Source organism: Mangrovihabitans endophyticus (genome assembly GCF_014646155.1).
Classification (GTDB): domain Bacteria; phylum Actinomycetota; class Actinomycetes; order Mycobacteriales; family Micromonosporaceae; genus Actinoplanes; species Actinoplanes endophyticus.
In genome coordinates this window covers 1-50,816 of the sequence record NZ_BMMX01000040.1, presented here as the reverse complement: position 1 = coordinate 50,816, position 50,816 = coordinate 1, and the positions used below count along the sequence as shown (strand labels likewise).

Below are 50,816 nucleotides of genomic sequence, written 5' to 3'. Positions count from 1 at the left end.
TGGCGCCGGTGGCGGCCTGGGCCGGGCCGGCGGCTGCCGCGGCGGCGGCCAGCGCGGCGCTGGCCAGGACCGCGATCCGGCGGGTGGCCGCCGGGCGCCGTGACAACGATGTCAACACATCGATCAACTCCTTCGGGTGGGGGCTCCGGAGGGGGATGTGCATAGATGATGACCTATGCCCGGCCAGGCTAGCGGTTGGTAAACAATGTTTCTAGTGCTCGGCTCGCCGAACATGGCCGAACAAAGTCCGACGCGAGATCTACCTGAGCGGACAGCTCTGGACTAGATTCATCGATCACGGCGGATAGTTTCCGGGAGGTTTCGGCATGACATCTGCGCACCCCACCAGGCGTCGCCTGCTGCAGCTCGGCACCACCGCGGGCGCGGGCCTCGCGCTCAGCCCGGTGCTGCCCGGTGGCCGCCCCGCCGACGCGGCGCCCGACCCCGCCGACACGGTGCCCGACCCCGCCGACGCGGTGCCCGCCCGCGGGGGCGCCCCGATCCGGCCGCCCGCCGTCCCGCTCGCCGTGCGTTCGCCGTACCTGAACACCTGGCTCCCGGCGGACAACCTGCCCGGCACGTGGCCCACGTTCTGGACCGGGCGGGTGACCGCCATGACCGGGCTGGCCACCGTGGACGGGGTGCCCTACCTGTTCATGGGTTCGCCCTCGTCGCCCCTGGACTACCCGTTCCCGACGATGCGCCAGGTGGCGCTGACCGTCACGGCCACGAAGTCGGAGTTCGTCCTGCGCCAGGCCGGCATCGAATTGAGCGTGACGTTCCTGTCCCCGATCACGCCCGGCGACCTGCGACGGCAGTCCCAGCCGCTGAGCTACGTGGCGATCAGCGCGCGCAGCGTCGACGGCAGACCGCACGACGTGTCGGCCTACCTCGACATCTCCGGCGAGTGGGCGTCGGGCGACGCCGGCCGGTCCATCACCTGGGACCAGCAGACCTCCGACGGCGTGGTCAGCCTGTCCTGCCGGCAGTCCAGCCCGGACGTGCTCGCCGAGCGCGGCGACACCGCCGAGTGGGGCACCGTCGTGCTGTCCAGCGTCGCCCGGCCCGGCCTGACCTGGCAGATCGGCGCGGACGGCGACGTGCGCCGCCGGATCGCCACCGAGCACACCCTCGCCGGCACCGTCGACGCGGACAAGCCGCGCCCGATCAACGACCGCTATCCGGTCTTCGCGTTCAACCAGTCCCTGGGCACCGTGACCCGCCACGCCGGCGAGCCGTTCGTGGTCAGCATCGGTCACCTGCGCGAGCCCACGGTCAGTTACCTCGGCACCCGCCTGCCCCCGCTGTGGCGCACCTACTGGCCGGACGGGCCCGGCATGATCGCCGAGTTCCACCGCGATTACCCGGCCGCGGCGGCCCGCTGCGCCACACTCGACCGGACCATCGAACGGGACGCCACCCGGGCCGGTGGCCCGCGGTACGCCGCGCTGTGCGCGCTCGCCTTCCGCCAGGCGTACGCGGCCACCGACCTGGTCAGCCGCGACGGCACACCGTGGGCGTTCCTCAAGGAGATCTCCAGCAACGGCAACATGCAGACCGTCGACGTCACCTACCCGTCGATGCCCGTCTGGCTGTACGCCGACCCGGCGTACCTGAAACTGATCCTGGCGCCGGTGCTGGACTACGCGGAAAACCGCGGCTTCCCGAAGACGTTCGCGCCGCACGACCTGGGCGCGCACTACCCGAACGCGGACGGGCACCTGTCCGGCGAGGGCGAGGAGGACATGCCGGTCGAGGAATCGGCCAACATGCTCATCATGGCTGCCGCCTACCTCGCCCGGGTGCCGGCCGCCGAGCGCCGGGCGTACGCGACCGCGCATGACCGGATCTTCCGGCAGTGGGCCGACTACCTGGTCGACAACGCGCTGGATCCCGAGTTCCAGAACCAGACCGACGACTTCACCGGGTTCATCGCGCACAGCGTGAACCTCGCGCTCAAGGGCATCGTCGGCATCGGCGCGATGAGCCTGATCGCCGCCGCGGCCGGCGACGCGGCCGACTCCCGGCGTTACCGCGACACCGCACGCGAATACATCGCGCGGTGGCAACGCATGGCCCTCGACCCGTCCGGGGAACACCTCAAGCTCGCGTACGACCGGGACGGCACGTGGAGCCTGAAGTACAACGGGTACGCCGACGCGGTCCTCGGCCTGCGGCTGGTGCCCGCCTCGGTGGCCCGGCTGGAGGCGGACTGGTATCTGCGGCACGTCGCCACCGACGGCATTCCCCTGGACATCCGGCACACGTACACGAAGGCAGACTGGGAGATGTGGACGGCGGCGTGGCTGAAGGACCACACCGCCGTACGGGATCTGCTGATCGACGGCCTCTACCGCTTCGCGGACACCTCGGGCCAGCGGGTGCCGATGACCGACTGGTACGACGTGGTGGCGAACCGCCAGCAGGGCTTCCAGGCCCGTCCCGTGGTGGGCGGCTTCTTCGCCCTGCTCACGCTCTGACCCCTCAGGCGCGCCGGGCCAGGCGTTTCGTCACGCGCCGGCCCATCTGCTGGAACGGCACTTCGACGAACCGGTACGACACGTACGACGCCGCCAGCAGCACCGCCAGATATGCCAGCGCCAGGCCGATCCGCACCGGGGCCGCCGAGTCCTGGTGCGGCACCAGCCAGCCCTTGGTCAGATAGATCAGCACGAAGTGCAGCAGGTACACCGAGTAGCTGACCGCGCCCAGCCACGCCAGCCAGCCCGGTATCGAGCGGTGCCGCACCAGCATGCCCGCCCCGAAGCAGGCCAGCGCCAGCAGCAGCCCGCCCAGCCAGGACCGTTCCACCGGGAACTGGTCCGCGCCCACCATGTGCCACATGTGCCCGTGCAGGTAGACCGCGGTCACCGCGGACGCCACCACCACGGCCACCGCGGCCACCGCCCGGTACGGCGATATCTGCCCGGCGTGGTACCGGTACAGGGCCGTACCGGTGAACATGACCGCCAGGATGATGAAGCCCTCCCAGGCGCCGGACCGCTGGTTCAGGCCGAGGAACATCGCCACCAGCCCGGTGATCAGCACCGCGCCAGCGAGCACCACCGCCCGCCACCGGGTGCTGACCGCGACCACGCCGAGGAACATCACCAGCGCCGTCAGCACCGTCAGGTTGCGCAGCGCCACCCCGTCGGTGGCCAGCATCCGGGCCGGCAGCAGCCCGCCCAGGGCGGCGGCTGCGGCGGCGAGCAGCATCGCGATCTCCGCGCTGAAGCGGTGCACCCCGATCACGAAGACCACCGTCACCAGCAGGTAGAACAGCATCTCGTAGGTGAGCGTCCAGAACTGGTGTTGCAGGTTCTCGGCGCCCAGCACCTCGTGCAGCATGGTCAGGTGGGCCAGGGTCGAGGTGGTCGGCTGGTCGGTGAAGGTGTCCGGCACCCAGCCCGGTCCGTGCACGCCGATCAGCACGGCGATCGCGATGGTCAGCAGGAACGCCGGGTACAGCCGGAACACCCGACCGATCCAGAAGTCCCGTACGCTCCCCCGCCGCTCGATCGACGCCGGCACAATGTATCCACTGACCAGGAAGAACAGCGTCACACCGAAGGTGCCCGCATGGGCCCAGCGGGTGGTGGCGAGCTTCAGGTCCGGCATCAGGTAGCTGCCGAAGTGCTCGTAGACCACGGCGAGCACCGCGATGCCCCGCAGCGCGTCGAGCCATTGCAGACGCCGGGCCGGCCGAGCCGCGGGGGTGTCGGCGACACGCTCCCCTGCCGGTGCCGCGCCGCCTTCCGCCGGTGCCGCGCCGCCCCCCGCCGGTGCCGCATCGCCCCCGGTCGGTGCCGCATCGCCCCCGGTCGGTGCCGCATCGCCTCGAACGTCGGTCGTCATCCGGCGGACATTACTGATCCGCGAAGCCGAAGTGAACTCACTGTGGCGAACGGCGCTGCTCCCCGCCACCGAGGGCCAGCCCCGGCGCCACCGAGGGCCAGGCCCGGCGTCTCCGAGGGGCTGGCCCGGTGCCTCCGAGGGGCTGGCCCCGGCGCCCGGCGCCGATCCGGCTCGCCTCCGTCGAACGGGTGACCCCTGGCGCACATCATCGCTGGTCAACGCCTCCGCTTGGCGGTCAGCGGGCGACATCGTCGCCTATCGTGGGGCGCAGCGCCCGGCGGCGGCACTCCGGTGCAGCACCGGGGCCGGCGGCACTCCGGTGCAGCCGCAGGGGCCGGGGGCACTCCGGTGCGCCACCGACGGCATGAACCGCGACGAGGGGGCCAAGCGTGCGCGGACCAGACCACGAGCACGACCACCGGCACGATCACCGCGACCGGCACGACCTTGACCATGGGCACGACCACGACCACGACCACGACCATGGGCACGACCATGGAGACGAGCACGACCATGGGCACGGACACGACCATGGGCACGGGCACGCGCCGGCGGGTTCGCGACGGCCTTCCGCCGTACGGCACAGGCTTGCGCACCTGCTCACGCCGCACTCGCACGACAGCACCGACAAGGTCGACTCGGCGCTGGAATCCTCCGCGCTCGGCATGCGCGCACTGTGGATCTCGCTCGCCGTGCTCGCGTTCACCGGCGCCCTGCAGGCCGTCATCGCCGTCTGGTCCGGCTCGGTCGCGCTGCTCGGCGACACCCTGCACAACTTCGCCGACGCGCTCACCGCCGTGCCGCTGGGCATCGCGTTCATCATCGGCAGGCGGGTCGCCAACCGCCGCTACACGTACGGGTACGGCCGCGCCGAAGACCTCGCCGGCATCGTCATCGTGCTGGTCATCGCCGCGTCCGCGATCGTCGCCGGATACGAGGCGGTACGCCGCCTGCTGCACCCGGCCCCGGTCGAGCACCTGGCCTGGGTCGCCGCCGCGGCCGTCGTCGGGTTCGCCGGCAACGAGCTGGTCGCCCGGTACCGCATCCTGGTCGGGCGGCGCATCGGCTCGGCCGCCCTGGTCGCCGACGGCCTGCACGCGCGTACGGACGGACTCACCTCCCTGGCCGTGCTGCTCGGAGCCGGCGGCACCGCACTGGGCTGGGGCTGGGCCGACCCCGCCGTGGGCTTGGCCATCGCACTGGCCATCACCGTCGTACTGAAGGACGCCGCACGGGAGATCTACCGACGGTTGATGGACGCCGTCGACCCGCACCTGGTGGACCGCGCGGAGGAGACGCTGCGCGGCATTCCGGGCGTCCGCGACGTGGCCGCGGTGCGGATGCGCTGGATCGGCCACCGGCTGCACGCCGAGGCGGACCTGGTGGTGGACGACGACTTGACCGTGGTGCAGGCGCACGAGGTGGCGGCGGACGCGGAACACCAGCTCACCCACGCGGTGCCGAGGCTGGCGACGGCAACCCTGCACACCGATCCGGCATCCCATGCGGGCGGCGAGCACCACCGCGACCTGTCCCACCACCGGCGGGAGTTGCTCCGCCGCGGCTGACCGGTGCCATATCGCCGGTTTCGTAATGGCAACCCGCTATCTGGCAGAATGCCATCACGCATAGTCATGTCTATTATTTTTCACTCATCTGCATCGTGTTAGTAAAAGCCATTCCGATCAAGCACAATCGCCTTATAGGTCCGAGCATTTCCCTCTCCGCTACTTGTCGCCGCCCACTCGCCGCCACGGGTTCGGTGCCGCATGGCAACGGAGGACGCGAGAACGCCACCGAGAAGGGCTCAGACGATGAATGGTGATGCCGGCGGCAGGCCACCGCCCTCAGCGACGAGATGGCTCTGGGCTGCCTGCGCCGTTCCGTTGCTGACCGGCACGGTCGTTCTCATCGGCATCGGCCTGGTGTCGATGCTGGGCCAGCGTGGTGACAGCCTGCCGTGGGCTCAGTGGAGTGACATCGGCGAGGCTTTCGGCGCCGTCAATGCCGTAGCGTCGGCCTTCGCCGTGTTGGCGCTCGTCATCACATGGGCGCTGCAGGCCCGCGAGCTTCGCAGCCAGCGCACCGAAATCATCGCGCTTCGAACGGTGGTCCAGCGCGCGGAGGCGGCGTTGCAGCGCAGCGCGGACGTGGACGTGCGTCACCTGCACGTCGACCTGACTCGCATGGCGATTGAGAACCCAGACCTGGCCGAGGTGTGGCCCCGCCACGCCGAGGCGGCACCGGCGGTGCGTGCGCAGTATCTTTACGCCAACCTGCTCCTGCAACACGCTTGGCTGCAGCACACGACGGGGTTGGCCACCCGCGAGGAAATGATCAGCAACCTGCGATTTCTCTTTGCCAGCCCGACGGTGCGTGCATTCTGGCGGGAGACCGCAAACAGTCGGCAGAGCATCTACGTCAATGACAGCAGAGAGTTGGGATTGGCGGCGACTGCCGACCAGATCTGGCGCGAGTACGAGTCGGTGCTGGCCTGCTCGCGACCCGCCGACCGGTCCAGCACCGGGCGGGAGTGGGCGAAGCAGGATGTCCAGGACCCCACCGCAGCCCACTCCCCCTCCGATCCCGACCTACGCTAGTTCCTTGGCGGCGGCCAGGAACGTGTCCCGCGGGATGACGACGATGCGCTCGTACGACGCCACACCGGCATCCGCAGGCAACCCGTCGCGCAGTTCCTCGGTGCGATCCGTGCCGATGATCGCGAAATTCCCGTCCTGCAGTTCGAAGACGTCGGGGCACGTACAGTTCGTGGCGCTGCCCCGCTCGGCGGGAGTGGTCCCCCACCGGCGGAAAATCGGCGACGGGGCAAGCGCGCCGAAAGACGGCGAAGGACTCTCGGAAGTTGATCTTAAAGACACGGGACCCCTAACATATTGACATGGCTTTCAGCGGGCATGATCCTGCCAGGAAGTGATGCCGGGCAGAACGGTAAAGATTCAGCCAGCCCACGGCGTGAGAAGGGGCACCCGAGTCGGGTGGAAGATGGACGATGAACCTACTCCACTGAGGGTGGGAACTCCGGTCCACCGTTCAAAGCCCTTCGGCCTAAGCACTGGCCCTCCCTTGAGATCGGCCGCTGTCTGCGGACGCTCCATCCTGGTCTGTGCGCTCAGCATGCAGTCGCGCGCTATACCAAATTGCCAGAAATGTCTCACCGAACGCGTGAAGCGCCGGATGTACCCCCAAGGGAATGACTGCGCCCGTTTAGTCAGGTCGGCGTGGCCAAGGCTTCGGTTGGGGGAAGCCGGCTCGCACGGACCGCCGGGTAGAGGCCCGCCAGGCCGCCCACCTGCCCGCGGATCTGCCGCCGCTTCGCGGCCAGCCCGAGGATCAGGCCGCCCAGGGTGCTCGTGGTCGCCCGCTGCGCCGCCAGCGCGTCCGACGGCCGGGACACCCGCACCTCCCTCGGTTCCTCCGGGTTGGCGGTACGCGCCAGCACGTCCCGCACCGCCTCCACCCGGCCCGACGCGACCCGGGTGGAGATGGTGCTCGGCCGACCAGCGCGGCCCCCTCCGTTGGGCAACGCTGGTCCGGCGTTCCCGGTCAGCCTTACCCGGTCAGCCTTGCCCGGTCAGTGACGGGTCGTACGAGGTGGGCGGCCGTCCGTTCAGGACGGGTTCGCAGATCTGGCCGGCCTTCGCATCCGCGTGCGGGTCGTCGGAGGCGGTGTCCGGCCGCCCGCCCGGGGCGGACGCGTCCACCGGGTAGCCGTCCGGGCCCGGATCGCGGAAGCCCGGTACGCCGTTCGCGCGCATGCACGCCGCGTACGCGCGGGCGTTCTTGATCTGTTCCGCGGTCAGCGGCGGTCTGGTCGGCAACAGTTCCGGCGGCTTGGCCGGTTGCTTGTCGCGGCACGCCTGCGAGGCGTCCAGGAACGTCTGGTCACTCTTGCGAGCGCGCATGTCACCCATGTCGACGTCGCCCTTCGGGCCGGGGGCGGGCAGGTTCACCCCATGCGAGCGCATGCACCCGACCCAGCCGCGCATGTCGTCCACGTACGCCGCGACGGCGTTCCCGGCCGATGCGGTGGTCGCGCCGGGGGCCGGTGCCGCGGCGGCCGCGGTCGCCACGAGCGGATCGGTCTGATCGTCTCCGCAGGCGCTCAGCGGCACGGCGGCGGCCAGCACCACCGCACCGGCCAGCAGATGTCCACGTCGGACAGCAAACATGTCTCTCCTATCCCATTGTCGATGTCGTTAGAGGGCGGCCCAGGTCAGGCCGTCGGCGGAGCCGTACCACCGCCCGGCCTCGTCGTCGACGGTGTAGAACCAGCCGTCGGCGGTGCGGCGCACCGGCGCCACCCGGTCGGGCAGTCCGGTGATCCGCGCGTCGCGAAAGGTGCCGCCGGACCGGCTCACGAACGTCCAGCCGTCCGGCCCGTTCACCGCGAGCACCTGCCGCCCGTCGCCGAGCACGAAGGACCAGGCCGGTTCGCGACCGACCGACCCGACGAGGGCCCAGCTCCGCGCGCCGCTTCCGGTGCCGCTTCCCGTGTCGCTTCCGGTGCTGCGATAGACCCGGTCGCCGACCGTCGCGTACGCGACGCCGTCCGCACCGGCCACCACCTGCGGCGCGCGGCAGCCGGTGTGGCAGCCGGTCTTCGGGAACGCGTACGTGTCCCAGCTCGCCCCGGCGTCCGTGCTGCGCGCCACCGCGGGCGCGCCGGAGTCCGCGGTCACACCGGTGAGCCACAGCATGTCCGGGTGTCCGGGCGCGGTGGTGACGGCGGCCAGTCCGGCACCGGACGCGGCGACGGTGAGCGACGGCTCGTCGGCCAGCGGCGCGGCGGTGCCCGCCGCCGGGTCCACCACACGCGGCACGCATCCCCCGTCGGCCGGTGCCCCGTCCGCCGGTGCGCTGTCGGCCGGTGCGCAGACCAGCGCCCGCCCGGCGCCGACGTGCCCGGCCGGCGCCGTGACATCGCGCACCGGCGTCCAGTCCCGGCCGCCGTCCCGGCTGGTCAGCAGGGTCTGCCCGGCCGTGTCGTCGCGCACCCCGATCAGCGTCTCCGGGCCGACGGCGGTGATCGCGGCCAGCGAGGCCGGGCCGCCGCGCGGGGTCCATTCGTGTCCGCCGTCCACCGAGCCGTACAGCCACACCCGTGTCTTGCACGACACGTCGGCGCAGGTGGACCGGCCCATGTAGAGATGGTCGGGGTCCGCCGCGACGGAGAACCGGACCGCGCCGGTCGCGACCGCCGCCGCGGTGGACGCCGCACCGGCCGGCGTCGCGGGCGGTTGCCGCGGGTCCGGCGCCTGCGGGCGCATCAGCAGGGTCGCCCCGGCCAGCGCCAGCACGCCGAGCGCCGCGCCGCCACCGACCCGCACGGTCTGCCACCGGCGGTGGCGCCGACGCCCGGCGGCGAAGATGTCCGCGGAGGTCAGCCGGGACGGTGGCGCCGGCTGCGCCGCGACGTCGTCGAAAAGCTGCTTCAGATCGCCCATGAGTACACCCCTCCGGCCGGTACGTCCGGGTCCGACAGATCCACGGTGCCGAGCACCGCGCGCAGCGACGCCAGCCCCTTCGCGGTCTGGCTCTTCACCGTGCCCTCGGAACAGCGCAGCGCGGCGGCCGTCTGCGCCACGTCGAGCCCCTGGTAATAGCGGCACACCAGGGTCACCCGTTGGCGCGGCGGCAGCCGCCGGAGGGCACGTTCGAAGACCAGCCGGCGGGTGACGGCCTCGCTGGCGTCGTCCGCCCCGGTCTCCGGCAGCTCGGCCCAGGATTGCTCGCGGCGGCGCCACACCCGGCGGGTCTCCGCCAGGTACGCCCGGATCAGGCACGTACGCACGTACGCGTCCAGCGCGGCGTGGTCCTCGACCCGGTGCCACCCGGCGGCCAGCCGGATGAACGCGGTCTGGGTGAGATCCTCGGCCCAATGCCAGTCACCACAGATCACGTACGCCACGCGGCGGACCCGGCCGTGCGCCGCCGCGAAGTACGCGGCGAACTGCCGTCCCTCGGCGTCGTTCATCGGCATCTGCGCTCCTTCCCGTGTTAGGTGCGCATCGCCTCGCGAACGGGTTGCCCCACCGCGGAAGTTTCCCCGGATACCATCCGCTGGTGGTGTTCAGCCGGGAACTGCGACCGATGGTGCTCGCGGGTGACATCACGGTCACCTTCCGGCTGTGGAGCCGGTGCCAGGTCAAGACGGGCGGTCGCTACCGCGTGGGGCCGGGCGAGATCGAGGTGGACGCCATCGAGCTGATGCCGTTCGCCTCGATCGACGACGCGGACCTGCGCCGCTGCGGCGAGGCCGACCGGGAGGCGCTACGCCGCCGCGCCGCGCACGCGGGCCCGGTCCACGACGACACGCTGCTCTACCGCATCGAGTTCCACGTCGTCGAGTAGGCCGCCCGCCGCAGGTCCCGCCCTGCCCGCGGCGGGCGGCCACCGCTCACGGCCGCTGCGCGCGGATGATCGCGGCGTGCATGCTTTCCGCGTACGCGCCGGTGAACTCCACGCTGACGCCGGTGAATCCCGCCGCGCTCAGGCCGTCGACGTACTCGGCGCGGGACAGCGCGCCCGCGACGCACGAGGACCAGTCGCCCACCACGCCGCGCTGTTCCGGGGTGAGATGGTCCTCGGCCACCACGTCGGAGATGCCGATGCGCCCGCCGGGGCGCAGCACCCGGTGCATCTCGGCGAAGACCGCCGGCTTGTCCGCCGACAGGTTGATCACGCAGTTGGAGATCACCACGTCGACGGACGCGTCCGGCAGCGGAATGTCCTCGATGTGACCCTTGCGGAACTCCACGTTGTCCGCGCCGGCGTCGGCCGCGTTCCGCCGGGCCATGTCCAGCATCTCGTCGGTCATGTCCAGCCCGTACGCGCGTCCGGCCGGGCCCACCCGGCGGGCCGACAGCAGCACGTCGATGCCGCCGCCCGAGCCCAGGTCCAGGACCGTCTCTCCGGGGTTCAGGTCGGCGACCCGCAACGGGTTGCCGCAGCCCAGGCTCGCCCGCAGCGCCGCCTCGGGAAGCTCACCGCGCTCGGCGTCGGCGTACAGCTCGCTGCCGCCGCACTGCTCACCTTCGGCGGCACGGGTGGCCGCGTCGGCGTACCGGGCGCGGACCTGCTCGCGGATGTCGGCGGCGGACGCGTCACCGCGCACGGTGTCGCCGGTGCTGCCGCAGCAGGACTGGGTACCCAGGGTGGTCAGGGGCTCGGACATGGCGCACGCTCCTCGCAGTTTCGACATCCATCAAATCGGCCACCAGTGTGCACCCTGATTTGAGCATCGTCAAACTAGATGCGCATCGAATCAGCCGCGCCGTCGTCGAAGTAGTCGCCCGTCGCGAAGTCCGCCAGCAGCCCCGGGTGCGTCGGCTCCCATCCCAGCAGCTTGCGCGTCCGCGCGGTGGACACCGGGTTGTCCAGGCCGATCAGCGCCGCCAGGAAGCCGAAGTGGTCCACCACGTCGTCCGGCGCCACGCTCCGGGTCGGGATGCCCAGGTGGTCGCCGATGCTCCGAGCGATGTCGCGCACCGGGATGCCCGGCTCACCGGCCGCGTGCAGCCTGCTGCCCGCCGGGGCCCTCTCCACCGCCAGGCGAAAGACGCGCGCCACGTCCCGGGTGTGCCCGGCGGGCCAGCGGTTGCCGCCGTCACCCGGATATCCCGAGAAGCCCTTCGCCTTCGCGAGCGCGATCAACGTACGGGCGAATCCGTGCCGGTCCAATCCACTGTGGGTGATCGGCGGCACCCGGACCACGCTCGCCCGGACGCCGGCCCGCGCGAATCCGATGGCGGCTCACCCGTACCCGCCGGCGCCCCGCTCGCACTGGCCAGCGCCCCGCCCGAACCGGCCAGCGCCCCGCCCGAACCGGCCAGCGCCCCGCCCGAACCGGCCAGCGCCCCGCCCGTACCGGCCAGCGCCTCGCCGAGGGTGCGGACCGCGGCGAGGTCGGCGGCTACCGCGGCGGCCAGCTCGCCCGAGCGCATCAGGTCGTGCCGGAACGCCAGGTGCACGACGCCGTCCACGTCGCTCGCCGCCGCCGCCAGGCCGTCCAGATCGGCCAGGTCGCCGCGGCGTACCCGAGCGCCGTACCCGTCGATCATCGCCGCTGCCGCATCCGACCGGGCCAGGCCGACCACCTCGTGCCCGGCCCGGAGCAGGTCCGGGACGACCGCCGATCCGAGGTGCCCGGAGGCACCGGTGACAAGGACTCGCATGAAATCTCCATCCACAAGACTCGGGACTTGGTCCCATCACCCTACGCCGCGATGGGACTTAGTGCCATCGCGTAGACTCCTGCCGTGGCGCGATGGCAACCGAACGCGGGCGAACGACTCGAACGGGCAGCGTTGGAGCTGTTCGGCGAGCGCGGATACGACGCCACCGCGGTCACCGAGATCGCGGCGCGGGCGGGCCTCACCAAGAGCACGTTCTTCCGGCACTACGCGGACAAGCGCGAGGTCCTCTTCGGCGGCGACGACCGGCTCGCCGAGCAGTTCGGGGCGGCCATCCGGCAGGCCCCGCCGGACGCCTCCCCGCTCGCCTGCCTGGGCGCCGCGTTGCGCGCATGCGAGGCGACGTTCCCGATGGACCGGCACGACCTGGCACCCCTGCGGTACGCGGTGATCGCCGCCCACCCCGAACTGCACGAGCGCCAGCTACTCAAACGCGCACGGCTGGCCGCGATCGTGACCGAGGCGCTGCGCGAACGCGGCGTGGACGACACCACGGCACGCCTGGCGGCGCAGATGGGCATCCTGGCGTTCAGCACCGCAGCGAGCCGATGGTCCACCGTGGACAATCGACGCCCGTTCGCCGACATCGCCGCGGAAGTACTGGACGAGTTACGCACTCGCGCGACCGAGCTGGGCGCCGGCACGGCCGGGTAGCCACGCCGCGATTCGGTATCCCGTACGGCGATTTCGGTATCCCGAACAATGCGACTTCTGCATCGAGCAATTCCGCACCCTGCGCACCGCACTCGCCAGCGCCCGCCGCACTCCGAATACCGGCAATAAGGCGAGCTCAGCGCGCTTTCGACGTGATCGGAAACCACTCTTCCCGTACGCCGGTCGGTGCCCCGCATTGATTGGCACACACCCGCCGGTTGACCCCCGAAGTCGGCGCAACTTACCTTCACGGCAGCCGATCCAAGGAAATGTGTCGATCATTCCGCGACACACCGGACGGTTCCTTTTCCATGGGTACCCGACTTCGGGGGTTACTGTGAATTCACACCCGACCGCACATGCCCGAATCTCCCGCGACAAAGGCGGGGAATCCACGACCGGAGCACGGAAACGGATCATCGCCGGCGCCCTTGCCGGCACCGTCGCCGCGGCCCTCGCCACCGCCCTGTCGGCCTCCCCCGCCGCCGCGGTCTCCCCCGCCGCCGCAGTCTCCCCCGCCGCCGCGCTCTCTCCTACCGCCGCAGTCTCCCCTGCCGCCGGGATCGCCGGCGGGACCGACGACGGCCGGCCCGCCGCCACCGGCCACCGATGGGCCGACGTGACAAGCGAGCCGGCGTCCGCCCGACGGCGCGCGCCCGGCGGCCCGTCCACCGGCCTCGCCGCAACCGGAGCCGCATGTTCCGCCACCGTGAACGGAAAGCGGACGTGCCTCGAAATCACCCCCGCAACGTCGACCACTCGCCCGCCCGCATCCGCCCGAACCGGCCCCGCAGCCCAAACCGGCCCCGCAGCCCAAACCGGCTCCGCTTCCGCCCGCGCCGGCTCCGCTTCCGCCCGCATCGGGGAGATTCCCGCTCCTCCGTGGTGGTGCGTCGAGACCGATTTCAGCGTCATCCTGGCCGGTAGCCGGACCGAGGCATGTCAACGTTTCGTCGCCGTCTACACGACGTGGCGGACGATTGACGGCGTCATCACCGAGACCGGCCAGATGAAGCTGCTCATGACCAGCCACACGCCCGTGCACGCCTTGGACAATGAGTGGACGCACTATCTGCACGCCGGCGCCATCATGAGTTACGGCGATGCGATCGGCGCCAACCTGAACGCCGTCGGCGAGCCCTCCGGAGAATGCTCGGTGCGCCAGAACGTCTTCGACGGTGGCAGCATGCCCCTGGGCGCGCTACGCCAGGGAGAGCTCGGTCTCACCGGGACCGCCACCGCCGTGGGCGCGATCGGCTACTGCCGGTCCGGGTGGACCATCACCGTCACCGCACCCGGCTACAACCCCGCCTCGATGACCATCCGGTCCACCGGGATCCGATGCGACAACGCGACCGGCGGCAACCCGCGAAGCGCCGGCTGCGTGATCCCCTGGTACGCCGCCGCAGTCACGTACAGCCACGTGCAGCAGCGCACCGTCGCCGCACACGTGGAGCAGGCTCAGGGGTCCGGCCTGCCGGGTGCGACGTTCGACCGGCCGCTCACCCGGGCGAGCGACACGATACGCCAGCGGAATCGTGAACTCGCCTGCCACGACGCCGTGAGCCTCGAGGGGGAAAGCTGCGACGAGTATCCCCTGGCGAGCAGCCAGCAGGGGCTGACCGCCGGAGGCACGCGGCGTTCCTTCGCCGGCTGCCTGTTCCCGTTCATCCCGTCCGCGACGGGACCCACCGGGGTCAGCGTGTGCATGGTCGACGAAAACGACAACTGGTCGCAGGGCGGGAAGATGTCCGTGTTCTACCACAACAACCGCGTCCTCGAAGGCGACCCGTTCCGGGTGCTCGTGGTGCCCTGAGCCACGCGCCCCATGCCCGGGTGCGGCGCCACGGCTCGCCTGCGGCGCCGTGACCCGGGCGCGGCGCCGTTCACCGGCGGCCACCGACGTCGCGGTGCCAATACTCGGCGTCGCTGCTTCCCGTACGCACAATCGCGTCCTCGCCGACCGGAGCCGGCCACATCTCCACCAGATACTCGTCGACGATCCCGTCCGCGAATTCGCCCGCATGTCCCGCATCCCGTCCGTGCGCGCTCACACGTACGCGATAGGAGCCGCCCGGGAGACCGTCCAACTGACCCGAGGTCTCCCCCGCCCACGACGTCCATCCCACACGCGCACCGGCCGGAATCACCACCGAGACTTCCACAATGTCCTCGTAGCGCGGTGCCGGCAGCGGCGGCGCCGCGTCGGTCCGGCGGATCGTCAGCCGCGACCCGCCGGACCGGCGGGCGAAATGCAGATAAAGACCACCGGGGGCGGCGGCGCCGACCAGACCGTTCACCTGGTTCGCGAAGAACCGGTCGAAGTCACCGTCGAACCCGGCGCCCTCGCCCCAGACCAGATCGAACTGCCCATAGTCCGTACGCACCACGCCGTCGAACAACAGCCGCGTCATCCGCATCACGGTAGCGGGCCGCGCACACCGCCCCCCGCACCGCCCCGCACCGCCGCACCCCGCCCCACCGCGCCCGCCGCACACCGCAGCGCCCCGCCGCGCACCGCCCCGTCGCGCACCGCCCCGCACAGCAGTACGCCGACCGGGTGGGTGCCCGGCCGGCGTATCAGCGTTCGCGACTCAGCCGCCTATGCATCTGATTCGCCCGTGGCGCGACTCAGCCGCCCGTGGCGCGACTCAGCCGCCGATGGTGCACAGCGAGTCGATCTTGGCCGCGTCGTTCGCCACCTTCTCCTCGATGCCCTCGGGGATCTCGCCCGTCTCGGTCGCGGTCTTCAACTGGCTGTAGTCGTCGGCCAGCGCCCGCATCGCCGCGCTCACCTCGTCGCTGTTCGCCTTGTCCGCCGCCGCGTTCAGGCCGTCGATGGTCGTCTGCAGCTCCGCCGGGTCGTCGGTGCTGTTCAGGATCGCCGCCTTGCCGTCGGTGCAGCCCTGGTCCGCCACCGTCGACTTGGCCAGGACCACGCCCAGCGCGATCGCACCACCCATGATCAGCACGGAGACGATCAGGCCGGCGATCGCCAAGCCACGGCCCCCGGCGCGACCCTTGCCGGTCTTGAAGAAGGCGATCAGGCTCATGATGAAACCGATCGGCGCGGCCATGAACGCCAGGATCAGCCCGGCAATCGCCAGTCCGCTCGTGCCCCGCGACTGGGCCTGCGGCTGCGCCGGGGATTGGGCCTGCGGCTGCGCCGGGGACTGGGCCTGCGCCGGGGACTGGGCCTGCGCCGGGTCGTTTCCGTGCTGCTCGGCGGGCGAGGAGCTCTGCTGGTCGAGCGACATTATCTGTGTCCAATCAAGATTTCTGACGTTGGATCACGGACGGTAAACTAGGAGCCGGTCTCTTCGCTGCCCCGTTTCATGATCGTTATCTACGCCGGTCGCCCGCACCGGCTCCGTCGCCACCTGGGATACACCGGATATTCGCCGTCCCTTCAAGCACATCCTCGTACACCGCGATCTTGTGCCGTACGAGTTGCAACGCCTGATCCAACAGTCGCTGTCGATGTTCGATGCGCCTCGCGTGTTCCGCCAACAGCGCGATCCGCTCACTCTCCGTGCCGTCGCCTCGCCGCACCAGTTCCCGGTAGCGGCACAACTCCTTCACCGACAACCCGGAACCCCGCAGCACCACACAGTGATCCAGCCAGTCGATGTCCTCGGCCGAGTACGTCCGGTTGCCCCCGGGAAGCCGCTCCGCCGGCCCGATGATGCCTTCCCGTTCGTAGAACCGGATCGCGTGCACACTCACCCCCGTACGCGCCGCGACCTCCCCAATCCCGTACCGCACGCCCATTTCCCTGCCCCCGTTCTCCTCGCGCCCGTCCCCGTCGCGCCCCGTTCTGCCCGCGCCCGTCCCCGTCGCGCCAGTCCCCGTCGCGCCCGCTCGCGCTCGCCCCACCGCGCTGTGCCTGTCTACCGCGCCGTGCCTGCCTACCGCGCCGTGCTTTCGCCATTGACCTAGACCGGACTCTAGGTCCTACCGTCGACGCGCCGCTGGGCACGAAGTCCGGCGCGAAAGGGAGGGCGCCCGCATGCGTTACCGATACCTTGGCGGCACGGGCCACATCGGTGGCACCGGCATGCAGGTCAGCACGTACTGTCTCGGCACCATGATGTTCGGCTCCGTCGGCAATCCCGACCACGCCGAGTGCCGCCGCATGATCGACCGGGCCATGGACGCCGGCGTCAACTTCATCGACACCGCCGACATGTACAGCGCCGGCGAGTCCGAAGAGATCCTCGGCCGTGCGCTGCAAGGCCGCCGCGACGACATCGTGCTCGCCACCAAGGGCCACTTCCCGGTGAGCGCAGCGTCCCCCGCGGGGCCCGGCAACAGCGGGCCCGGCCACCGCAGCCCCGGCAACAGCGGGCCCGGCGTCGGCAGCCCCGGCAACCGCGGCCCCGGCCACCGCATCAACCTCAGCGGCAACTCGCGTCGCTGGATCACGCGCGCTGTCGACGACAGCCTGCGCCGGTTGCGTACCGACTGGATCGACCTCTACCAGATCCACCGCCCCGACCCGCACACCGACATCGAGGAGACCCTGTCCACCCTCACCGACCTCGTCGCCCAGGGAAAGATCCGCGCGATCGGCACGTCCAGCTTTCCCGCGCACGAGATCGTCGACGCCCAGCACGTCGCCCAGCAACGGTCGCTGCGCCGGTTCCGGTCCGAGCAGCCGCCGTATTCGCTGCTCGCGCGCGGCGTCGAGGCCGCGGTCCTGCCAACCTGTGCGCGGTACGGCATGGGCGTACTCACCTGGAGCCCGCTCGCGTGGGGGTTCCTCAGCGGACGGTACCGCCGCGGCGCCGCCGTCGACTTCACCACCGGTCGCGCCAAACTCGCGCCGGAGCGCTTCGACCCGCGCCTGCCGCGCAACGCCGCGAAGTATGACGCCGTCGAAGGCTTCGCCACGCTCGCCGAGGAGATCGGTTGCACGCTGCCGGAACTCGCCCTCGCCTTCCCGATCGCTCATCCGGCCGTCACCTCCGTCATCGTCGGACCGCGCACCCTGGAACAACTCGACAGCGCCCTGGCCGGCGCCGACCTCACATTGGACGACGCCATTCTCGACCGCATCGACGACATCGTCGCACCAGGCACCGACACGTTCCGCGCGGACAGCGCGTACACCCCGGCGGCCCTCACCGAGACAGCGCTGCGACGCCGCCCCACGCACGAGCGCGCGGCCGCGCAAGCAGCCGAGACCGTGTAAGCAGCCGACACCGCGCAAGCAGCCGAGACCGCGCAAACAGCCGAGACCGCGCAAACAGCCGAGACCGCGCAAGCAGCCGAGGCCGCGCAAGCAGCGCGCATCCTGCTCGACCGGCCAGCGCGCTAGCAGGTCTGGGTGGCCCCGGCGGTTGTAAGTGGCTACTCCCTGTTCACCAAGGCCGCCGTCGAGCTGGCCGTCCGCGACCCGGAGATCGCTGCGGCGGCCCTGCACGCGTACCGGCGACCCGAAGACAGTGCGCCCCCTGCGTCTGCCGGGCGCAGGCGTCCGGCGAGGTCGACGACAGCCTCGACGCCGGCGCGCTCGCCACCTACGACGTCGCCGTCACTCGCGGCATGGAGGTTCCTCGGCGGCGACGGCGTCGGCCGCACCGCGTTCAACCTGCTCATCCGGGGCGAGTAAGCCCCTGCCGGCACCGTCGCCGACGGCTCCCACATGGCGTTGTGTAGCGATGGTGTAGGCATCCGTGTTGCTGTCGACATCGATAGATACCCGGCAGATCGGAGAACGTGATGACGAAGCTCGGCAAGATCATCGGCACGGGCCTTGCCGCGGCCGTGGCAATCACCGCGGGGCCGTTTGCCACCGCGGCGTCGGCGGCGCAGATGGACGACTGTGTGCTCAACGTACAGAGCGGCAAGACGACCTGCTACACGTCACTTGCGAGTGCACTGGCCGCCACGCGCGGCAGCGCACAGCAGGTCATCGGCGGCATCCTGTTCGAAGACCGCTACCGGGCCGGGAGGTCCCTGGCCATCGAGATCGGAAACCCCTGCGTGACGAGCCAAACCATCGATTACCAGGTGAACATTCCGTTGTGGTTCAACGACCTGACCAGCTCCTACGAGGGGTACTCCAACTGCCTGGTCCAGGTGCACGAGAACACGAACTACGGCGGCCGCTACGACGGGCCCAGAGGCTACCAGCCGAACCTGTCGGGCATCCTGAACGATGCGGCCAGCTCCGTCCGGCTCTGGTGAGCCGCTGCGGCGACGGACCACGGTGTCGCGAGCAAGACCCTCGGCACCGCACCGCCCACACCACCCGTCGGCCTCTACGACCCGGCAGACGAGGACCGCCCGGTCGGGTTCGAGTCGCTGTCCGATGACGGCCAGGCGAGGCCATCAAGCCGAGCGAGGGCGGTCAGGTCGGGCCGGCCGAAGCCGGCCGGCGGGGTAGCGTCGGACACGTCGAGGTCTTCCAGATGGTGAGCATGAGAAACGTCCATCTTCGGGAGGCCTCAACTCCCACCCCAGGACCGACGCCCAGCCCGGAAATCGCGTGGCCACCCTTCAACGGCCACAGAAGAGTGGCCACCCTTCAACCGCCGCAGAAGAGGTGCGATGCGGTGCACGACCAGGACCGAGGCGCGCCCTTCGATTCGATCGGTTACGGTGCTCGGATTCGGGAGGACGAGACCGCAGGAGAGACATGAAGCTTCTTCTCACCTCCGCTGGCATCAAGAACCCGAGCATCGCCAACGCGCTCGTCGAGATGCTGGGCAAACCTATCGCCGAGGCCAGCGCCCTGGTGATCCCAACGGCGGCTTACCCCGCTGGGGGTCCCGCTGCCGCGTGGCGCATAGTCTCCGGCCGCGCCATGTCCCCGCTGTGCGAGATCGGTTGGAAGTCTCTCGGCCTGCTCGAGCTCACAGCACTGCCCAGCATCGACGCGGCGCAGTGGATGCCCGTCGTCCGGGAAACCGATGCTCTTTTGGTGGGCGGTGGCGATCCGCTGTACTTGGCGCACTGGCTGCAGCGGTCCGGCTTGGCTGACGTCCTGCCTTCGCTGCGGGAGACGGTGTGGGTCGCAGTGAGCGCCGGGAGCCTCGTGGCGGGGCCTCATCTGGGCCAGGACCTGAGTGACTGGCAGTCGCCGACGGGCAGCGTCGAGGCATTGAGGCTGGTCGACTTCGGTATCTTTCCGCACCTCGACAACCCGAACATGCCGGAGTTCGGCCTAGCCGACGCGGAGCGCTGGGCCGCCGCACTCGACGTGCCGGGCTACGCCATCGACGACCAGACCGCCATCACCGTCATCGACGGCGAGGTCGCAGTCGTCTCCGAGGGCAACTGGAAGCTGTTCGACTGACCAGTCCTGCTGACCTACACCCTCAACTGGGAAGAGCCTCGTCGCAGTACTAAGTACGCAGTGGCGCGCTACGTCCGCAGTGGATAGTGGTTGCGTCTCGGCTGGTGCTGGTCGTCCAGGTGCGGCGGTGGCGTGAACTCCGGGCGTGCGTCCGGGCCGAGCCGCACCTGCCATCCTTCGCGATGCACCAGTCGATGGTGGTAGCCGCACAGCAACGCCATGTTGGTCAGGTTCGTCGGCCCGCCGTCCGCCCAATGCACCAGGTGATGCCCCTCGCACCATCGCGGTGGCCGGTCACATCCGGGGAACGTGCAGCCGCGATCGCGCACCACCAACGCCCGTCGCAACGCCCCCGTCGCCAACCGGCGTGCCCGGCCCGCCTCCAACACCTGTGCCTCGCCGCCCAGCACCACGGGCAGCAGGCGCGCATCGCATGCCAACCGGCGCACGGTCTCCGGATGCACCCGCTCACCGGAGTCGAGAGTGCCGATGCCCAGCTTCTGGTTCAGCACGTCGAACGGAACCGTGACGGCCATCTGCGGCCGGTCACCCCCGTTGGCCGGAAGCTCGGCGGTACGCAGCGCCAGCTCGCACACCTCGATCAGGGCGTCCGCGCGGCGCTGGCCGGGGGTACGCCGATCGGCAGGGTGCGCGCCGGCGCGGCTCGTCGCCACAGAACCCGGCCCGCCGCGCGTAGCGTCGGCACGGCTCGTCGCGTCCAGATCCGGCGCAGCGCGCGACACGGCGGAATCGCCAACGGCACGCGGAACACCAACAGCACGCGGAGCACCAACAGCACGCGGAACACCGGGGGCGGCGGCGGTGGTGGGCGCGTGTGGCGTGTCGGGACCTCGCGCGGTGCGCGGCGCGCACAACGGGTCCAGCGCAGCCGACAACGTCGCCGCCGCGGGCGTGCTCAACAATCCGTGCAACCGCACCCGCCCGTCCCCCAACGGGCTCAGCGTCACATAACGGTCCCGCTCGGCGCGCCGATCCGCGCGCCGCAATGCGTCCAGCTCCACCTGCTCGGCCAGTTCCGGCGCCACGTGCTCAAGCACCCGGGCCGCCGCCCGGCGCAACTGTGCCGGGTCCAGGTCGGGCGCCCACCCGATCAGCACCGCCTCCGCCTCGTCCACCAGCGCAGCCGGGACGTCGGCGTGACGCCGCAAGTCCTCCACACACCGGCCGACCACGGCGACCTGCTCGTCGTTCATCCGCGCCGACATGAGCGCCTCATCAAGAGCCGGCCGGGTGTCCAGCATGCGCGCCTCATCCACGAGCCGCCGCGCGGCGCCCGCGCCGACCCGCAGGTGCCAGCGCAGCCAGTTCGCCGTCGACGTGGCCGCCTGCGTGGAAGCCACGTTGCGCGACTCCATCTGCTGCACCAGATGCAACTCCGCGGCGCACAACACCTGCCGCGCCGCATGCACGGCACGCAACGCCTCGATCACCTCACCGTCCGACAACGCCCACACCGACGCGCCCGCACACGCCGCCGCGGCGGCCCCGATGTCTGCCCACTCCTCACGCACGAGCCAAGATTAGAACACGCGTACGACAGAATCCGCCCCGCGACGACGCCGGTCACTGTCCGGCACGCGACAACTCGCGACAGCCGACATGCGGCGACAGACAACATCCAACGCACAGCCCCGGCACGCGAGCGAGCGCGAACAGCCAGCACACGACCGTCCAGCACACGAACAACCGACACACGAACGGCCCGCACGCGAACGGCACACGAACCCGGCACGCACAACCAACGCACCACCGCGATCAAGACGCACTCCAGCACGCGACCGGCCCGCACGCGAACAGCCAGCACGCGACCGGCCCGCACGCGAACAGCCAGCACGCGAACAGCCAGCACGCGACCGGCCCGCACGCGAACAGCCAGCACGCGACCGGCCCGCACGCGACCGGCCGGCATGCCAGAACCACCACGCCACGGCCGCCGCACGTCAAACCAGCACGCGCAGGCTCAGCCGAACGCCGTCGGCGATTCACCGGCCTGCGAGCCCGTTACCCGTACGCGTAAGGTGAGGAAGTGGCGCGTGTGCTGATCACCGGCATGTCCGGCGTCGGCAAATCCACTCTGCTCCGGGAGCTCTCGCGGCGTGGGTGGCCGGTCGTCGACACCGACGATGACGGTTGGACCTTGCCGGACGGTACGTGGGACGAGCCCCGCATGACCGCCCTGCTCGCCGGGCACGATGTCCTCGTGGTGTCCGGGACGGTGGACAATCAGGGTCGCTTCTACACGCGTTTCGACCAGGTGATTCTGCTCAGTGCGCCGCTCCGCGTGATGCGCGAGCGGATCGCGCGGCGGACCACCAACCCGTACGGCAAGACGGCCGCGCAGATGGCCGAGATCGAACGCTACGTGCGCGAGGTGGAACCGTTGCTGCGCCGCGGTGCTTCCGTCGAGCTGGACGGCCGGACCCCCGTCACCGAGCTGGCCGATGCCGTCGAGCAGCTCGCGGAGCGACCCGGACAACCCGCCGAGCAAACCGGGCACCCGGCGCGGAGAGCCGAGCGAACCGGGCACCCGGCGCGGAGAGCCGAGCAAACCGGGCACCCGGCGCGGAGAGCCGAGCAAACCGGGCACCCGGCGGGGAGAGAGGTGGCCGGGCGGGAGCATCTCCCGCCCGGCGATGGGAGAGGAAAGCACAGCGAATAGCCGGCAAAGCCCGGCGCCACACCCGACAGGCCCGGCGCCACACTCGACAGGCCCGGCGGGTGCCGCGAGCGCCCGGCGGCATGCGCCGGGCGCTCGGCTGATCGGGATGGGTCAGGCTTCGACTTCGTGACGGGTGGTCACCGTCGTGATCGGAATGGTGCGCGGCTTCGCCACGTCCGCCATCGGGATGGTCAGGGTCAGCACCCCGTCCTGCCAGGTGGCGTGGATGTTTTCCAGATCCAGGCCGTCGCCCAGGGTCAGCCGCCGTTCGAACGTGCCCGTCGCCCGCTCCCGCCGGATCCACTGCACGTCGTCATCCGTACGCGGAGAGCGCTCCGCCCGGATGGTCAGCACGCGGTTCTCCACGCCCACGGTGACCGAACCGGGGTCGATCCCGGCCAGGTCACAGTGCAGCACGAAGTGGTCACCGGAACGGTAGAGGTCCAACGGCATCGCCATGGTGGCGGGGCCCCCGACGGACGAGCCGAGCATCTGCCCGGCGAGCCGGTCGAAGTCGCGGAAAGGATCGAAAGTCAGCACCACGAACACCTCCTCGAGACGGTTCGCCGGCCCTCCCGGCGAACTCCGTGGCGCTCGGCTAACAATCAGTTCGGCCGAGTGGTCGCTCGATGGTCCGAGGTGGTTCATCACCGCGGTGCCAGCAGCGACAACTAAATTATTAGCACTCCCCCAGGCCGAGTGCCAACACCATGACGAAAAATCTTGTGCGGTACGCCACGAGCCCGGCCCGAGGGTCGCCCGCGCCGCCGTGGGGCGCGCGTCAGCGGTAGAGGTACGCGGCTCCGGTGAGGATGCTGTTGGCGATGATCTCGCCACGGTTGTTGAGGTCGACGATCTGCACGTCGGCGTCGACTCCCTGGTCGTACAGGGAATTGATCTCCGTGCCGACCCACGTGACCGGCTCGGTGAAGGGCGGGTGCAGTTGGTCGTTCTGGGCCATGCCGACCGCGACCCCGTCGTCATTGACGCCCATCGCGATGCCCTCGTAGCCGCCCAGGATGGGCAGTTCGGTCAGGGTGCCGTCGTGCCAGCGGTACGGCCGGGACTCATTCCGCCCGTTACTGTCCGACTCGCCCACGACGTCGCCGTGGTTGTTGAAGCCGAACGGCGGGCTGACCGGCTCGTACGAGGATGGCGTCTTCAGGCCGCCGAAGAGGGTCACCTCGCCGCTGCGGCTCTGGATGCCGCCCGCGCTGGCGCATTGGCACGGGTCACCCGGAGGCGCGACGAAGTTGCCGATGATCTCGCCCCGGTTGTTGATGCCGATTGTGGTCTCCCAGTACTTGGACAGCGACGGCGTCACGCCGCGATCGGTCAGCGCGCCCCGGCGCCACACGAAGCGGTGCTTCCCGGCGCCGACCGGGCGTTCCAGGACGACCTCGCCGAGGTCGTTCACCCCGTACGCGACGCCCAGGCCGAGGTCGACGATCGTGCCCTGGCGCCAGAGCACGGCGTGCGTCCGGCCGGCCGCGTCCGTGCTGGAACCAGCGATCTGGTCGAGTTCGTTGATGTCCCGCGCGGCCGAGCTGTGGCCACCGGGCAGTGTGCCGAGATCGCGCATCGATCCGTCGCGCCACAGGAAGGCATGTCCGGCGCTGGTCCCGACGACCGAACCGGTCTCGTTGAGTGCCGCGGCGGTGGTCACGCCGTCGCCGAGCGCGCCGAGGTCGACCGCCAGATATTGCCTCTCCGCGGCCTGCGCCGACGTGGCCAGCGCAGGCGAGGCCAGCACCGGAGTAGCCAGCGCAGGCGAGGCCAGCGCCGGAGAGGCCAGCGCAGCGATCAGGACGAACGTCACGGCCGCGGATCCACTTGCGCGTACGAATCTCATGATTCCCCCATGTCACGTTTCATCGGGCGTGCCCGCTCAGCGTGCCCGTGAGACAGCCGCCAGTCTTCCACCCGGGCGCCAGTCATCGTGGTCGATTACCATGGTCACGATCCGCAGCCGAGCACAGTGGAGGATCGATGCCCAGCCAGCAGGACGATGCGGATCCCGTCGACACGTCCGTGGCTCATCCCGCCCGCCGCTACGACTACCTCCTCGGCGGCAAGGACAACTTCGAGGCCGACCGGGAGTCGGCGCGGCTGATCGCCGAGCGGATGCCCACGATAAGGCTCGTCGCGCAGGAGAACCGGTGGTTCCTGCACCGCGTGGTCAGGTTCCTCGCCGAACGGGGCATCCGCCAGTTCCTCGACATCGGGACCGGCATCCCCACCTCGCCGAACACGCATCAGATCGCCCAGGACGTCGACCCGACCGCGCGGATCGTCTACGTCGACAACGACCCGCTCGTGCTCGCGCACGCGCGGGCGTTGCTCACCGGCGACCCGCTCGGCGACACCGCGTACCTCCAGGCCGATCTGCGCGAACCGCGGAAGATCCTGGACGATCCGCAACTCAGGCAGGTGCTGGATTTCTCCGAGCCGGTCGGTTTGCTGCTGATCGCGGTGCTGCACTTCATCCGCGACGACGACGATCCGAAACAGATCGTGGACACGCTGGTGAGCGCGCTGCCCGAGGGCAGTTTCGTGGCCGCCACCCACGTGACCCTGGAATACATGAGCCCGGAGCAGTTCGCGGCGGTGCGTGCGCGGGCCGAACACCAGTCCGCCGTACGATCCGGCGCCGAGCTGACCGCGCTCTTCGAGCATCCGCGTCTGCAGGTGGTGGAGCCGGGCGCGCAGTCGGTGTCGCGTTGGTGGCCGGACGAGGCACCGCAGCCCCGACCGTCGATCGAGGACGTGGCCTGCAACGGGATTCTGGCCCGGGTCGGCCCGCGCTCGGCGTGAGCCTTTCCCCGTACGGGTAGGCCGTGTGTCGCGAGCCCGGCCGGCCCGCTTCCCTGTTCGCCGACGACTCGGTGCCGCACCGTTGCGGACTCGCCACCTCGATGACGATCAGCCAGAATTAGATCACCCTCTGCTAACAAGCTGGGTATCACGAATTCAACGAGGCTTGGTGCCCCGGTGAACTCACCGAGGGGGATGCGCCATGCCGTCACGCCGACCGGCGATTGCCGACCGCCAGAACTCCCCGCAGATCCTGACGCTGGTCAGAGCGATGTCGACCGCCCACGCGCGGGCGTTGCGCCTGGAACGCCTCCGGCGGTGGATCGCTTTCGTGGTGGCGCTGACGTCGCTTCTGGCCGCCACGTGGCCGGTCCTCACCGCTCCGGTCGCCGCCGCGGGCGCCGTGTGGGCGTTGCTGCAGGGTGCCGGGCTGTCCCCGTGGGTCCAGCGCAGCACCGCGCACGCCGCCGTGGTGCAGGAGCTGTTCGACGTGAGCCTGTTCGAGATCGAGTGGAACACGGTGGCGGTCGGCAATCCACCGTCGGCCGCCGAGATCAGCGCGCTCGCGCGGGCGTACCGCGGGCCGGAAGATCTGATCGTCGACTACTACGAGATCGGCGACCTGCCCGACCTGTCGCGCCCGCTGGACGTGCTGGCATGCCAGATGCAGAACCTGGGCTGGGGCAGCCGCGTCCACCGGCGTTTCGCGGACGGTGTCCTGGCCGCGGTGATCGGCTGGGCGTTGCTGGGCGTGCTGGTCGGGGTGCTGCTGTCGATGTCGTTGAGTCGGCTGCTGCTGGTCTGGTATCTCCCCGCGCTGGGGGCCTTGCAGTTGGGTCTGGAGTTGCACCGCCGGCAGCGCGACACGGCGACGGTGCGTTCCCGGGCCCTGACCCTGGTCCGCGAGCGCGTCGAGGCGAATCTGCGAGACCCGCGACGACCCGGCCAGACCGAGGCGCTGCTGATGCTGGCGCGGCGGGTGCAGGATCTTCTCTTCACCACCCGCCGGGCACAGGTGCGTGTGCCCGATTGGTTCTTCCTGCGGTTCCGCCCCACCGACCGGGTCGACTTCCGCCGCGAGATGACCGAACTGTCCAGGCTGGTCACCGGTGCCGACGGCGCGCCGGAGGCACCGCGGACGGCGACGCCGCCGCCCGGGGAACCGCCCCGGGCGTCGCCATCAGCGTGATGAGACGGTTACAGTACGGATAGGTTCCCCATGCCGCCCGGCCCCGGTCAGCCGCCACTCTCCCGCCGGGCTCCGTCAGCCGTCGAGGAGCCGCGGACTCCGCGAGCCGTCGAGGAGCCGCGGACTCCGCGAGCCGTCGAGGAGCCGCCGAGGAGTCGCAGGCTCCGCGAGGAGGTTCTGTGCACGAGGAAGACGCCGGCGCGGAGCAGTCACCGCACATGCAGCCGGCCGAGTCGATGGCCCCCGATGTTTCCGGCAAGTCGCTGCTGGACCTGCTGAACGAGCCCGAGTCGGACGTGGCGGCCGGCGTTCGGGAGCTGCTGCGGCAGCGCACACACCGAGAGGATCAGTTGTCGAGCTGGAGCAGCTTCCTGGGATGACACCACCGGCGCGACACCACCGGTTGTCCGCCGCCCAGCTCACCGCCGTCGCGTGGGGCCGACCGGACAACGAGGTCATCGCGACCCTGTACGCCGCCGAGCACAGCCGCCACCAAATGCTCGCGGCCCAGGCGTTGCGCGAGCACGCGTCCGTCGCCGCGTCCGCGCTGCGGGTGCTGCACGAGACCGGGCACCACGACCCGACGGCGGTCGCCGTCACGCTGCGGCAAGGCTGGTGGGGGACGTGGGTGACCGGCCTGCACCGCGGCACCGCCGACCGGACGCCGGCGGCGGTGATCGCCCGGCTCTCGGCCTTGGCCGCGGTCGCCGCCGCGCGCACCGGTGCGCCCGCCGATCTCACCGTGCCGATGTCCGGCGGGCGGCTGCATCTGCCCGGCTGGGGAACCCTCGCCGCGGACGCCGGCGAGCTGCGGCTCACGGTGCGCGACGGCACCGTGATCGCGCATCAGCCCGCCGGGACGTACGCGCTCCCCGTCGGGGAAACCGTCGACGGGTGGATCCCGGCTCGTCGGCTCGCCGCCGGTGGCCTGCGCCTGCTGGTCGACGACCGGGATCCGGGCCGTGACTGTTTCCGCATGCCGCTGCGCGGCCCGCTGCCGGATGGCGAGTTCGCCGCGCTGCGCCGCACCATCGGGCAGGGGTGGCGGCTGCTCGCCCGATCCGCTCCCGAACTGGCTCGGCAGGTCGCCGCCGGGTTGTGGGCCGTGGTGCCGCTGGCGCCGCCGCCGGACGGCTCGGAGACCAGCGTCACCTGCTCGGATGCCATCGGCGCGATCGGCGCCACGGGACCCGGCGACGCCGTCGACGCCGCCGTGATGCTGGTGCACGAGTGGTCGCATTCGCTGCTCAACGGCATGCTCGGCTTCGTCGAGCTGCACGATCCACGTGACGCCGGGACGTTCTGGGCGCCGTGGCGGCCGGATCCGCGGCCGCTGAGCGGACTGCTGCACGGCACGTTCGCGTTTCTCGCCGTTGCCGAAACGTGGCGGGTCCTGCGCGCCGCGGGTGTCCAACCGGAGCGGGCCGAGGCCGAGTTCGCGGTGCGCCGCCGGCAACTCGCCGAGGTGCTCGCCGTCCTGCCGGGAGTGCCGGCGTTGTCGCCGCAGGGCAGACGGTTCGTCGCGGTGCTGCAACGGCGGTGCCGGGCGTTGTTCGCCACGCCGGTGAGCCGGCACGCCGACGAGCAGGCCAGCGCCGCCGTACGCCGCCAAGCCGCCGCCCACGAGCAGGCCGCCGGGGCGCCCCGCCACGGCGATCCGCGACCGTAGCGGGGCGGACCCGGGCTCACGTGGGCGGCGGCTCCAGGTCGCAGTCGGCGCGTCGGCCGCGTACCGCGTCCAGGGTCGCCGGATGATCCACGCCGAATGTGCGGCGCAGATCCGCCAAGGTCCGTTCATAGAGGCCGTGGCCGGTGTCATCGTCGGCCGCCATCTTGTCCAGGGCCGCGTTCAGCGCGCTGGCAAGCGTTTCCGGATGGTCCGCGCCGCGCTCCTCCACGGACAGCTCGTAGGTCGCCCAGGACAGGTGCGCCGCCCGTTCCACCGCGCCCGCCAGCGCCAAGTCGGTGGCCAGGTTGGCGGCTGCCGCCAGGGCATAGGGGTGCTGTGCGCCGACGCGCTCGGTCAGCCGTTCCCGGGCGTTCTCGTTCAGCCGGCGCGCCTCCGCCCGGTCGCCGGCGGCCCGCAACGCCACCGCGAGGTTGACCTCCGACGCCAAGGTCAGCGGGTGCTCCGGCGTGAACACTTCCCGGTACGCGTCGGTGGCGTCGCGCAGCAACGTACGCGCCTCGGTCAGTTCGGCCGGCGAACCGCAGCAGCGCAACGCGTTCGCATAGCTGACCATGGCCGCCAACGTGTATTCGTGCCGTGCGCCGAAGCGGGCCTTGTGGTTGCGGTAGTTCTCCTCGGCGTTGTCCCGGCTCTCCGCATAGAAGCCGCACTTGCGCAGCGCCACGGTGAGGGTGCGGCTGGCGATCAGCAGCTCACGGTGCCGCGGGTCGAGCTTCTCGCGATATTGCGGCACCACCGATCGCGTCAGTTCCAGCGCGCGCAGATAGTTGCCGAGACCGTAGTGGTCCTGGGCGAGGTTGCCCTTGCAGAACAACGTCCGCGTGTCGCCGTCGCCGGCCTGCGCACGGCGCCGGCGCAGGATCTCCTCGTCCAATGTGTACGCTTCGGCGTAGCGGCCGAGGTGCCGCAGGCTCACCGCGAGGTTGTTCTGCGCACGCCACGTTCCGGTGTCGTCGGCGCCGAGGACCCGCAGGTGGCGGGCCACGTTCTCCTGTTCCATCCGCAGCGCCCCGCTCAGATCCCCGCTCAGCCGCAGGTTCACCCCCATGTTGTGCGCGGTGTAGAGGGTGTGTTCGTGGTCGTCACCGAAGCGGGGATCGTGCCGGAGCCGTTCGAACGTGTCGGTGTCCAGCTCCTGCGCGCGGGCGGTGCGGCCGAGGAGCCGGCAGGCGTTCGCCAGGTGACGCTGGGCCAGCAGAGTCAGCTCGTGGCCCGGCCCCGGGGTGCCCGGCACGCTGGTGTCGTTCCAGCGGGCCACGGCCGACTCGCCGAGCGCCATGCTGGCCTCGTAGTCGCCGGCGACGAAATAGTGCCGGATCAGGTCGACGACCACCATCCGGGCGTCGTCGTCCGGCGCATCGATGAGGCGGGCGGCGGCCACGTGCGGGGCGATCTCCGCGTACATCGACCAGTTGTTCGGATCGTCGGGATATCCGGGGTTGGCCGCGGCCAGCAGCCGCCGCACATTGGTCAGGCTGCGTTCCAGCCGGGCCTGGGCGAGTTCGTCACGCAGCACCAACTGGACCAGCCGATGCACCTGGATGTGCTGGCGTTCGTCGACGCGGGCCAGGCCGAGACGCCGCACCCCCCGGACCGCCCGGTTGAGTTCGATCGACTTGTCCAGCGCCGCGCTCAGCGCCGGGCTGAGGCCGCCGCGCCGACCCGCGCGCAGCAACGCGACCGAGACCGGCTCCGGCCCGAGGAAGGCGAACATCTCCAGCAGCTCCGCCGCCGCGGGAAGATTGCCGCGCAGCTCGCCGAACACCATTTTGAGGTACGCGTACAGCGGCTCGCGATAACCGATCGGCTTGCCTTCGGACAGCAGGTCGGCGATGTTGTCGTCGAACACTTCGAGGTATTCCGCGACCGGCATGCCGGTGCTGGCATGCCAGTTGGCGGCCTGTTCCAACGCGAGCGGCCAGTCGCCCAGCTTGTCCGCGAGGATGTTGGCGTCGCTGTGGCTGATGGTGTGGCCGTGCCGCTGCAACAGTTCGATGCTCTCGCGCCGCTCGAAGACATCCACCTCGATGGCGTCGCCGCGTCCGACCCACCCCGCGGTGTTGCGCGAGGTGACGATGACGTGGCCGGTGCCCTCCGACGGTGTCGACGGCATCAGGCCGGCGAGGAATTCCGGGTCCTCCACATTGTCGTAGACCATCAGCCACGGCGCGGTGCTCGTGGACAGCGCCTCGACGACCAGCGCGGTGGTCTGCGCCGCGTCCGTGCCGGGCGGGATGTTGAGCCACCGGGCGGTCTCCGGCCTGCGGGCGAGTTCGACGAAGGACGCCCGGACCATCTCCGGAGTCTCCGCGGCGATCCACCAGATGAGCCAATAACGCTCCGCGTTGCGATAGGCGAACTCGGTCGCCAGTTGGGTTTTGCCGACGCCGCCCAAACCGTGCAGAGGCACCACGGACGCGGACGATTCCTTGCGGAGCGTCTCGCCCAGCAGCGACAGCAAAAGCTCACGCCCGGTGAACACCGGGTTCCGGGGCGGAAGCCCACCGCGCACCGAATGGCGGGTGACGGGGGTCTCCGATGGCGGCGGAGAAACCGATGACGGGGCCAACACGGAAGAGCCTCCCGGCGTATTTGGTGGAATATCTCGGTTGACGATCAAATTATCCGGGTCGCCAATGGCAATGTCGCTTGTTTCGCTGCCCGCCAAAACGATGTCGGCCACGCTCGCCAGGCAAAGGTCTCGCAGGCGGTCCTCGGCGTAGAACCGACCGCCCACCTCGTTCACCCACGAGTGAATGCGCAGCCCGAGTGCGCCGGCTTGCGCGTGGGCAAGCCGATCGGCGAACACCAGCAGCGGGATCATCGCCCCGGACGGTTCGGCATCGCGTTCCACCGCCCGGATGACCGCCGCGGCGTCCTGCCAGTTGGGCTGGGTGACCGGCGTCGAGGCGTCCACCAGCTCGTCGTACGCGTGGCGCAGCACCTCGTGCGGCAGCCCGGTCAACACCTGCGCGAGCACCCGGCGGCTCGACGAGTCCAGCGCACCCGGCAGCCCGGGCGCCGCTGCGGTGGCGGGCTCCGGCCAGGACACCGGCTGCCGCAGCGTCACCGCGCCACGCGGGGAGAACCGGCCGTGCCGCCGGAGGAACTCGGCGCCGGCCCGGCCGGCCAGCCGGAAGAACCACCACCGGCCCTCGTCGCCCACGCTCGCGAAAGTGGTGAATTGCAGTGCGGTGGCGACCACCGAGAGCAGGTATTGCGAACGCCAGTCGCCGAGCTGCATCGACTTGATCGCTTCGAACCCGGCGTGGTGGATGGAGGCCAGCGTGTCCGCCAGCAACGTGCTCAGTCGCGGCTGCGCCGCCCACGGCGCCAGCACGAACTTCAGCAAGGCTTCTTGTTCCTCGGTGCGTAGCCGCGCCACGGTCGGCGCGATCACCGACAACATCAGCGTCACCGCGTCGCGGCTGACCGGCGCGTCCTGCTCGAAGGCCGACAAGTCGACCAGCCGGAAGTCGGCGATGATCGGCGTGCCGAAGGTCCGGGGAATCAGCACGTTCTCCGCGTGCAGGTCGCCGTGGGCGAGCCCGACCACCGCATCGATCGGCAGGTCCGCCGCCAGGCGGGGGTCGGTGAACATCAGCAACGGGTTGGGGATCTCGACCGCGATGTCACCCGCGCCGTCGCGCAGGTAAAGCGCCCGCGGCAGCAGACTCAGACCCTCCTGCACCGAGTCGGCCGGACCGCCCGTGCTCAGCACCCGGCCGGTCTCGCGGTGCAGATAGTCCCCGACGTTGGTCTGGATCGACTTGATGGCGGTGGGGCCCCAGCGCCGGATCAGCTCGTCGACCACACCGGCACAGGCGGTGGCTAGCTGCCCGTCGGGCACCCCGGACAACGGCACGAGGTCCAGCGTCGCGGCGGCGACCTCCTGAAACATGAGCCGCCCACCGTCACCGACCGGGAACGGCTCATACGCCTGTTCCACCAGATGCCGCTCGACGAAGTCCGCATCCGACAACGCCCTGGCTTGTCGGTGCACCCCGGTCTCCTCAATCGGGCGACCCGGCGGGCACACTTTCACGATCACCTGGCGGTCATTCTCCCCCGGAGTGCTGACGATGATCGCCGCGAGCACCGCATCGGTATATCCCCGGGCAGTCCATCGCGGATTGGTCAAACGCACCGTTCGACGCTGCTGCATCGCCCATGATCGCAGCGCGGACGCAGCCGCGTCGCCGAGCACTTCCGCGAGCGGATCGAGTAATTCCCCACCGGTGACCATGCAGTCCCTCACGCCTTGAACATCTGTCACGCGTGTCGATAAAACAACGATCATGAAGCCGAGTTCGTCGATATCCAACACACGGTAGCGATGCCCGCATAAGCGCAGCAACGCCAGGCTCTTGACGTGCTTCAAGGTCAGAAAGGCCCAAATGGTGGTGAGAAAATGGTGTGGTGGCGCACGCCGCGCCCCGGTGATTATCGGCTAGGCCCTACCGAAGGTGACGGACAGCCCGTCGGCGCGGGTGTTCGCCACTGCGGCATGAGAACCGGCCCGTCGCCCATGATTCGATATTCCGCACGCGGCCGATAGCCGTGCCGGGCGTACAGGCGGGCGTTGTCCGGGCCCGTCGCCTCCAGGTACGCCGGGGTCGCCGCCGCGTCCAGCCCGCTGTGATGGTGCGCCAGCAGCGCGCTGCCCAGGCCGCGCCGTTGCCGGTCCGGCCGGACCGCGAGGAACGCCAGGTAGTGATGCCTTTCCCGGTACGGATGGTAGGCGTGCATCGCCGCGTCGAGCGCCCGGAACCGGGCCACGTGCGGGCCGGTGATCTCGGCCAGCCTCCGGTCGTATCCGGGCAGGTCCGGTGGTGGCCGCCCGTCAATCAGGTACCAGAGCGCCGCGGCACACTCACCGCCGGCCAGATCCACGTGACCGAACCGCAGGGCATGCTCGGCGTGCAGGGCAAAATACGGCAGATAGACGCGTCGACGGGTCGCAACGTCCGCGATCAGCCACGGCGCCAGATCACCGTGCAGAAACGCGGCGGCCAGCAACCGGCTGAGAACTTCGAAGTCGGCGGGCGTAGCCGCACGTACCGCAATCATCGAGCCGGCCCTCGCACCGCCCCCGGGAGGCGGCCGGGAAGGCGGCCCGGGAGACGGCCGGGCAGACGGCCCGGCAGGCGGCCCGGCAGACGGCCCGGCAGACGGCCCGGCAGACGGCCCGGCAGACGGCCCGGCAGACGGCCCGGGAGGCGGCCCGGGAAGACGGCCGCACCGGGTGGTGGGCTCCTCGTCCATAATCGACTCCTGCCCGAGGCCGATGGTCGCGGCGTCTGCCGAAGGTCCGCAGGGCCGCGAGTCTCGCATTCGGATCGTCCACCCATCGATCTCGCGCCCCAATCGCCCACCCATCCGTCCACCCATCGGATCTCGCCCCCGGTCGCCACCCATCGGATCTCGCGCCCCGACCGCCCATCCATCGGATCTCGCCCCCGATCGCCACCCATCGGATCTCGCGCCCCGACCGCCCACCCATCGATCTCGCGCCCCGACCGTCCGCCCATCGCGCCGGAGGCGAAGTCCGGCAACGCCACCTTCACCCCGGCCCGCCACACCGCGTCGCCCAGGACGGCGCGCAGGCGCCAGGCCACAACCGGATCCGAGTTCAGCACAGTGCGGACCTCCGCTCACACCCGAGCGTCCTGACCCGCGACGCGCCGGAAGCCGACCCAGGGACTCGCCGGGAGTCGCCCCAGGGACTCGCCCGGAGTTGACCCGACGACTCGCCGGTAGTCGACCCTGGAACTTACCCACAGCCGACCCGGAGGCTCGCCCACACTCGACCCGGAAGCTCGCCCGCACCCGCCCACAGCCGACCCGGAAGCTCGCCCACAGCCGACCCGGAAGCTCGCCGACAGTCGGCCCGGCGACTCCCCGCAGCCGACCAGCGACTCGTCCGGCTCACCGGAGGCCGGCCAGGCGGCGCACCTATGGTCGCCTGGCCGGCAGCTCGCCGGGGCCCGGCCGCCCCATAACCGGCAGCTCGTCGGGGCCCGACTGACCCCGTCACCGGCGGCTCTCCGGTGCCTGGCCGGAGGCTGGCCGACCGCCTTGTAGCTCATCTTCCTGTAGCTCATTCGCTTATGACGCTTCCGCCTGGTGTCCCAACTCTCGCCTTATCCTGACCGGCGCCGCATCAATGACGCAAGCCCCGATCCGTGCCCTTTTTATTTGTTGTGCACGCCCACAAACATCTCCGAACATTGGTCAGAATTTTCGTATTGAGAAATGGCACGAAGATCAAATAGTGGTTAGGGCAGATGGTGGGGTGAAAGGATTTACGTATGCGGCAGCTACAGTTTTTCACCACGGCCCAACTGGCCACCATGCGTGATAGGACGAAGCGCCGCAACTATTCCCCCGAGGCCGAAGAATTCCGCCGCGAGCACGCACGGCACAGGGAATGGGGACTGGCGCAACGGCATGCCCGCAAGCTGCACCGGCGATACGGTCATGTGCCCGATGACGCGGAGCTGATAGCAATCTGGAACGAGCGGATGGCCACGGCCGTAACCGCCGAGCCTGCCCAACCAGCCGAGCCCACCAAACCAGCCCAGCCTGCCCAACCAGCCGAGCCCGCCGAGCCCGATGGAGGTGCACGCCAACCGGAGCCGACGCCGTCCGGACCGGCTGACCAGCCTCCGCCGAAACCGAAACCGAAACCGGACCGGGAGCGGGAGCGGGCTCCCGCCGCCGTGCCCTACGCGGTGCAGCCTGAGCCAGCCGAACTCCAGGCAGCCAGGCCCAGGCCGACCAAGCCCAGGCCGACCAAGACCAGGCCGACCGAGACCAGGCCGACCAAGACCAGGCCGACCGAGACCAGGCCGACCGAGCTCAAACTGGCCGAAAAAACAGCAGAAATGACCAAACCTGCCGAGACCAGAGCGTCCGAGCCCACGACAGCCGAACCCAACACGACTGAGCCCACGACAGCCGGCGCGAAAGCGGGCGGGCCCACGACAGCCGGGGCGAAAGCGGGCGAACCCGCGCCAGTCAAGGCGGGGCCAGCCGAGGTCAAGGCGGGGCCAGCCAAGATCAAGTCCGAGCCAGCCGAGGTTAAGGCGAGCGAGTCGGCGAAGTCGAGGCCGAAGCGATCGGAAGGGACGCGGCCGAATCACGGCTGGCCAGTACGGCGCCGGGTGAGTTGCGTCGGCAGGAAGGCAGCAGCCAGAGCCGCCCGAGGGAAAGTCGCTACAGCCGCCCCGGGCAAAATGCCTGCCGGGGCCCTCCCGGGTGAATTCGCTTGCCAGCTTCGTCCCGTGAAGTCGCGTGCCAGAGTCGCCCCGGGCAAAATCACCACCAGAGGCGTCTCGGCAAATCGCCACCAAAGCCCTCAGGCAAAATCGCCACCAGAAGCGCTCCCAGCGAATCTTTGCCGACGCCCCTGGCAGTCGCGACCAGATCGCCTGGGGCCATCGCCGCCGGCCCGGGGTCGGATTGCCGCCGGGAGCGGTGCCCGGTGCGCCTTGCACAGGGGTCCGGACGGGTCGCCTCGGCGCTGGAGGAAACGTACCGGCGGGGGCGCGAAGAGCAAGCCGCGAGGCCAATGCCAGCCGCGGGGCCCGGGGCTATCCGACGGTCCGCATTCGCCCGGCGTGGTGGTGGCCGCAGCGCCTGGACCGGGCGTGCCGATCACACGAGCCGGTAGGCGGCGGAGTCCACGGCGCGCTTGACTGCCTCGCTTGTCTGTTCCGCGTCCAGTTTCCCGGTGTCGATGGCGTGGTGCTCAAGATCTCCGAGCCGTGCGAACGCCTGGTGAAGGCCCGTGATCGCGGCGACATCCTTGAGCTCGTCGCCGACGCGTTGCTTCGCTCGGGACAGCGTGGTGTCAAGATCGGGACGGAGGACGACGTAGGACAGCGACAGTTCGGCCTGCTCCGCCATGGCGAGAAACGGCGGCAGGAACCACGGTCCGACGATCCCGTCGACCACCACGTCATAGCCACCACCGGCAAAGGTCGCGACGGTGCCGACGATCGCCGCGATGACCACTTCGTTCTGCTGCTGCGCCGCGGGCAGAAACGGGGGGACGAAACCGGTGCGGATCGCGCGGTAGAACAGGTCGGTCGTCAGATGAACCGTCGGAACGCTCGCGTTGGCGGCGAGAAGCTCGGCCACGGTCGTCTTTCCCGCGGCGGGCGGCCCCGTCAGAATGATCACTTGGCTGTTCACAAACTCGAAGCTAGTCGCGCAGACTCGGAGAGGGCAGTCTTGTCTTTTCACCCGGACGCAGCCGCCCGGACGCAGCCCCGACCCGGCCCCGGGCTCAGGTGCGGGCCAGCAAGGCTGCGCTCCGTTCCCAGAGGTCGCGCGGCGCCACCTTCGACTTCACCGTTCTCGGCTTGCCGGTTTCGTAGTAGCCGCCCGTCGTCCAACTCTCGCCCGGTTCGGATGTCGCCAGCCACACCAGCCGCCTCGCCGCCCTGTCCGGCGAGGCGAAGGCCAGGCGCGGCAGGGGTGAGCGGAACAGGGTGCCGATCGGGCTGCGGCTGTTCTGGGCGAAGTTCGAGGCGATCGCGCCCGGGTGGAACGCCACCGCCGCGATGCCCTGCGCGCGGTAGCGGCGGTCGAGTTCCTCGGTGAACAGGACCAGTGCCTGCTTGGCGTTGCCGTAGGCGCGCACCGGCGAGTAGCGGTGCTCGTTGTTCAGGTCGTCCGGGTCGAGGTGGGCGCTCAGCCGCGCGGCGTTGCTGGTGGTTTGGATCACCGTTGCCCGGCCCGCGGTCAACGCTTCCAGCAGCAGGTTGGTCAGCAGGAACGGCGCCAGATAGTTCACCTGGAAGGTCAGCTCGAAGCCGTCCACCGTCTCCGTGCGCGGACCGAACATGGCTCCCGCGTTGTTCGCCAGCACGTTGATGCGCGGATGGCGGGCACGCAGGTGCGCCGCCAGTGTGCGTACGTCGTCCAGCCGCGCGAAGTCGGCGGTCAGGTGTTCGGCGCCCAGGTCGCGTGCGACGCTGCGGGTTTTCTCCTCGGACCGGCCCACCACGACCACGCGATGCCCCTGCTGCACGAGCCGGCGCGCCGCGGCGGCACCCATGCCGTCGCTCGCGCCCGTGATCACCACCGTCTTGGCCGACTGGCTTTCCCGATTCATGCCATCACAGGTTATCGATAGCCCACCAGCCGGCGCCGGCCCGTCGGCAGGGTCGCCCTCGGCTGCCTTTTCCCGTACGCGTGGGGCGCCGGCTTTGCCACCGAGGCGAGCCCCGGCCCCCGCTGAACCCCGGCCACGCCCCACTGAACCCCGGCCACGCCCCACTGAACCCCGGCCACGCCCCACTCAACCCCGGCCACGCCCCGCTGAACCCCGGCCACGCCCCCACTCAACCCCGGCTGCGCCACCCTGCTGAGCCCCGGCCGCCCGTCACCACGGCCCGGCCCGCCGTCAGCACCGGCGGGACGCCGCCGACCCACCGCGTCGAGCCGGCGGTGCCGCCACACCCGGCAGGCCCGCCGCACCCGGGAGAGGCGCCGCGCCCCGGAGGCGGGCCCGCTCGCCGTCCTCGCCGCGCTCGCCGTCCTCGCCGCGCTCGCCGTCCTCGCCGCGCTCGTCTTCCTCGCCGCTCGCCGCCGGGCCCTCCGGCGGCAACGTCTCCACGAACGCCATCAGGATCTCCGCCAGCGCCGCCAGCCGGTCATCCGGCACGAACGGGTATCCGTGATGCGGCAACAGATCCGCCACCGCCTCGGCCAGACTGGCAGGCGATGCGGCAGCGTGGTGAACCATGGCCATGAGCTCTCCCCCGACGAGGCATAATGGAACGATGGCACTAGACCCACGCTAAGACTACGTGCCATAGCCTATGTGCCGTATGCCATTCATGCATCCCTCATGCCCCTAGCCTCATGACATGGCCGGGAAGTTGCGCCTCATGGGCGCCGGCGAAATCCAAGAGCGCCTGGGCGTGAGCCGCACCCGGGCCTACCAGCTCGTGGCCCGACGGGACTTCCCCGAACCATACGCCGAACTGCAGATGGGCAAGATCTGGCTGGCGAGCGACGTCGAGGACTGGATCAGGGTGAACCGCCCCCACCTGGCCGACGACGCCCCCTGACGAGACGCCCCCGGTTACGCCCGCGCGCGCAACCCGGACGTCGGCTTGCCCGCCTGGCGGCCCACCGTGCCGCGCGCCGGCTTGCTCTCGCTCAGCTCCACCATCTCCTTCACCACCCGGACCCGATCCCCGTACGCGGAAAGGCCCCGAGCTTCGTACGGCCGCACCGGCGGGACCGCCACGTGCGAGATCATCGGGTGCAGCGGGCGGGAGTCCTCCTCGCCGTCGCCGAACAGGTCCTCGGCCAGCTTCTCCCCGTGCCGCAGTCCGGTGTAGACGATTTTGACCGGCTGGTCCGCCTGCTCCGCCATCTGCTGCGCCACCTGGGCGATGCGCACCGGCTCGCCCATTTCCAGCACCAGGGCTTCGCCATCGCGGCCGATCGCCGCCGCCTGGATCACCAGTTGGACCGCTTCCTGCACGGTCATGAAGTAGCGGGTGACCTCCGGGTCGGTCACCGTGATCGGGCCGCCCGCGTCGATCTGCGCCGCGAAGGCTTTCAGCACCGAGCCTCGGCTGCCCAGCACGTTGCCGAACCGTACGCTCAGGAACGTGCCTTCGGTGATCATCGCGGCGTACGCGGTGAGGCGTTCGGTGATCCGCTTGGAGTATCCGAGCACGCTCGTCGGGTTCGCCGCCTTGTCGGTGGAGATGTTCACGAACCGTTCGACGCCCACGGCCGCCGCCGCTTCCAGCACGGTCTGCGTGCCCCACACGTTGCTTTTCACCGCTTCGCCGGGGTGCGTCTCCAACAGCGGCAGGTGTTTGAGCGCCGCCGCGTGGAACACCACCTGCGGGCGGCGTTCGGCGAAGATGGCCTTCACGCCTTCGGCGTCGCGCAGGTCCGCCAGGATGGTTTCGTCGGTGTCCAGCAAACCCTTGCCACGCAACGAGAGCTGCACCGCGTGCAATGCTGACTCGTCGCGGTCCAGCATCATCAGCTCCGCCGGGCCGAACCGGTCGAGCTGCCGGCACAGTTCCGAGCCGATGGAGCCGCCCGCGCCGGTGACCAGCACCCGCTTGCCCTTGAGATATCCGGCGATGGCGTCCAGGTCGGTGTCGATCTGGTGCCGGCCGAGCAGGTCGCTGACCTTCACGTCGCGCACGTCCGCCGCGCGCACCGTGCGGTCCAGCAGTTCGCCGACCGGCGGCACCACCTTGAAGGAGGCGCCCGCCTCCAGGGTGGTGCGGCGGATCTCGCGGATCACCGAGGCGTCCACATTGGCCGCCGCGAAGATGAGCGTACGGGCGCCGGTGTGGCCGATCGCCGCGGCGATGTCACCGCGGTTGCCCAGCACCGGAACCCCGTCGATGCGCAGCCGCCGCTTGGCCGGGTTGTCGTCGAGGAAGCCCACCGGGACGTACGCGCTGTCCCGGTCCCGCAGCATCGACCGCACCAGGCCCTGACCGGCCGACCCGGCGCCGAACAGCAGCACCGGGGTGGCCTGCGCGGCGTCCGGGCGCAGCCGGCGTTCGTGCTGCAACCGGCGCAGGTAGCGGGCGCCGAACATGAACACCAGCGCCACCGGGCCACCCACCAGCGCCGAGCTGAGCGGCACCGGCCGGTCCACCATCGCCAGGTCCACCGCGAACAGCACCAGCACCACCGCCAGCACCGTGGTGAACACCGCGCGCACCTCTTCGAAGGTGCCGAAGCCGTACCGGCCGCGGTAGAGGAACTGCTGGTGGCCGATCACCGTGTGCATGATGACCGCGGCCAGCACCGCCACCGCCGTCGCGGACAGCGGGGCGGCGCGCATGTCCAGGTCGAAGCGGGCCACGATGGCCGCTCCCAGACCCACCACCCAGGCGCTCGCGTCGATCAGCCACGGGCCGAGCATGTGGGGTTTCGGCGCCGCGGGCGTCGAGGCGTCGTGCTGCGCTGCGGAAGTCATGACTCCCCTTCCGGGTGATTTCTCGTCCCCCATCGGAGTTTCTGCGCAGCGAACCATCGCCAAAACGGTTATGGGCCGTTGGTTTTCCAGAGCTGCGCTGCGCACGGGCTCACAGGGACAACGCGCAACGCCGTTCGGCATACATGCCCGATTCGGGCGACAAGCCTGGCCGTACGGCGGATCCGGGACACGAATAGAGGAAGGCGACCCGATGGACCTGCGCGATTATTGGCGTGCCATCAGGAAGCGATGGTGGCTGGTGCTGGGCGCCGTCGTGGTGTCCGCCGGCGTTGCGGTGACCGTCACACTGCTCACCCCTCCGCGGTACGCCGCCTCGGTCACGTTCTTCATCAGCACCCGCGGCACCGAGGTCACCCAGGCGTTCCAGGGCGGCCAGTTCGCCCAGGACCGGGTGAAGTCCTATGTGGACGTGTTGACCAGCAACCGGCTCGCCCAGGCCATGGTGGCCGACGGCAGCGGCTCCAGCGCCGAGGAGATCCAGGAGTCCATCAGCGCCCAGGTGGTGCCGGACACGGTGCTCGTCGAGGCCACCGTCACCGACGAGAACCGCGCCCGCGCGCTCGCCCTCACGCAGAGCCTGGCCGCCGAGTTCCCGAAGCTCATCACCACCTTGGAGACCCCGCCCGGGTCCAAGGTGCCCACCGTCGGGGTGCAGATCATCGCCGAGCCGAAGCTCGCCGACGCGCCCGTCTCCCCGCAGCCGGTGCGCAACGTCGGCCTCGGCCTCGCCCTCGGGCTCATCGTCGGCGTCGGCGCCGCCGCGCTGCGCGAATCGTTGGACAGCACCATCCGCGGCCCCGAGGCGTTGAGCGCCGCCGCGTCCGCGCCGGTGCTGTCCGCCATCCCGTTCGACGCCAAGGCCGAGAAGTCACCGCTCATCACCGAGGGCAGCGCCCAGTCCAAACGCGCCGAGGCGATGCGGCAGCTTCGCACCAACCTGCAGTTCGTCAACGTGGACCGGCCGGTGCGCAGCTTCGTGGTGACCAGCGCGATGGCGCATGAGGGCAAGTCCAGCACCGTCTGCAACCTCGGCATCGCCTTCGCCGAGGCCGGCCGCCGGGTGTGCATCATCGACGCCGACCTGCGCCGCCCGAAGATCGACGAATATCTCAACCTGGAGGGCGCCGCCGGGCTCACCGACGTGCTCGCCGGCCGCGCGAACGTGCGCGACGTGGTGCAGCCGTGGGGCAAGTCCGGCCTGTGGGTGCTGCCCAGCGGCTATGTCCCGCCCAATCCCAGCGAGCTGCTCGGCTCCGGCAACATGGCCGACCTGCTCACCGCCCTCGCCGCCGCGTTCGACGTCATCATCATCGACACCCCGCCGGTGCTGCCGGTCACCGACGCCGCCGTGATGTCCACCCTCGCCGACGGGTGCCTGCTGGTCACCCGGCACGGCAAGACCACCACGTCGCAGGCCACCGCCGCCGCGCAGGCCATCACCGCGGTCGGCGCCAAGCTGCACGGCTGCATCCTCAGCATGGTTCCGGCCAAGGGCGCCGGCTCGTACACCTATTACACGTACGGCTACACCGAGAACTCCGACGCGAAGTCCGCCGAGTCCGTCGCCCCGCCGGTGCCCGCGAAGCCGTTCCCCGCCCGCGCGCCGCAGCCCTCCCCGCAGGCCGTCACCCGGCCGGTGCCGGTCACCCCGGTGCAGCCGACACCGGTGCAGCCGACACCGGTGCAGCCGACACCGGTGCAACCCGGCCCGTCCAGCCCGGCCCCGCCGGTGACACCCGGGCGGGGGCAGTCCGGCGGCGCGCGGCATCTGCGCGGCGTCGACCCGGAGCAGACCGCCGTGCTGCCCGCCCCGCACACGTACCACCCGGACCGCGCCGTCTATGAGGGCACCGCCACCGTGCGCCCCAACGGCACCGGCAACGGCCACACCAGCTATGGCGACGACGTCAGGCGCCGCCGATGACTCCCACGATCGTGGACAGCGACGCCCAGATGTCCCGCGCGCACACCCGGAAATCCTCCACCGGCCGGCCCACCGGGTCCGGCAGGTCATCGTCGGCCGCCGTGCCCGCCGGCACCCGATGCCGCACCGCCGCTGCCTCGTCCACCAGCGCTCGCATGCGGTCCGCCGGGCTTCCGTCTTGCGACACTCCCCCGGCAGCACCCGACAGCCGGGCGAACTGCCGCAGCGTGTACGCCCGACGGGTCACCACCGGCGCCAAACTCACGCACGCCGCCCGCTGCTCCCGGCCCGCCGTCAACACCAGGTCCGAGGCCGCCAGCAAGGCTTCATCCACCGTACGGCTGGCGAACCCGTCCGCGTCGATGCCGCACTCGTCCAGCACCGCCGCACTGTTCTCATGCATCGGCGACCCCGGATACGCGTGCGTGCCCGCGCTGGACACCACCACCCCGGCCGCCTCCGCGCCGACCGCATCGTCGAACGCCCGCCGCGCCAGCCGCTCGGCCAGCGGCGACCGGCACAGGTTGGCATGGCACACGAACAGCAGCCGGAACTGGTCGTCGCTGTCTCGCATCGTTCTCCACTCGTCGCGCCGCGCGGTCGGCGGCTCTGCTTCCGGGAAGGAAACGCCACGATGACCGATCGGGTCTTGTTGTCGTCGCCCGACGTCGGACACCTCGAAGAGTCCTATCTCGTCGAGGCGCTGCGCTCCGGCTGGGTCGCACCCGCCGGCCCCGCCGTCGAAGCCTTCGAACGTGAGGTAGCCGCACGCTGCGACGTCCCGCACGCGGTCGCGCTCAGCTCCGGCACCGCCGCCCTGCATCTTGCCCTGCTCGGGCTCGGCGTCGGGCCCGGCCGCACCGTCGTCGTTCCGACACTCACCTTCGCCGCCACCGCCAACGCCGTCGCCTACACCGGCGCCCAGCCCGTCTTCGTCGACGTCGACCCGCGCACCGGCAACCTCGACCCCGCGCTGCTCGACCAGGCGTGCGCCGAGCTCGGCCCGTCGCTGGCCGCCGTGCTGCCGGTCGACCTGTTCGGCGCGTGCGCCGACTACGAGCGCATCCTCCCCGTCTGCGACCGGTACGGCATTCCGCTCATCGAGGACGCCGCCGAAGCCCTCGGCTCCACCTTCCGCGGCCGGCCCGCCGGATCGTTCGGCAAGGCCGGGGTGCTTTCCTTCAACGGCAACAAGATCATGACCACGTCCGGCGGCGGCATGCTGCTCACCGCCAGCCGCACCCTCGCCGACCACTGCCGCTACCTGTCCACGCAGGCCCGCCAGCCCGTCGCGCATTATGAGCACGTCGACGTCGGATACAACTACCGGCTCAGCAACCTGCTCGCCGCCCTCGGCCGCGCCCAGTTGCACCGCCTGGACGAGATGATCGGCCGCCGCCGCGCGCTGCGGGACCGATACACCAAGGTCTTCTCCGCCGTCCCCGGCGTCACCCTGCTCGGCGCCGACGACCCGGAGGCCAACTGCTGGCTCACCAGCATCGTCGTCGACCCGCAGACCACCGGCTGGACCGCCGCCGACCTCGCGCAGCACCTGGCCGACCGGAACATCGAAACCCGGCCGGTCTTCAAACCCATGCACCTGCAGCCGGTCTTCGCCGGCGCCCGCGTCGTGCTGTCCGGTGCCGCCCGGCACCTGTTCGAGCACGGGCTCACCCTGCCCAGCGGCTCCGCCATCACCGAGCTGCAGCAGCGCCGCATCTTCGACGCGCTCACCGAATTCCTGGGGAGGTCTTCATGAAAAGCGCACGCCCGCACGACACCGTGCAGCGCACCATCGACATCATCGTGGCCGCCGTCATGCTGATCGTCACCGCACCCGTCATGCTCGCCGTGGTCATCCTGGTCGCGTGGCGTCTCGGCCGCCCGGTCTTCTTCCGCCAGCAGCGACCCGGCCTGAACGGTCGCGTCTTCACCATGGTCAAGTTCCGGACCATGCTTGACGTCGACCCCGAGCGCGGCCTCATCACCGACGCCGACCGGCTCACCCGGCTCGGCAGGATCATGCGCTCCACCAGTGTCGACGAGCTGCCCACCTTCATCAACGTCCTGAAGGGCGACATGAGCCTCGTCGGGCCGCGCCCGCTGTTGGTCCGCTACCTCGACCGCTACACCCCCACCCAGGCCCGCCGCCACCTGGTCCGGCCCGGCCTCACCGGCCTCGCTCAGGTCCGCGGACGCAACGCCCTCTCCTGGGAGGACAAGTTCGACCTGGACGTCTGGTACGTCGACCACCGCAGCCTGAGCCTCAACGCGCGCATCTTCGCCGAGACCGTGCTGACCGTCGTACGCCGAGACGGCATCGCCGCCGAGGGCAACGTCACTATGCCTGAGTTCTTGGGCACCGCCACGTCTCGGCCCACCATCAGCAATGCCTGAACCACTCGTCATCATCGGCTGCGGCGGTCACGGCCGCGAGATTTACGGCATCGTGCAGGACATCAACGCCGCCCACGGCGACCCGTGGAAGATCCTCGGGTTCGTCGACGACTCACCGAGCGAGGTGAACAAGCGGCGGCTCGCCAACCTCGGCGCGCCGCTGTTGGGCTCCGTCGCTGCGCTCTCGTCCCTGCCGAGCGGCTCGCGCTACATCATCGGCATTGGCGCTCCGCGTATCCGAGCCACGGTGGCGGAGAAGGTCGAGCCGTTCGGATTGCAGGCCGCACGCTTAGTCCACCCCAGTGCAACGATCGGGATCTCGTGTGAGGTCGACAAGGGCGTGGTGCTCTTTTCCGGCGCCAGAGTCACCACCAACGTCCGACTGGGCCGGCACGTCCACCTCAACCAGAATGCCACGGTCGGCCACGACAGCGCTCTCGCCGACTTCGTCAGCGTGAACCCGCTCGCGGCGGTGTCGGGCGACTGCCGCATCGAGGACAGCGCACTCATCGGCACGACTGCTGCCGTGTTGCAGGGGCTACGAGTCGGTGCAGGCGCGACCGTTGGGGCAGGTGCCTGCGTCGTCCGCGACGTGCCAGCCGCCGCCGTCGTCAAGGGCGTCCCGGCTCGCTGAGGTGGGCGGCCATCTTTCTGACCACCCACCTCTGGCTGGCACAGCGGCGGAACATCGTCACGCGGCACCCAACGCCGCCTGCGGCTTCGATCGTGAAAGCTCAGACGCCGACCAGCGGGCAGAGAATCGCAGCCTCCGCCTCGCCCTCCGGGTCCGGCACGAGCACCTCCAAGAAGTCGCAGATCGACTCTTGCAAGACCGGTAGAAGCTCGTCGGGGACGAACGGGAGGCCAAGGTGCGCGAACAGGTCAGCAACAGCCTCAGCAACCTCAGTCGGGTTGGCTTCGATCTCCATGTGTGTCTCCTCTCTGCTGTGAGACAGCATGGCCCGGCTTTACAAGTAATGCAAGCAAGGCATGGGTAGCCAGCATGGAGTCGACATCTGCCTGCGAGGGTTTCCGCGTGGGATACCGCGGCCCGCTGTGGCGATCGATCCGAGAGGATCTGCGACACAAGATCAGCGTCGGCACCTACCCTCCGGGAACCAAGATCCCTAGCACCCGCGAGCTGGCGGACCACTACGAGACGTCCCCGGTGACGGTGCGCCGAGCCATCGACACCATGATCGAGCTCGGCGAGCTGGTTGGCCGCCAAGGAATCGGGGTCTTCGTCCCGGGAGCGGACGAATCCTCGCCCAGATGATGCGTGATTGAACCTTCAAGCCGAGCTTGGCGTCAAGGCCAGCACGGGGGCAGCGGTCAACAGCCTTCTCCCGCTGCGGCAGTCGCCTCATGCTGCTGCGATGTCGCTTCAACAGGTCTTGCGCGATAACACCGACACCTTGACATCTGCGGTTGGCGCATGTCACCACCTGTCCGCCGGGTCAAGGCAGTGCATGGAGACAGGCCCCGCTTAGACCATGGGCGGCGCCGAGCGGCGCGCGCGAGGTCCAGATCAGCCGCCCGCCTGGATCGATGGTCAAGTGAACGCACGCAGCGCTTACGGTGCCCTCCGGGTTCATACGGCTTCCTATCATGTAAGCGGTCCATTGGAATCAGGGAACTCTTTCACCTAGGTCGGTCGCGTATCGATGTCGGCAGGACGAGGATGGCAAGCGCGATCATGGTTGCCGGTTGGGGCAGCAGCACTGCTTAGCCTTGAGCTTTCGGGTCTTGAGGGTGGCGACACCAAGGCTCGGCGACCTGACGGCTCCGCGACAATATGCGTGCTCACCCTCAGGCCCGGTATACCAAAGTAGTGCGGCCTCTGGTCGTGCACACAGTCGGTAGGGATCGCCAATAGCGAAGCCATCAGCGAGACAGGTATTGGTCTAGCGTCGCGTAGGTGAGCCATGGCCACCAAGGGTCGACTGCCGGGATCAGGGTGCCTCCACCGAACTTACTTGAGCGACATCCCTTGACCCTCGGTCCGCGTGGCCGATACGGAATATATTCATGTTTATAGGTTGCGGCTGCTGCCCACGCCTAGCGGCCACGATCCTGCAGGCCATCCTCGTCCTGCACCACGTCGAAGCCGACCGCTACGCAGGTTGAAAATGGCTCCCTGTCTAAACCTGGCGTTCGAGCCAAAGCCCTCATTTGCCGGCACTTGATTCGGAAGAACCAAGGCGGCGGAGCACCAAAAGGACTGGCGCCGAAGCCACTAGCGTTTGTATTGCACCAACCAATGAATCCGGGTAGGTACTCGTCCAACCAAGCGGCATAGCGATCACCACTGTGATCACAACTATTCTGTACGGGCCAGGTCCGCCACGAGACCGAAGCAATAGGACAAACAAAAAAGACGACGCCGCGCCAAATATCAGCAATCCGGTTGACCCATGAAAGAAGTAAACGTTTCCAAGTGCGAGAAAGTTGTACGACGAGGTCCTAGTGCCACCTAGATATTGGTTAATCAGGTTTCCCGAGGAAAGTGCCGGACGTGCTGAGTCTAAAACCCTGGGAACTAGTCCATACCTGAGAATATCATCAACACCAACAGAACCGGGCATTTCGACCGGAACAGCGAACACCGATACCTGGGATACTTGCTCGTCGAAGCGAAGTCGATCAACCGCCGAGAAGTCGTCATCAACGGACACTCCGCTATTCTCACGAACCTCGTTCCTAAGCGCATAAATGGTCGGCCAAGCCACCGCAATTGCAACGGCAGCTACCACCACGACCCTCGTCTGAAGAGCACCGAATAGTAGCCCCACAACCGCTACGAGGCCAATAAAGTTTAGGACAGGCTGCGTGATCGCAGTGATACTAGCAACAGCAATCTGCCCGCTTAGGAGAAGCGCCGTCCAGAGATAAAATTGCCTTGATGACGCACGTTTGCCCAGCCAAGCTGACACAAGTAGCGCAAAGCAAACATATTTCCAACCTGCCAACGGCGTAAGTAGAGAAACTACGGGAGAGGTCGGCAGCCTGCCCGTCACCTGGGTTGCAATCGTGCCCCCTCCGAATGTCGCACTAATGATGTCCGCTGTCACACTCACAATAGCCACAATTTTTACTACTTTCATAATTTGTGGATAGCGAGAGTTTGAAGTTGCGCAACAACGTCCATTCAACGGAGAACGAAGAATAGAAAAGAGCAGTTCCACAGAGAAGGCACCCAAGAATGCAAGTAGAGAAATCAAAAAGACTACTTCACTGCGGGGATTTCGATAATATGCAGCCATAGGCAAAATCAGGAAAGCGTATGGCGCCACGAGCACACTGGTTGTTGGGAAACGCTGTAGTATGCGAGTTGCCCACTGTTGTGGCGGCATGGAATGGTTGGAGCCGAGATCAGGGCGCGGAACGCATCTCAAGTACAAGATTGAGTCATCGTGATCCTTTGAGGACATACCTCCCCCGGAATTATTTCGGACCTGACATCAGGTCAAGAAGAGGTCTGAAGCGCCAGAAAGAAGTAGAGGCTAATGATTGTGAGCAGCCCTGCTATACCGTGGTCACGACTCGAGCCTTACGCGTGGTGACGCCCAACTCTCGCCTCCTCCGAATAGAGAAGTAGCTCTTCCACCACAATGCTGCCCCTAGCCCCGAAATAGCCATCATTCCTGCAGCAGCGCCCCTAGTACCAAAATAGAATGCTCCAGTTAAGACGATTGCAATCCTCACCGGAACCATAAAAGCCTCAATGGTTAGACAACGCCGCCCCGCTCCCTTCACTCGATGTAGCGCGAAAGCGACTATTGTGAGTGCAGAGAATATCAACTCCCCGCCGATAAACGGAATAGCCTTACTGGCTTCTAGCCAGCTATCGCCCAAGACTGCAAAACCCAAACTGCTGGGGATCAGAGCTATCGGAACTGCCAATGAGGCAACCGACGCCGGAAGAAGAATAGAATACTTTATCGCCCTCACGTTTACATTTTTCTCACTTTGGAGGCGCGAAAGTCGAGTCATTATGAGACCACGCGCAGATGATAGCAGTAGGGTGCAAGGAGCAAGCGCAGTCCCTGCAGCCCTAACTCCACCGACCACTGAGGCATTCGAGACTACCGCCATGAGAGCAATCACTAACTGCGCGGCACCGCTTCCAACGAGATACTGCGCTCCGAAGGCAACGGCAGTTCTAGCTGTTCCTCTACACAGGCTCCAGGAAGGAAACAATTTCATTCCAACATGGACGGCCTGCAGGATTCCAATAAGTGCGCCGGAAATCGCCCACACGCTAAAAATGACTAGAGGCTGCACCGAGGTGACCAAAGAGGCCAGAAATGCAATTGCTACAGTTGCGGTCCAGACTGCATCCTGCGCTACGGCGAAAACAGCTCGCCCCATGTTCGCCGTGAACACTCTGAGGTGTTCATATATTGCCAGGCCCGGCATGGCAATACCAGCAACTATAACATAGGGGAGATTGAAAGCAAATCCGAGAGCGGCTGCAATGGCACCGCATAGTAAAGATACTAGGACGACGGCACTACTACCTGCCGAGCGAGCTGTGGAAGCATCATGAGTGGCTAGAGAATCCTCCGTAAAAGAAGCCCGGCACAGACCAACAGTGATTACGTAAATCGAGAATGCGAGGGAAAATATTCCAAAACCCTCGGCCGTAGAGTTTCGCGCTATTGATACAGCCAGAAGAAGGTTTCCAACGCTAGAGACTGCGTTAGCAGAAGCGCTCAGGAAAGGTCGCCGGAAGCTCGCTAAGAGTGCCATCCCTCCCGCCATCAAGATTAGGAATACCTTTCGGTCATGCGCGCTTCTTCGGCATTGCACAGAAGTTTCTCATAAACTGAGCGATATTTGGCAAACGTCGCATCCGAGGAGAATTTCTCCTCGCAGCGCTTCCGGCCGGCACGACCCATTGCGGGACCCCGGCCATAAAACACCGACAGGATGGACATTGCCAAGCCCTCTATGACTCGGTCTTCCCCATGCCTCTGCGGTACCAGGTAGCCCGTTTCACCGTTTGCCACAGTCTCTCTGCTGCCGTCGGTCTCGGTGGCGACAACAGGAAGTCCGCAGCTCATAGCCTCTAGGACGGAAAGCCCGAGCCCTTCTTCGTAAGAAGTTTGGATGAAAACAGAGGCGTCCCAGTATAGATTCATCAACTCCGATGGAGGAACATCCGAAATGATTCGGATGCGACCGCCGAGGCCAGAGGCTCGAATTCTGTCTTCGACGGAAAGGCTTAGTTTTCCTTTGCCCGCAATCACCAAATCAGGTACCGACCTGTCGTGATCCACAATCCTTTGATACGCGGCGATTAGCCGCTCCAGGCCCTTGCGGGGATCTGCAAGTCTGCAAACTGAGAGAATGTACCCGGTCCAATCTCGATCTGAAGGCTCACTAAATCGCAAGGTATCTATTCCGGGGGGAGCGAGTACCACGTTTCGATGACGCAAATCTCGCGCGTAGTCCACCATGGCAGAGTTCTCAGCCATGAAGAAATGAGAGGCCTTCATACCCGCTCTTTCTGCGGCTGCCACGCGCGGCTCTACCAACTTCGAAATAAGTGAGCGACCTAGTGGAAGGGTCTCATTCTTCCGAGCTCTTTCCCAGCAAGCAATCGTAGCTGCTTGCAACACAATTGGCTTCTTTGAACGACGGACAACAGCAGCCCAAGCCGGCGTTCCCGCCACAACTTGAATAATGTCGTATTTGGCTAGGTGAAGCGTCAACTCACGACGGGGCCGATAGCGCATGAATTCAATCTCTGCAACATTCGAGCCGCACCTCAAATGTTCTTTGTCCACGCCATTAGAAAGTAGACTCGGCTTTATCCATGTAGTCGGCGAGCTGAGGCGTCTACTCGCAGGATCACGCCATGACGTCGCCAAGTCTATGACATCGACTGCGTAACTGCTCTGTCGCATTTTACTTTGTAGCCACCTCGCGACGGCCGGAACTCCGCCACCAATCTCAAACCCGTGAGTTACCAGTGCGACCCGCGGTACGATCATTTCAACGCCCTTCCTTTTGCCGGCCCATGCCGCGGTAGGTCCAGCCGGCCGCGGTCCACAGCGGCTCGTCCAGGCAGTTGCGGCCGTCGATCACCAG

At 69.0% G+C, this 50,816-nt stretch carries 47 protein-coding genes and 3 pseudogenes; 22 read left to right on the top strand and 28 right to left on the bottom strand.

What is annotated here, in order from left to right; genetic code table 11:
• Positions 1 to 326: 326 nt before the first annotated feature.
• Positions 327 to 2,480, top strand: coding sequence for a glutaminase family protein (locus tag IEY73_RS27440; RefSeq protein WP_189082219.1), 2,154 nt, complete (start codon positions 327 to 329; stop codon positions 2,478 to 2,480).
• 4 nt (positions 2,481 to 2,484) lie between these two features.
• Here the strand turns inward: IEY73_RS27440 and IEY73_RS27435 are convergent, their stop codons facing one another.
• The gene (locus IEY73_RS27435) at positions 2,485 to 3,855 is read right to left on the bottom strand and encodes an acyltransferase family protein (protein WP_189082218.1); all 1,371 of its coding nucleotides are present in this window, start codon (positions 3,853 to 3,855) and stop codon (positions 2,485 to 2,487) included.
• A gap of 389 nt (positions 3,856 to 4,244) precedes the next feature.
• On the opposite strand from IEY73_RS27435, the gene IEY73_RS27430 reads away from it, so the two are divergent.
• Positions 4,245 to 5,423 (top strand): cation diffusion facilitator family transporter, encoded by a 1,179-nt coding sequence (locus IEY73_RS27430; RefSeq protein WP_189082217.1) that lies wholly within the window; start codon positions 4,245 to 4,247, stop codon positions 5,421 to 5,423.
• Positions 5,424 to 5,741: 318 nt separating this feature from the next.
• Complete coding sequence (locus IEY73_RS27425) at positions 5,742 to 6,455, top strand: DUF6082 family protein (RefSeq protein WP_189082216.1); 714 nt, start codon at positions 5,742 to 5,744, stop codon at positions 6,453 to 6,455.
• Here IEY73_RS27425 and IEY73_RS27420 read toward each other — a convergent pair.
• The 5 genes and pseudogenes from IEY73_RS27420 to IEY73_RS27400 form a co-directional block, all read right to left on the bottom strand.
• Positions 6,447 to 6,734 carry a hypothetical protein gene (locus IEY73_RS27420; protein WP_229716201.1) on the bottom strand — a complete coding sequence of 96 codons (288 nt, stop codon included), beginning with the start codon at positions 6,732 to 6,734 and terminating at the stop codon, positions 6,447 to 6,449. The two genes, IEY73_RS27425 and IEY73_RS27420, sit on opposite strands and share 9 nt — an antisense overlap.
• A gap of 350 nt (positions 6,735 to 7,084) precedes the next feature.
• Positions 7,085 to 7,384 (bottom strand): annotated as a pseudogene (locus tag IEY73_RS27415) (hypothetical protein); the annotation flags it as partial.
• Between the two features lie 49 nt (positions 7,385 to 7,433).
• On the bottom strand, positions 7,434 to 8,045 hold the full coding sequence (locus IEY73_RS27410) for a hypothetical protein (protein WP_189082215.1): 612 nt from the start codon (positions 8,043 to 8,045) through the stop codon (positions 7,434 to 7,436).
• Between the two features lie 27 nt (positions 8,046 to 8,072).
• Complete coding sequence (locus IEY73_RS27405) at positions 8,073 to 9,320, bottom strand: PQQ-dependent sugar dehydrogenase family protein (RefSeq protein ID WP_189082214.1); 1,248 nt, start codon at positions 9,318 to 9,320, stop codon at positions 8,073 to 8,075.
• Positions 9,308 to 9,856, bottom strand: a complete 549-nt coding sequence (locus IEY73_RS27400) for a SigE family RNA polymerase sigma factor (protein ID WP_229716200.1) — start codon at positions 9,854 to 9,856, stop codon at positions 9,308 to 9,310. Before IEY73_RS27400 ends, IEY73_RS27405 begins: the two co-directional genes overlap by 13 nt.
• Before the next feature lie 83 nt (positions 9,857 to 9,939).
• Between IEY73_RS27400 and IEY73_RS27395 the strand changes: the two genes are divergently transcribed.
• The gene (locus tag IEY73_RS27395; RefSeq protein ID WP_189082213.1) at positions 9,940 to 10,227 is read left to right on the top strand and encodes an ASCH domain-containing protein; all 288 of its coding nucleotides are present in this window, start codon (positions 9,940 to 9,942) and stop codon (positions 10,225 to 10,227) included.
• 46 nt (positions 10,228 to 10,273) lie between these two features.
• Here IEY73_RS27395 and arsM read toward each other — a convergent pair whose 3' ends face one another.
• The 3 genes from arsM to IEY73_RS33800 all read right to left on the bottom strand — a co-directional run bounded on the left by arsM (position 10,274) and on the right by IEY73_RS33800 (position 12,050).
• Positions 10,274 to 11,050 (bottom strand): arsenite methyltransferase, encoded by a 777-nt coding sequence (gene arsM, locus IEY73_RS27390; RefSeq protein ID WP_189082212.1) that lies wholly within the window; start codon positions 11,048 to 11,050, stop codon positions 10,274 to 10,276.
• Between the two features lie 74 nt (positions 11,051 to 11,124).
• Positions 11,125 to 11,529 (bottom strand): Rossmann-fold NAD(P)-binding domain-containing protein, encoded by a 405-nt coding sequence (locus IEY73_RS33805; protein WP_229716202.1) that lies wholly within the window; start codon positions 11,527 to 11,529, stop codon positions 11,125 to 11,127.
• Complete coding sequence (locus IEY73_RS33800; RefSeq protein WP_229716199.1) at positions 11,526 to 12,050, bottom strand: NAD-dependent epimerase/dehydratase family protein; 525 nt, start codon at positions 12,048 to 12,050, stop codon at positions 11,526 to 11,528. The genes IEY73_RS33805 and IEY73_RS33800 overlap by 4 nt, the downstream gene beginning before the upstream one ends.
• Before the next feature lie 84 nt (positions 12,051 to 12,134).
• On the opposite strand from IEY73_RS33800, the gene IEY73_RS27380 reads away from it, so the two are divergent.
• Together IEY73_RS27380 and IEY73_RS27375 are read left to right on the top strand one after the other, a co-directional pair.
• Positions 12,135 to 12,722 carry a TetR/AcrR family transcriptional regulator gene (locus tag IEY73_RS27380; protein WP_189082211.1) on the top strand — a complete coding sequence of 196 codons (588 nt, stop codon included), beginning with the start codon at positions 12,135 to 12,137 and terminating at the stop codon, positions 12,720 to 12,722.
• A 1,021-nt stretch (positions 12,723 to 13,743) separates the two neighbouring features.
• Positions 13,744 to 14,538 carry a NucA/NucB deoxyribonuclease domain-containing protein gene (locus tag IEY73_RS27375; RefSeq protein ID WP_189082210.1) on the top strand — a complete coding sequence of 265 codons (795 nt, stop codon included), beginning with the start codon at positions 13,744 to 13,746 and terminating at the stop codon, positions 14,536 to 14,538.
• A 70-nt stretch (positions 14,539 to 14,608) separates the two neighbouring features.
• Here the strand turns inward: IEY73_RS27375 and IEY73_RS27370 are convergent, their stop codons facing one another.
• The 3 genes from IEY73_RS27370 to IEY73_RS27360 form a co-directional block, all read right to left on the bottom strand.
• Entirely contained in the window at positions 14,609 to 15,136 is a 528-nt protein-coding gene (locus IEY73_RS27370) for a hypothetical protein (protein ID WP_189082209.1), read from the bottom strand.
• Positions 15,137 to 15,373: 237 nt separating this feature from the next.
• Positions 15,374 to 15,979, bottom strand: a complete 606-nt coding sequence (locus IEY73_RS27365) for a DUF4190 domain-containing protein (RefSeq protein WP_189082208.1) — start codon at positions 15,977 to 15,979, stop codon at positions 15,374 to 15,376.
• An 85-nt stretch (positions 15,980 to 16,064) separates the two neighbouring features.
• Positions 16,065 to 16,487: a MerR family transcriptional regulator gene (locus IEY73_RS27360; RefSeq protein ID WP_229716198.1), complete on the bottom strand. Its 423-nt coding sequence runs from the start codon at positions 16,485 to 16,487 to the stop codon at positions 16,065 to 16,067.
• Positions 16,488 to 16,731: 244 nt separating this feature from the next.
• Here IEY73_RS27360 and IEY73_RS27355 point away from each other — a divergent pair, with 244 nt between their 5' ends.
• The 3 genes from IEY73_RS27355 to IEY73_RS27345 all read left to right on the top strand — a co-directional run bounded on the left by IEY73_RS27355 (position 16,732) and on the right by IEY73_RS27345 (position 18,914).
• The gene (locus IEY73_RS27355; RefSeq protein WP_189082206.1) at positions 16,732 to 17,916 is read left to right on the top strand and encodes an aldo/keto reductase; all 1,185 of its coding nucleotides are present in this window, start codon (positions 16,732 to 16,734) and stop codon (positions 17,914 to 17,916) included.
• Positions 17,917 to 18,051: 135 nt separating this feature from the next.
• Entirely contained in the window at positions 18,052 to 18,336 is a 285-nt protein-coding gene (locus tag IEY73_RS27350) for a hypothetical protein (RefSeq protein WP_189082205.1), read from the top strand.
• A gap of 110 nt (positions 18,337 to 18,446) precedes the next feature.
• Positions 18,447 to 18,914, top strand: coding sequence for a hypothetical protein (locus IEY73_RS27345; protein ID WP_189082225.1), 468 nt, complete (start codon positions 18,447 to 18,449; stop codon positions 18,912 to 18,914).
• On the opposite strand, the pseudogene IEY73_RS27340 reads toward IEY73_RS27345, so the two are convergent.
• A pseudogene (locus IEY73_RS27340) lies at positions 18,909 to 19,123 on the bottom strand (ISL3 family transposase); the annotation flags it as partial. The gene IEY73_RS27345 and the pseudogene IEY73_RS27340 sit on opposite strands and share 6 nt — an antisense overlap.
• Positions 19,124 to 19,365: 242 nt before the next feature.
• Between IEY73_RS27340 and IEY73_RS27335 the strand changes: the two are divergent.
• Positions 19,366 to 20,025 (top strand): Type 1 glutamine amidotransferase-like domain-containing protein, encoded by a 660-nt coding sequence (locus tag IEY73_RS27335; protein WP_189082204.1) that lies wholly within the window; start codon positions 19,366 to 19,368, stop codon positions 20,023 to 20,025.
• A gap of 68 nt (positions 20,026 to 20,093) precedes the next feature.
• Here IEY73_RS27335 and IEY73_RS27330 read toward each other — a convergent pair whose 3' ends face one another.
• The gene (locus tag IEY73_RS27330; protein WP_189082203.1) at positions 20,094 to 21,557 is read right to left on the bottom strand and encodes an HNH endonuclease signature motif containing protein; all 1,464 of its coding nucleotides are present in this window, start codon (positions 21,555 to 21,557) and stop codon (positions 20,094 to 20,096) included.
• A 515-nt stretch (positions 21,558 to 22,072) separates the two neighbouring features.
• Here IEY73_RS27330 and IEY73_RS27325 point away from each other — a divergent pair.
• Positions 22,073 to 22,705 carry an ATP-binding protein gene (locus IEY73_RS27325; protein WP_189082202.1) on the top strand — a complete coding sequence of 211 codons (633 nt, stop codon included), beginning with the start codon at positions 22,073 to 22,075 and terminating at the stop codon, positions 22,703 to 22,705.
• A gap of 111 nt (positions 22,706 to 22,816) precedes the next feature.
• On the opposite strand, the gene IEY73_RS27320 is transcribed toward IEY73_RS27325, so the two are convergent.
• A complete protein-coding gene (locus IEY73_RS27320; protein WP_189082201.1) occupies positions 22,817 to 23,248 on the bottom strand; it encodes an Hsp20/alpha crystallin family protein in 432 nt (143 codons plus the stop codon).
• A gap of 238 nt (positions 23,249 to 23,486) precedes the next feature.
• Entirely contained in the window at positions 23,487 to 24,524 is a 1,038-nt protein-coding gene (locus IEY73_RS27315) for a hypothetical protein (RefSeq protein ID WP_189082200.1), read from the bottom strand.
• 170 nt (positions 24,525 to 24,694) lie between these two features.
• On the opposite strand from IEY73_RS27315, the gene IEY73_RS27310 reads away from it, so the two are divergent.
• The 4 genes from IEY73_RS27310 to IEY73_RS27295 all read left to right on the top strand — a co-directional run bounded on the left by IEY73_RS27310 (position 24,695) and on the right by IEY73_RS27295 (position 28,377).
• Positions 24,695 to 25,519, top strand: a complete 825-nt coding sequence (locus IEY73_RS27310) for an SAM-dependent methyltransferase (RefSeq protein WP_189082199.1) — start codon at positions 24,695 to 24,697, stop codon at positions 25,517 to 25,519.
• 202 nt (positions 25,520 to 25,721) lie between these two features.
• Entirely contained in the window at positions 25,722 to 26,708 is a 987-nt protein-coding gene (locus IEY73_RS27305) for an S-4TM family putative pore-forming effector (RefSeq protein WP_189082198.1), read from the top strand.
• A gap of 179 nt (positions 26,709 to 26,887) precedes the next feature.
• The gene (locus IEY73_RS27300) at positions 26,888 to 27,088 is read left to right on the top strand and encodes a hypothetical protein (protein ID WP_189082197.1); all 201 of its coding nucleotides are present in this window, start codon (positions 26,888 to 26,890) and stop codon (positions 27,086 to 27,088) included.
• On the top strand, positions 27,085 to 28,377 hold the full coding sequence (locus IEY73_RS27295) for an aKG-HExxH-type peptide beta-hydroxylase (RefSeq protein WP_189082196.1): 1,293 nt from the start codon (positions 27,085 to 27,087) through the stop codon (positions 28,375 to 28,377). The genes IEY73_RS27300 and IEY73_RS27295 overlap by 4 nt, the downstream gene beginning before the upstream one ends.
• 16 nt (positions 28,378 to 28,393) lie before the next feature.
• On the opposite strand, the gene fxsT is transcribed toward IEY73_RS27295, so the two are convergent.
• The 6 genes from fxsT to IEY73_RS27265 form a co-directional block, all read right to left on the bottom strand.
• Positions 28,394 to 32,779 carry an FxSxx-COOH system tetratricopeptide repeat protein gene (gene fxsT / locus IEY73_RS27290; protein ID WP_189082195.1) on the bottom strand — a complete coding sequence of 1,462 codons (4,386 nt, stop codon included), beginning with the start codon at positions 32,777 to 32,779 and terminating at the stop codon, positions 28,394 to 28,396.
• A 62-nt stretch (positions 32,780 to 32,841) separates the two neighbouring features.
• Positions 32,842 to 33,468 carry a GNAT family N-acetyltransferase gene (locus IEY73_RS27285; RefSeq protein WP_189082194.1) on the bottom strand — a complete coding sequence of 209 codons (627 nt, stop codon included), beginning with the start codon at positions 33,466 to 33,468 and terminating at the stop codon, positions 32,842 to 32,844.
• Between the two features lie 1,657 nt (positions 33,469 to 35,125).
• Positions 35,126 to 35,263 (bottom strand): hypothetical protein, encoded by a 138-nt coding sequence (locus IEY73_RS27280; RefSeq protein WP_189082193.1) that lies wholly within the window; start codon positions 35,261 to 35,263, stop codon positions 35,126 to 35,128.
• Positions 35,264 to 36,057: 794 nt separating this feature from the next.
• Positions 36,058 to 36,597, bottom strand: coding sequence for an AAA family ATPase (locus IEY73_RS27275; protein ID WP_189082222.1), 540 nt, complete (start codon positions 36,595 to 36,597; stop codon positions 36,058 to 36,060).
• A gap of 94 nt (positions 36,598 to 36,691) precedes the next feature.
• On the bottom strand, positions 36,692 to 37,522 hold the full coding sequence (locus tag IEY73_RS27270; RefSeq protein WP_189082192.1) for an SDR family NAD(P)-dependent oxidoreductase: 831 nt from the start codon (positions 37,520 to 37,522) through the stop codon (positions 36,692 to 36,694).
• 291 nt (positions 37,523 to 37,813) lie between these two features.
• Positions 37,814 to 38,161, bottom strand: coding sequence for a hypothetical protein (locus tag IEY73_RS27265; RefSeq protein WP_189082191.1), 348 nt, complete (start codon positions 38,159 to 38,161; stop codon positions 37,814 to 37,816).
• A gap of 118 nt (positions 38,162 to 38,279) precedes the next feature.
• On the opposite strand from IEY73_RS27265, the gene IEY73_RS27260 reads away from it, so the two are divergent.
• Positions 38,280 to 38,483: a helix-turn-helix transcriptional regulator gene (locus tag IEY73_RS27260; protein ID WP_229716197.1), complete on the top strand. Its 204-nt coding sequence runs from the start codon at positions 38,280 to 38,282 to the stop codon at positions 38,481 to 38,483.
• Positions 38,484 to 38,497: 14 nt separating this feature from the next.
• On the opposite strand, the gene IEY73_RS27255 is transcribed toward IEY73_RS27260, so the two are convergent.
• Positions 38,498 to 40,378 carry a nucleoside-diphosphate sugar epimerase/dehydratase gene (locus IEY73_RS27255; protein ID WP_229716196.1) on the bottom strand — a complete coding sequence of 627 codons (1,881 nt, stop codon included), beginning with the start codon at positions 40,376 to 40,378 and terminating at the stop codon, positions 38,498 to 38,500.
• Positions 40,379 to 40,589: 211 nt separating this feature from the next.
• Here IEY73_RS27255 and IEY73_RS27250 point away from each other — a divergent pair, with 211 nt between their 5' ends.
• Positions 40,590 to 42,323: a tyrosine-protein kinase domain-containing protein gene (locus IEY73_RS27250; RefSeq protein WP_189082190.1), complete on the top strand. Its 1,734-nt coding sequence runs from the start codon at positions 40,590 to 40,592 to the stop codon at positions 42,321 to 42,323.
• On the opposite strand, the gene IEY73_RS27245 is transcribed toward IEY73_RS27250, so the two are convergent.
• Positions 42,307 to 42,897: an arsenate reductase/protein-tyrosine-phosphatase family protein gene (locus tag IEY73_RS27245; RefSeq protein WP_189082189.1), complete on the bottom strand. Its 591-nt coding sequence runs from the start codon at positions 42,895 to 42,897 to the stop codon at positions 42,307 to 42,309. The two genes, IEY73_RS27250 and IEY73_RS27245, sit on opposite strands and share 17 nt — an antisense overlap.
• Positions 42,898 to 42,957: 60 nt before the next feature.
• Between IEY73_RS27245 and IEY73_RS27240 the strand changes: the two genes are divergently transcribed.
• The 3 genes from IEY73_RS27240 to IEY73_RS27230 are packed head-to-tail and all read left to right on the top strand — an operon-like array spanning position 42,958 to position 45,354.
• Positions 42,958 to 44,082 carry a DegT/DnrJ/EryC1/StrS family aminotransferase gene (locus IEY73_RS27240; protein WP_189082188.1) on the top strand — a complete coding sequence of 375 codons (1,125 nt, stop codon included), beginning with the start codon at positions 42,958 to 42,960 and terminating at the stop codon, positions 44,080 to 44,082.
• The gene (locus IEY73_RS27235; protein WP_189082187.1) at positions 44,079 to 44,720 is read left to right on the top strand and encodes a sugar transferase; all 642 of its coding nucleotides are present in this window, start codon (positions 44,079 to 44,081) and stop codon (positions 44,718 to 44,720) included. Before IEY73_RS27240 ends, IEY73_RS27235 begins: the two co-directional genes overlap by 4 nt.
• The gene (locus IEY73_RS27230) at positions 44,713 to 45,354 is read left to right on the top strand and encodes a NeuD/PglB/VioB family sugar acetyltransferase (RefSeq protein ID WP_189082186.1); all 642 of its coding nucleotides are present in this window, start codon (positions 44,713 to 44,715) and stop codon (positions 45,352 to 45,354) included. The genes IEY73_RS27235 and IEY73_RS27230 overlap by 8 nt, the downstream gene beginning before the upstream one ends.
• Positions 45,355 to 45,454: 100 nt before the next feature.
• Here IEY73_RS27230 and IEY73_RS27225 read toward each other — a convergent pair whose 3' ends face one another.
• On the bottom strand, positions 45,455 to 45,649 hold the full coding sequence (locus IEY73_RS27225) for a hypothetical protein (protein WP_189082185.1): 195 nt from the start codon (positions 45,647 to 45,649) through the stop codon (positions 45,455 to 45,457).
• Positions 45,650 to 45,723: 74 nt separating this feature from the next.
• Between IEY73_RS27225 and IEY73_RS27220 the strand changes: the two genes are divergently transcribed.
• Both IEY73_RS27220 and IEY73_RS27215 read left to right on the top strand, forming a co-directional pair.
• Entirely contained in the window at positions 45,724 to 45,996 is a 273-nt protein-coding gene (locus tag IEY73_RS27220; RefSeq protein WP_189082184.1) for a GntR family transcriptional regulator, read from the top strand.
• Positions 45,997 to 46,766: 770 nt separating this feature from the next.
• Positions 46,767 to 46,847 (top strand): annotated as a pseudogene (locus IEY73_RS27215) (IS5/IS1182 family transposase); the annotation flags it as partial.
• 41 nt (positions 46,848 to 46,888) lie between these two features.
• On the opposite strand, the gene IEY73_RS27210 reads toward IEY73_RS27215, so the two are convergent.
• The 3 genes from IEY73_RS27210 to IEY73_RS27200 all read right to left on the bottom strand — a co-directional run bounded on the left by IEY73_RS27210 (position 46,889) and on the right by IEY73_RS27200 (position 50,512).
• Complete coding sequence (locus tag IEY73_RS27210; protein WP_189082183.1) at positions 46,889 to 48,013, bottom strand: hypothetical protein; 1,125 nt, start codon at positions 48,011 to 48,013, stop codon at positions 46,889 to 46,891.
• Between the two features lie 232 nt (positions 48,014 to 48,245).
• Positions 48,246 to 49,484, bottom strand: a complete 1,239-nt coding sequence (locus IEY73_RS27205; RefSeq protein ID WP_189082182.1) for an MATE family efflux transporter — start codon at positions 49,482 to 49,484, stop codon at positions 48,246 to 48,248.
• A gap of 5 nt (positions 49,485 to 49,489) precedes the next feature.
• Complete coding sequence (locus tag IEY73_RS27200; RefSeq protein ID WP_189082181.1) at positions 49,490 to 50,512, bottom strand: glycosyltransferase family 4 protein; 1,023 nt, start codon at positions 50,510 to 50,512, stop codon at positions 49,490 to 49,492.
• Positions 50,513 to 50,816 lie beyond the last annotated feature (304 nt).

Coding starts and splice junctions, on each gene's coding strand:
- IEY73_RS27405 (WP_189082214.1), bottom strand. CDS start 9,320: ATGGGCGATCTGAAGCAGCTTTTCGACGACGTCGCGGCGCAGCCGGCG.
- IEY73_RS27255 (WP_229716196.1), bottom strand. CDS start 40,378: ATGACTTCCGCAGCGCAGCACGACGCCTCGACGCCCGCGGCGCCGAAA.
- IEY73_RS27440 (WP_189082219.1), top strand. CDS start 327: ATGACATCTGCGCACCCCACCAGGCGTCGCCTGCTGCAGCTCGGCACC.
- IEY73_RS27220 (WP_189082184.1), top strand. CDS start 45,724: ATGGAGTCGACATCTGCCTGCGAGGGTTTCCGCGTGGGATACCGCGGC.
- IEY73_RS27310 (WP_189082199.1), top strand. CDS start 24,695: ATGCCCAGCCAGCAGGACGATGCGGATCCCGTCGACACGTCCGTGGCT.
- IEY73_RS27375 (WP_189082210.1), top strand. CDS start 13,744: ATGACCAGCCACACGCCCGTGCACGCCTTGGACAATGAGTGGACGCAC.
- IEY73_RS27265 (WP_189082191.1), bottom strand. CDS start 38,161: ATGGCCATGGTTCACCACGCTGCCGCATCGCCTGCCAGTCTGGCCGAG.
- IEY73_RS27285 (WP_189082194.1), bottom strand. CDS start 33,468: ATGATTGCGGTACGTGCGGCTACGCCCGCCGACTTCGAAGTTCTCAGC.
- IEY73_RS27400 (WP_229716200.1), bottom strand. CDS start 9,856: ATGCCGATGAACGACGCCGAGGGACGGCAGTTCGCCGCGTACTTCGCG.
- IEY73_RS27270 (WP_189082192.1), bottom strand. CDS start 37,522: ATGAATCGGGAAAGCCAGTCGGCCAAGACGGTGGTGATCACGGGCGCG.
- IEY73_RS27410 (WP_189082215.1), bottom strand. CDS start 8,045: ATGTTTGCTGTCCGACGTGGACATCTGCTGGCCGGTGCGGTGGTGCTG.
- IEY73_RS27295 (WP_189082196.1), top strand. CDS start 27,085: ATGACACCACCGGCGCGACACCACCGGTTGTCCGCCGCCCAGCTCACC.
- arsM (WP_189082212.1), bottom strand. CDS start 11,050: ATGTCCGAGCCCCTGACCACCCTGGGTACCCAGTCCTGCTGCGGCAGC.
- IEY73_RS27335 (WP_189082204.1), top strand. CDS start 19,366: ATGAAGCTTCTTCTCACCTCCGCTGGCATCAAGAACCCGAGCATCGCC.
- IEY73_RS27305 (WP_189082198.1), top strand. CDS start 25,722: ATGCCGTCACGCCGACCGGCGATTGCCGACCGCCAGAACTCCCCGCAG.
- IEY73_RS27230 (WP_189082186.1), top strand. CDS start 44,713: ATGCCTGAACCACTCGTCATCATCGGCTGCGGCGGTCACGGCCGCGAG.
- IEY73_RS27345 (WP_189082225.1), top strand. CDS start 18,447: ATGACGAAGCTCGGCAAGATCATCGGCACGGGCCTTGCCGCGGCCGTG.
- IEY73_RS27240 (WP_189082188.1), top strand. CDS start 42,958: ATGACCGATCGGGTCTTGTTGTCGTCGCCCGACGTCGGACACCTCGAA.
- IEY73_RS27355 (WP_189082206.1), top strand. CDS start 16,732: ATGCGTTACCGATACCTTGGCGGCACGGGCCACATCGGTGGCACCGGC.
- IEY73_RS27235 (WP_189082187.1), top strand. CDS start 44,079: ATGAAAAGCGCACGCCCGCACGACACCGTGCAGCGCACCATCGACATC.
- IEY73_RS27250 (WP_189082190.1), top strand. CDS start 40,590: ATGGACCTGCGCGATTATTGGCGTGCCATCAGGAAGCGATGGTGGCTG.
- IEY73_RS33800 (WP_229716199.1), bottom strand. CDS start 12,050: ATGCGAGTCCTTGTCACCGGTGCCTCCGGGCACCTCGGATCGGCGGTC.
- IEY73_RS27245 (WP_189082189.1), bottom strand. CDS start 42,897: ATGCGAGACAGCGACGACCAGTTCCGGCTGCTGTTCGTGTGCCATGCC.
- IEY73_RS27225 (WP_189082185.1), bottom strand. CDS start 45,649: ATGGAGATCGAAGCCAACCCGACTGAGGTTGCTGAGGCTGTTGCTGAC.
- IEY73_RS27205 (WP_189082182.1), bottom strand. CDS start 49,484: ATGGCGGGAGGGATGGCACTCTTAGCGAGCTTCCGGCGACCTTTCCTG.
- IEY73_RS27370 (WP_189082209.1), bottom strand. CDS start 15,136: ATGACGCGGCTGTTGTTCGACGGCGTGGTGCGTACGGACTATGGGCAG.
- IEY73_RS27260 (WP_229716197.1), top strand. CDS start 38,280: ATGGCCGGGAAGTTGCGCCTCATGGGCGCCGGCGAAATCCAAGAGCGC.
- IEY73_RS27365 (WP_189082208.1), bottom strand. CDS start 15,979: ATGTCGCTCGACCAGCAGAGCTCCTCGCCCGCCGAGCAGCACGGAAAC.
- IEY73_RS27435 (WP_189082218.1), bottom strand. CDS start 3,855: ATGACGACCGACGTTCGAGGCGATGCGGCACCGACCGGGGGCGATGCG.